Source organism: Flavobacterium sp. WG21, assembly GCF_000335775.1.
Classification (GTDB): Bacteria; Bacteroidota; Bacteroidia; order Flavobacteriales; family Flavobacteriaceae; genus Flavobacterium; species Flavobacterium tructae.
On sequence record NZ_AMYW01000038.1, the window covers coordinates 1 to 44,168 of the forward strand.

The 44,168-nt window shown below is 35.9% G+C and carries 42 protein-coding genes; 25 read left to right on the top strand and 17 right to left on the bottom strand.

Going from position 1 to position 44,168, the window contains the following annotated elements; genetic code table 11:
• Window positions 1-25: 25 nt before the first annotated feature.
• The 3 genes from C245_RS0119940 to C245_RS0119950 all read right to left on the bottom strand — a co-directional run bounded on the left by C245_RS0119940 (window position 26) and on the right by C245_RS0119950 (window position 2,283).
• On the bottom strand, window positions 26-718 hold the full coding sequence (locus C245_RS0119940; protein WP_017498384.1) for an aspartate/glutamate racemase family protein: 693 nt from the start codon (window positions 716-718) through the stop codon (window positions 26-28).
• A gap of 14 nt (window positions 719-732) precedes the next feature.
• Window positions 733-969: a hypothetical protein gene (locus tag C245_RS0119945; protein WP_017498385.1), complete on the bottom strand. Its 237-nt coding sequence runs from the start codon at window positions 967-969 to the stop codon at window positions 733-735.
• 156 nt (window positions 970-1,125) lie between these two features.
• A complete protein-coding gene (locus C245_RS0119950) occupies window positions 1,126-2,283 on the bottom strand; it encodes a class I SAM-dependent RNA methyltransferase (protein ID WP_017498386.1) in 1,158 nt (385 codons plus the stop codon).
• 168 nt (window positions 2,284-2,451) lie between these two features.
• Between C245_RS0119950 and C245_RS0119955 the strand changes: the two genes are divergently transcribed.
• Window positions 2,452-3,216, top strand: coding sequence for a bifunctional 2-polyprenyl-6-hydroxyphenol methylase/3-demethylubiquinol 3-O-methyltransferase UbiG (locus tag C245_RS0119955; RefSeq protein WP_017498387.1), 765 nt, complete (start codon window positions 2,452-2,454; stop codon window positions 3,214-3,216).
• A gap of 89 nt (window positions 3,217-3,305) precedes the next feature.
• A complete protein-coding gene (locus C245_RS0119960; protein WP_026110183.1) occupies window positions 3,306-3,974 on the top strand; it encodes a ZIP family metal transporter in 669 nt (222 codons plus the stop codon).
• Between the two features lie 81 nt (window positions 3,975-4,055).
• Here the strand turns inward: C245_RS0119960 and C245_RS0119965 are convergent, their stop codons facing one another.
• Window positions 4,056-6,443, bottom strand: coding sequence for a TonB-dependent receptor domain-containing protein (locus tag C245_RS0119965; protein ID WP_017498389.1), 2,388 nt, complete (start codon window positions 6,441-6,443; stop codon window positions 4,056-4,058).
• A gap of 154 nt (window positions 6,444-6,597) precedes the next feature.
• Window positions 6,598-7,743, bottom strand: coding sequence for an AraC family transcriptional regulator (locus C245_RS0119970; protein WP_017498390.1), 1,146 nt, complete (start codon window positions 7,741-7,743; stop codon window positions 6,598-6,600).
• A 183-nt stretch (window positions 7,744-7,926) separates the two neighbouring features.
• Between C245_RS0119970 and murQ the strand changes: the two genes are divergently transcribed.
• The 8 genes from murQ (at window position 7,927) to C245_RS0120010 (ending at window position 12,305) form a co-directional block, all read left to right on the top strand.
• On the top strand, window positions 7,927-8,739 hold the full coding sequence (gene murQ / locus C245_RS0119975; protein WP_017498391.1) for an N-acetylmuramic acid 6-phosphate etherase: 813 nt from the start codon (window positions 7,927-7,929) through the stop codon (window positions 8,737-8,739).
• A 150-nt stretch (window positions 8,740-8,889) separates the two neighbouring features.
• Window positions 8,890-9,111, top strand: a complete 222-nt coding sequence (locus C245_RS0119980; RefSeq protein WP_017498392.1) for a DUF6095 family protein — start codon at window positions 8,890-8,892, stop codon at window positions 9,109-9,111.
• Window positions 9,112-9,138: 27 nt separating this feature from the next.
• Window positions 9,139-9,369, top strand: a complete 231-nt coding sequence (locus C245_RS0119985) for a hypothetical protein (protein WP_017498393.1) — start codon at window positions 9,139-9,141, stop codon at window positions 9,367-9,369.
• Window positions 9,354-9,668: a type II toxin-antitoxin system RelE/ParE family toxin gene (locus tag C245_RS0119990; protein ID WP_017498394.1), complete on the top strand. Its 315-nt coding sequence runs from the start codon at window positions 9,354-9,356 to the stop codon at window positions 9,666-9,668. The genes C245_RS0119985 and C245_RS0119990 overlap by 16 nt, the downstream gene beginning before the upstream one ends.
• Window positions 9,656-10,228 carry a pentapeptide repeat-containing protein gene (locus C245_RS0119995; RefSeq protein WP_017498395.1) on the top strand — a complete coding sequence of 191 codons (573 nt, stop codon included), beginning with the start codon at window positions 9,656-9,658 and terminating at the stop codon, window positions 10,226-10,228. The genes C245_RS0119990 and C245_RS0119995 overlap by 13 nt, the downstream gene beginning before the upstream one ends.
• Window positions 10,229-10,291: 63 nt before the next feature.
• Window positions 10,292-10,864: a DUF1572 domain-containing protein gene (locus C245_RS0120000; protein WP_017498396.1), complete on the top strand. Its 573-nt coding sequence runs from the start codon at window positions 10,292-10,294 to the stop codon at window positions 10,862-10,864.
• A 254-nt stretch (window positions 10,865-11,118) separates the two neighbouring features.
• Window positions 11,119-11,490 carry a hypothetical protein gene (locus tag C245_RS0120005; protein WP_017498397.1) on the top strand — a complete coding sequence of 124 codons (372 nt, stop codon included), beginning with the start codon at window positions 11,119-11,121 and terminating at the stop codon, window positions 11,488-11,490.
• Window positions 11,491-11,525: 35 nt separating this feature from the next.
• A complete protein-coding gene (locus C245_RS0120010; RefSeq protein ID WP_017498398.1) occupies window positions 11,526-12,305 on the top strand; it encodes a TerC family protein in 780 nt (259 codons plus the stop codon).
• Between the two features lie 82 nt (window positions 12,306-12,387).
• Here the strand turns inward: C245_RS0120010 and C245_RS0120015 are convergent, their stop codons facing one another.
• The 10 genes from C245_RS0120015 to ychF form a co-directional block, all read right to left on the bottom strand.
• On the bottom strand, window positions 12,388-15,105 hold the full coding sequence (locus C245_RS0120015) for a DNA gyrase/topoisomerase IV subunit A (protein ID WP_017498399.1): 2,718 nt from the start codon (window positions 15,103-15,105) through the stop codon (window positions 12,388-12,390).
• Between the two features lie 37 nt (window positions 15,106-15,142).
• Window positions 15,143-15,754 carry a hypothetical protein gene (locus C245_RS0120020; protein ID WP_017498400.1) on the bottom strand — a complete coding sequence of 204 codons (612 nt, stop codon included), beginning with the start codon at window positions 15,752-15,754 and terminating at the stop codon, window positions 15,143-15,145.
• 9 nt (window positions 15,755-15,763) lie between these two features.
• Window positions 15,764-16,843: a YhcG family protein gene (locus C245_RS0120025; RefSeq protein ID WP_017498401.1), complete on the bottom strand. Its 1,080-nt coding sequence runs from the start codon at window positions 16,841-16,843 to the stop codon at window positions 15,764-15,766.
• 20 nt (window positions 16,844-16,863) lie between these two features.
• Window positions 16,864-18,735: a DNA topoisomerase IV subunit B gene (locus C245_RS0120030; RefSeq protein ID WP_026110184.1), complete on the bottom strand. Its 1,872-nt coding sequence runs from the start codon at window positions 18,733-18,735 to the stop codon at window positions 16,864-16,866.
• 161 nt (window positions 18,736-18,896) lie between these two features.
• Window positions 18,897-20,072 (bottom strand): nicotinate phosphoribosyltransferase, encoded by a 1,176-nt coding sequence (gene pncB, locus C245_RS0120035; RefSeq protein WP_017498403.1) that lies wholly within the window; start codon window positions 20,070-20,072, stop codon window positions 18,897-18,899.
• 95 nt (window positions 20,073-20,167) lie between these two features.
• Entirely contained in the window at window positions 20,168-21,145 is a 978-nt protein-coding gene (locus tag C245_RS0120040) for a transglutaminase domain-containing protein (RefSeq protein ID WP_017498404.1), read from the bottom strand.
• A 3-nt stretch (window positions 21,146-21,148) separates the two neighbouring features.
• On the bottom strand, window positions 21,149-21,673 hold the full coding sequence (locus tag C245_RS0120045; RefSeq protein ID WP_017498405.1) for an NADPH-dependent FMN reductase: 525 nt from the start codon (window positions 21,671-21,673) through the stop codon (window positions 21,149-21,151).
• Between the two features lie 96 nt (window positions 21,674-21,769).
• Window positions 21,770-22,699, bottom strand: coding sequence for a YihY/virulence factor BrkB family protein (locus C245_RS0120050; protein WP_017498406.1), 930 nt, complete (start codon window positions 22,697-22,699; stop codon window positions 21,770-21,772).
• Window positions 22,700-23,087: 388 nt separating this feature from the next.
• Window positions 23,088-23,765 carry a TIGR02117 family protein gene (locus C245_RS0120055; protein WP_017498407.1) on the bottom strand — a complete coding sequence of 226 codons (678 nt, stop codon included), beginning with the start codon at window positions 23,763-23,765 and terminating at the stop codon, window positions 23,088-23,090.
• Window positions 23,766-24,170: 405 nt separating this feature from the next.
• Window positions 24,171-25,265: a redox-regulated ATPase YchF gene (gene ychF, locus C245_RS0120060; protein ID WP_017498408.1), complete on the bottom strand. Its 1,095-nt coding sequence runs from the start codon at window positions 25,263-25,265 to the stop codon at window positions 24,171-24,173.
• A 315-nt stretch (window positions 25,266-25,580) separates the two neighbouring features.
• On the opposite strand from ychF, the gene C245_RS0120070 reads away from it, so the two are divergent.
• Window positions 25,581-28,247: a TonB-dependent receptor gene (locus C245_RS0120070; protein ID WP_017498410.1), complete on the top strand. Its 2,667-nt coding sequence runs from the start codon at window positions 25,581-25,583 to the stop codon at window positions 28,245-28,247.
• A gap of 120 nt (window positions 28,248-28,367) precedes the next feature.
• Here the strand turns inward: C245_RS0120070 and C245_RS0120075 are convergent, their stop codons facing one another.
• Window positions 28,368-28,718 (bottom strand): 4Fe-4S dicluster domain-containing protein, encoded by a 351-nt coding sequence (locus C245_RS0120075; protein ID WP_017498411.1) that lies wholly within the window; start codon window positions 28,716-28,718, stop codon window positions 28,368-28,370.
• 152 nt (window positions 28,719-28,870) lie between these two features.
• Here C245_RS0120075 and C245_RS0120080 point away from each other — a divergent pair, with 152 nt between their 5' ends.
• From C245_RS0120080 to C245_RS0120105, 6 genes are all read left to right on the top strand, one after another.
• Window positions 28,871-29,944, top strand: coding sequence for an acyl-CoA reductase (locus C245_RS0120080; protein ID WP_026110185.1), 1,074 nt, complete (start codon window positions 28,871-28,873; stop codon window positions 29,942-29,944).
• 93 nt (window positions 29,945-30,037) lie between these two features.
• Window positions 30,038-31,108, top strand: a complete 1,071-nt coding sequence (gene serC / locus C245_RS0120085) for a 3-phosphoserine/phosphohydroxythreonine transaminase (protein WP_017498413.1) — start codon at window positions 30,038-30,040, stop codon at window positions 31,106-31,108.
• Between the two features lie 227 nt (window positions 31,109-31,335).
• On the top strand, window positions 31,336-32,286 hold the full coding sequence (locus tag C245_RS0120090) for a D-2-hydroxyacid dehydrogenase (protein ID WP_017498414.1): 951 nt from the start codon (window positions 31,336-31,338) through the stop codon (window positions 32,284-32,286).
• 108 nt (window positions 32,287-32,394) lie between these two features.
• On the top strand, window positions 32,395-32,952 hold the full coding sequence (locus tag C245_RS0120095; protein WP_017498415.1) for a hypothetical protein: 558 nt from the start codon (window positions 32,395-32,397) through the stop codon (window positions 32,950-32,952).
• A 264-nt stretch (window positions 32,953-33,216) separates the two neighbouring features.
• Window positions 33,217-33,657: a DUF6146 family protein gene (locus C245_RS0120100; protein WP_017498416.1), complete on the top strand. Its 441-nt coding sequence runs from the start codon at window positions 33,217-33,219 to the stop codon at window positions 33,655-33,657.
• A gap of 33 nt (window positions 33,658-33,690) precedes the next feature.
• Complete coding sequence (locus C245_RS0120105) at window positions 33,691-34,008, top strand: DUF6787 family protein (protein WP_017498417.1); 318 nt, start codon at window positions 33,691-33,693, stop codon at window positions 34,006-34,008.
• A gap of 90 nt (window positions 34,009-34,098) precedes the next feature.
• Here C245_RS0120105 and C245_RS0120110 read toward each other — a convergent pair whose 3' ends face one another.
• Window positions 34,099-34,392: a hypothetical protein gene (locus C245_RS0120110; RefSeq protein WP_017498418.1), complete on the bottom strand. Its 294-nt coding sequence runs from the start codon at window positions 34,390-34,392 to the stop codon at window positions 34,099-34,101.
• A 339-nt stretch (window positions 34,393-34,731) separates the two neighbouring features.
• On the opposite strand from C245_RS0120110, the gene C245_RS0120115 reads away from it, so the two are divergent.
• The 8 genes from C245_RS0120115 to C245_RS0120150 all read left to right on the top strand — a co-directional run bounded on the left by C245_RS0120115 (window position 34,732) and on the right by C245_RS0120150 (window position 44,097).
• Window positions 34,732-35,397, top strand: a complete 666-nt coding sequence (locus C245_RS0120115; RefSeq protein ID WP_017498419.1) for an ABC transporter ATP-binding protein — start codon at window positions 34,732-34,734, stop codon at window positions 35,395-35,397.
• 38 nt (window positions 35,398-35,435) lie between these two features.
• Window positions 35,436-36,200 carry a TIGR02757 family protein gene (locus tag C245_RS0120120; protein WP_017498420.1) on the top strand — a complete coding sequence of 255 codons (765 nt, stop codon included), beginning with the start codon at window positions 35,436-35,438 and terminating at the stop codon, window positions 36,198-36,200.
• A gap of 71 nt (window positions 36,201-36,271) precedes the next feature.
• Complete coding sequence (locus C245_RS0120125) at window positions 36,272-37,333, top strand: HEAT repeat domain-containing protein (RefSeq protein WP_017498421.1); 1,062 nt, start codon at window positions 36,272-36,274, stop codon at window positions 37,331-37,333.
• A gap of 44 nt (window positions 37,334-37,377) precedes the next feature.
• Window positions 37,378-38,766, top strand: a complete 1,389-nt coding sequence (locus tag C245_RS0120130; protein ID WP_232424390.1) for a glycosyltransferase family 2 protein — start codon at window positions 37,378-37,380, stop codon at window positions 38,764-38,766.
• A 7-nt stretch (window positions 38,767-38,773) separates the two neighbouring features.
• Window positions 38,774-40,039: a YaiO family outer membrane beta-barrel protein gene (locus C245_RS0120135; protein WP_081603549.1), complete on the top strand. Its 1,266-nt coding sequence runs from the start codon at window positions 38,774-38,776 to the stop codon at window positions 40,037-40,039.
• Between the two features lie 5 nt (window positions 40,040-40,044).
• Window positions 40,045-42,258, top strand: coding sequence for a DUF4838 domain-containing protein (locus C245_RS0120140; protein ID WP_035747022.1), 2,214 nt, complete (start codon window positions 40,045-40,047; stop codon window positions 42,256-42,258).
• Window positions 42,259-42,266: 8 nt separating this feature from the next.
• Window positions 42,267-42,635: a response regulator transcription factor gene (locus tag C245_RS0120145; RefSeq protein ID WP_017498425.1), complete on the top strand. Its 369-nt coding sequence runs from the start codon at window positions 42,267-42,269 to the stop codon at window positions 42,633-42,635.
• 109 nt (window positions 42,636-42,744) lie between these two features.
• Window positions 42,745-44,097, top strand: a complete 1,353-nt coding sequence (locus C245_RS0120150; protein ID WP_017498426.1) for a DEAD/DEAH box helicase — start codon at window positions 42,745-42,747, stop codon at window positions 44,095-44,097.
• The last annotated feature ends 71 nt before the right edge of the window (window positions 44,098-44,168 follow it).

Sequence of the window (44,168 nt, forward strand, 5' to 3'; positions counted from 1 at the left end):
AATAATTGGGATTTTTTCTAACTTTTTATGACAATTGAAACTGAACAGCTGCCATAGAATGAATTAAAGTGGTATCAAAAACCGGAACAGCAACATCTTCTGGTTTTATCACTAAAGGAATTTCGGTACAGCCTAGAATAATCCCCTCAGCGCCTTCTTGTATCAATTGATTGGCAATTTCTAAATATCGTTTTTTAGTTGCCTCCGTTACCAAACCTCTTCCTAATTCTTCAAAGATTGTGGTGTGCATAAAATCGCGGTCGACATCATTTTTAGGAATGATAGTCTCAATTCCTTTTTCGGCTAATTTATCTTTGAAAAAATCAAGTTCCATGGTAAACTTCGTTCCCATCAAACCTACTTTTCTCACTTCTTTCTTCTGAATCGCTAATGCAGTTTCAGTCGCAATGTGAATAATGGGCAAATCAATTGCCTTCTCAAGCCGGTCAGCAATTAAATGCATAGTATTCGCACACAAAACAATAGCTTCTGCCCCACCTTGCTTAAGAAACTGACAACCTTTTAAAAGCAAATTAAAAGTTGCATCCCAATCATTGGCATCGTTATTCTTTTTAATATCGGCATAATTGAAAGAATAAATCAGACACTCTGAGAAATTAAGCCCTCCCAGCTCCTTATTAATTCCCTCATTTATAAGTTTGTAATAATCTGCTGTAGAAACCCAGCTAATTCCGCCGATAAGTCCAATTATCCTCATATACAATCCATTAATTATCCAATTTCTCTAATTCCTTTTATAAAAATCCATTTCATGAAAAGCTTTTCTCCATCTTTAGTCTTTACGGACTGAAATTTAGGCGAAATCAATGTAGCGACAATAAAAGCGGTCATTGGAATCCAAAATCCCGTTAATCCGGTATAAGAAGCTACTAAAAATCTCCCTAAAATAAATAGAATCGCGAAACATCCTAATTGGTATAAAAAAGCTCTTACTTGTAGTTTTGTCATTTTTCTTTAAGTTGCTAAGGTTCTGAGAAGCTAAGGTTCTAAGATTATACTTTGTAGATTCCTTTGTCCTTTTTTTTAAAACCTTAAAATTATTGTTATTTTCTTTTTTAAGTTCCTATGGTTCTTAGCGCCTTAGGAACTTAGCCCATTAGAACCTTAGACCTGAAATTTCGTTCTCTTACTTCCCTCGTACATCTCGTATTTTACCAAACGTGCTTCAAGACTTCCATTGAAAAGTTTAATTTTTCGGGATGGTTTTAAACCTACGAATTTCAGCGCTTCAAGATTGGCCGTAATAAACCAGGCGTTTGTACCCGGGTAGCTTTTCTTTAGAGTATCTCCGATATTTTTGTAGAATTCTTCCATGTGAATATCCAAACGCTCATCGTAAGGCGGATTGAAAACCATGTGTAACTTTCCTTCTACCGCTTTTTCGGTATCAAAAAAGTTATCCTCACTTACCGTAACATAATCTTCCAAGTTGGCGTTTCGGATATTGTCTTTGGCTTTGTTTACAGCACTTGGCGCTTTATCAAACCCTTTTATCGTGTAATGAAATTCTTTTGTTTTTTTCATCAGACTGTTTACAATCTGATCAAAAAGATCGTTATCCCAATCTTTCCATTTTTCGAATGCAAACTCTTTACGATTAATATTCGCCGGAATATTGCAGGCAATCATAGCGGCTTCTGCCAGAAAAGTTCCCGAACCACACATTGGATCTACAAAATGACTCTGTCCTTCCCATCCTGATAACAATAGGACTCCAGCAGCCAAAACTTCGTTGATTGGCGCAATATTAGTTGCAGTTCGATAGCCACGCTGATGCAGTGAATTCCCTGAAGTATCCAACGCAACTGAAACCTGATCTTTATCGATATGTACATTAATTCTTAAATCCGGAAAAGCTTTATCGATACTCGGACGCTGTCCTGTTCTTTCTCTAAACTGATCTACGATAGCATCTTTACATTTTTGAGAAACAAATTCAGAGTGGTTGAAATAAGTGGAGTGTACGGTGGCGTCAATCACAAAAGTCTGATTGGCATTTAATAATTTAGACCAGTTTACACCCGAAATTCCTTTGTACAGCGCCTGTTCATTATTTGCTCTGAACGAATAAATAGGTTTTAGAACTTTAAGTGCGGTACGAAGTGATAAATTAGCTTTGTACATGAAGCCTTTATCTCCTTTAAAGCTTACCATTCGCACTCCTTTTTCAACATCCTGAGCACCAAGAGTGCGCAATTCATTCTCTAATATTTCTTCAAAACCAAAAAAACATTTGGCTATCATTCTAAAATTTTCTTCCATCTTTATTTTTGAATTATTTCAAATGTACTGCTGTTGATCTCTGCATCTGCATATCCGTACACCTGCTGCATTTCCGCAAGGATTCATAGAGGTATCGTTGCGAAATAGTTATTTTTCGGCAAAAATACACTAAATTTGCCGGACTTTGAATTAATTGAAATAGAATAAATGTCTGAAGCAGCAAACTCATCCTCACCAAATCAGGAACGTAATACCGAAAATTGGTTTACTTCATGGTTTGACACTCCATATTATCATATTCTTTATAAAGACCGAAATTATCGCGAAGCTCAGATTTTCATGGACAATTTAACCCATTATCTGAATTTGCCTGAAAAAGCGAAAGTACTTGATCTGGCTTGCGGAAAAGGGCGCCACTCTATCTATTTAAACCAACTGGGATTTAATGTTTTAGGCGCCGATTTGTCTGAAAACAGTATTGCAGAAGCTACAAAAAACAGTAACGAAACGCTGCATTTTAAAGTGCACGATATGCGCGAACCTTTTGAAGAAAAGTTTGATGCGATCTTTAATCTATTTACTAGTTTTGGGTATTTTGAAAGTGACGACGATAATTTAACCACTCTTAAAGCCATTAAAGAAAGTTTATCTGAATACGGTTTTGCGGTAATCGACTTTATGAACGTTACTCAGGTTATTGAAACTTTGGTACCTGAAGAAGTAAAAAGTGTGGACGGAATTGATTTCAAAATCAAAAGATATGTCGAGGACGGGCATATTTTTAAAGAAATAGATTTTGAGGATCAGGGACAAAATTACCATTTCACAGAAAAAGTAAAAGCCTTAACTTTAAAAGATTTTGAAGAACTAATGGCAGAAGCCGGAATTTTCCTGTTGGATATTTTTGGAGATTATAAACTCAAAAAATTCCACAAAACTGAAAGCGAACGATTAATCATGATTTTTAAATAAAACTGGGCAATCGTTTAATTGTTTAACCGTTTAATCGCTAAACAAAAACAATTAAACGGTTAAACAAATCAACGGTTAAACCATAAAAAATGAATTATCTACTCCCCTTATTCTCTGTACTTTTAGGTTATATGGTGGCTTTGTTTTTAAAACCAAAGAGCAAAACCAATCTAAAGCTGCTGCTTGCGTTTAGCGGTTCATTTTTATTGTCCTTAACCGTAATGCACCTGTTACCAGAAGTTTATGAAACACATAAGCACAATATTGGTATCTTCATCATGCTTGGAATTTTATTCCAGATTATACTGGAGTTTTTCTCTAAGGGAGCCGAGCACGGGCACGTTCACGGACACGCTAAGATGTCACAGATTCCGTGGCTGCTCTTTACCAGCTTGTGTATTCATGCTTTTCTGGAAGGTTTTCCGGTAAGCCATCATCATGGTCTGGCTCTTGGAATTGCTATTCATCATTTACCAATTGCTGTAATTCTGACCACCTTTTTTATCAATGCAGAGCTGAATAAAAAAGCCATTTTTGCTTTCATGCTTACATTCGCAGTTATGACACCATTGGGTACCGTCGCCTCTGAATATTTACCGGTTCTAAGCAAATATTATACTGAAATTACAGCCATCGTTATCGGAATTCTGTTTCACATTTCCTCAACTATTATTTTCGAAAGCAGCGAAGGACATAAATTCAATGTTGCCAAAGTCTCTATGATTGTTCTGGGGATTCTTTTAGCTTTTATATTGTAGTTTGGAAACCCGGGAAGCAGAAAACTTTCTTCTCTGCTTCTCACATCTCACTTTTTACATCTCACATCTCACCTTATAAACCTAATTCCCCGTTCTGTTTTTCTCCTCCTGATTTCCAAAATCACGCTGTTTCATGTTTATTTTTTTGTTCCCAAAATTATAAATAACAGATAAACGTAAAAATCGGTTTGAAAAATTCTGGCTGTATACCTGCTTTACACCATTTACAACCGAAACTAAATCTTTTAAATAAGAAGTATTAAAAATATCATTGGCCAGAAAAGCAATCTGCAGGGATTTATTCAGCATATCCTGTTTAAAACCAATATCAAAACTCGACATATACCCCGTTTTGTACAAACCGCTTCGGGAAGGTGTATTGTAATTAAAATCAATTTGAAGTTTAGAATTTTTACCTAATGAAAAGGTATTGTTGGTCGAAAAATTGATTTCCAGACTATTTGACGGTGTAGCATTAATAGCTGTAATAAACTTTGTTTTTGATCCTAAAAAGTACAAGGTATTTTCACTTTGCCACCAGTCTGCAAAACTAGCCGAATAACTTTCTCCAACCCCATACTTTAGATCTCTGAAATAATTCTCTCTGGTTACAATTTGCGTATTGGTTTCGGGAATTGAGGTAAAAATCACACCATAACCGTCATTGATCACATTCAAGAAAACGCTGGTTCGCAAAACTCCTTTATACGAATGACTAAATTCAAAATTATCACTAAACGAAGGTCTTAAAAACGGATTTCCTTCAGAATAACTGTTGCTGTTAATATAATTACGAAATGGATTCAGCAAATCAAACTGAGGTCGGCTGATTCTTTTTCCATAATTAAAACTGAAATTATTACGGTCATTTTCTTTGTATGAAACATAAACCGTAGGAAATAATCTCAAATAATTATTTTTTGTTTCCTCGTTTAAGGTTTCTGAAAAACCACTCGTTTGGGTATTTTCAAGGCGCAATCCCAATTGAAGATTCCATTTCTCACTGAGTTTTTTATCTCCGTTAATATACACAGATTGATTGTTCTCTGTATATCTGAATCGGTTGGACTGATTCGGATCCAATTCCGGTGTTCCTGTAATCGTGTTGTAGTAAAGTACATAACTCTTACTGTTTGTAAAACTCATTTTTGTACCATATGACAGATTGAATGCTGTAAGCGGATGTTCCATATCTGCCTTAAAACTCCAGTTATCAATATCCTGATCGGAAATATTTCTTGCCGACTGATTGATCCCTGCAAATGAATTATCCGGTCTGTAATTGTAGGCGATCGCATTTCGGTCGAATTTTGAATTGTAATTAAAATAATCCACATCAAAAGACAGTTTTCTGCCTAAAGAATCCAATTTTGCAATCAAATGCCCGTGATAAGTCTGGTTACCGGACTGTTTATCCACAAAACTATTGTTCAGGATATAATTGTCCAGTTCATTTTTACTATTGTAATTATTAATTCTGATATCCGATTTAAAATCCGGATTACTTCTGTCTTTTAAAACCTGAAAACCTATGGTTATACGATCTGAAAAATCATAATCCAAAGCTAATTTCCCGGACAAACTCTCATCGGTAAATTTTGTATTGATAATCATCTCAGAAAGTCCGTCAGGAAAGTACATATCGAGAAACTCATCGGCATATTTATGTCCTTTCTTTCCATTAATACTGGCAGAAAACCTAAACTTATTTTTGTTGTAAAAGAAATTATCTCTTAAAGTCAAAGCCCCGTATTTATTCTGATCATAAGTTACTGTGGAAGTGTTCTTCCAGGAATTTCGGGTACCTTTTTTCAATACAATATTAATAAGCCCTCCCGTTCCTTCGGCTTCGTATTTTGCTGGAGGTGTACTGATAATCTCAATGTTTTTAATATCTGCCGCCGATATCGATTTTAAATAGTTGTTTAGTTCTTCTCCGGTTAACTCAACGATACGTCCGTCAATCATTACACGGGAAGTCCCTTTTCCTAATATACTGATCGTCTCTTTTTGAACCACAACGCCAGGTGCGGTATTGATGGCGCTTAAAGCATCACCACCAACATTTGTGACATTATTTTCGAGATTATAAACCAAACGATCTGTTTTTTGCTCGATGGTATTCTTTCTAGTTTTAATTACTACTTCTCCCAGCTGAGTAGTATTCTCTTTCAAAACTATGGTTTCTAAATCGGTATCTTTTTTAATCGCGATCTGCTTTTCGTAATCAACAAATCCCAGCAGACTTATTCCGATTTTATAAAAACCTTCTTTTAAATTAAGTTCAAAAGAACCGTCCGGCTTACTGGTTGTTCCTTCAATAATTTTTCCTTCTGAATTGAATACGGAAACATCTGCCCATTCTAATACAGTTGTTTCACTGGCTATTTTCCCTTTTAATTTTGCAGTTGTTTGTGCTAAACCTAACACCGGTAATACTAAAATAATAAGGAGACAAACTTTTTTCATGATTTCTGGTTTTAACTTGTTCGATTAATTATGAAGCAAAGTTGTTGCAGAAATTTTCGGAATTCGACCGACAAAAAAAAGTCGAACTCATTTTCTCAACAGAAATGAGTTCGACTTTTTTCGTCACGAAGTAGTACTTTATGCAAAGCCTTTATTATGAGGCGTTCCGAAAAGCTGTAGGCGTTAAATTTGTATATTTTTTAAAAGAGGTATTAAAAGAAGATTTTGAATTAAAACCTACTTCATACAAAATTTCCAAAACTGTGAGCTGACTTTTGGACTGATCTTTCAGTATATTCATTGCTTTTTGAATGCGATATTCATTCACAAAATCAAAGAAATGCTGATCGATATGATGATTGATTAAAACCGATAAATCCCGAACAGGAATATTAATCTGATTCGAAAGTTCCTGAATGGTTAATGACGGATCCAGAAAAGGTTCTTTTTCGGTCATATAAAGCTTCAATGTCGCAATTTGATCTGAAATCACTTCATTTTGATGCTCCTTTTCTCCGACATTATTATTCTGTTTAGGAAGAATATCTTTGGCCAATTGTAATTTAGAATCGATACCGCGAAAAAGATCCGGATGATTCAGGGCTTTTAATACAAACCAGCAGGTTATTACCAAAACCATAAACTGTAATATTACATTAGACCAAATCCATAACGAATCGTAATTCACATATCTTAAAGCATTCTTAATGATACATAAATAATACAAAACAAAGAATATAGCCGCTATCTGAAGCAGCCATTTAAAAACAGAACTTCTGGGATTGGTATAATTTTCCTCATATATTGCTTTGTATTTTTTTAAGACCAAAGCTACTCCAATGCTGTAAAATACAATTTGCAAGGCCAAAGCGAGAAACAAAAAGAACATCTCCGGCGACTGATCACGCTGGTTGTAAAACACTATTTTTTCGGCGTTCGTTAAAAAGTAAAGCCTGAACATATAAAACACATTCAGGAGTACAAATGGAATTGCGTGTAGTAAATGTTTCGATCTCAATCTAAAATCTGTGAAACAAACGGACAAAACGTACAGATAGAAAAAAGGCAAAACCAGAGAACAAGCCGTCCATCTGAAAAATTCTAAATTAAAATGGGCTTTTATAAACTCATCATCAATAAAAATACCGCTATTATCAAGGGCAAAAAATATTAAATAGAAAGCAAACAGTCGGTTTGTCAATTTATTCTTTGTTTGCACTGTGAGTAAAAAGAAGGCCAGTAAAAAAGAAACAAAGACTGATATTTTTGCGATACTCGTTAAAAAGCTAATTATATCCATTCCAAATTTTTAATTATTTAACAAATATAATGTTTTAGTTGTTTTAATAAAGGTTCAACAGAGCAATCATTTCATCAGAAATTACAACAAAAAAATATTCTAAATCTTCACGACTTTACGTTCCAAATTTCGAGATTGCAAGAAAAAAGATTAATTTTGACCCAGTTCAATTAACACGAAAAAATGACCTTTACAAAAACTACAGAACAGTCCTCAAAATACGAACATTTAGAAAAAATGTCGGTTCATGAACTTCTGGTTAACATCAATCAGGAAGACAAAACTGTTCCTGATGCAGTCGAAAAAGCGATTCCGCAAATTGAAACTTTAGTAGCACAGGTAGTTTCTAAACTAAAATTAGGCGGTCGATTATTTTATATCGGTGCGGGAACATCCGGACGCTTAGGTGTTGTTGATGCTTCAGAATGTCCTCCAACTTTTGGTGTTCCTTTTGATTTAGTAAACGGAATTATTGCCGGTGGTGATACTGCCATTCGTCGTGCCGTAGAAAATGCCGAAGACAATGCAACTCAAGCCTGGATTGATTTACAGGCGAATCATATTGATCAAAACGATGTAGTGATTGGTATCGCGGCTTCCGGAACTACGCCTTATGTGATTGGCGGTTTAGAAAGCTGTAATCAAAACAATATTCTTACGGGCTGTATCACTAACAATGCAGGAAGTCCTTTGGCGCTTACTGCCCAATTTCCGGTTGAAGTGGTTGTAGGTCCGGAATTTATCACCGGAAGCTCCCGAATGAAAGCAGGAACAGCTCAAAAATTAGTGCTCAATATGATTTCGACTGCTGCAATGATTCAGCTTGGAAAAGTAAAAGGCAATAAAATGGTCGATATGCAGTTGAGTAATATCAAACTGGTAGATCGCGGTGTAAAAATGATTATGGGAGAAATTCCTGTTTCCTACGAACAAGCCAGCGAATTATTAAAAAAATACGGCAGCGTACGAAATGCTGTGGACAATTATACTCTTTAAGGTGAAATGTTTTTGGTAAGATGTGAGATGTAAAATGTCAGATGTAAATGAGATTATACCAATCAAACCGTAAAGTTCTAAAACATGAAACCTGAAACTTGAAACTTGAAACATTAAAACCTGAAACTCTCAAAACCTAAAACAAAAAAAATGGCAACAAATAAAGAATTATTAGGAAAAGGAATTAAATATTTATCGGGTTCATTGCCTTTATTGTTTATTGGGCCGTCGCTAATTTATAACGCTTTTATGAATCAGCATACCAACTGGCATTATCTGGTTTTGGGAATTGGAATTGTGGCTTGTTTAAGCGCAATGTTTTTGATCTTTTACGGATTGAAAATCATTATGAAAGGTTTATTTAACGACTAATTTGTATCTTTACTCAAATTCTTTATTATGGATATTCAAGCGGAACTAAAGTGGATTCATCAGGAAATTGATAAAGTAAAAGACCCTTCGTTTGTTGAGAAGCTAAAACATCTTTTACAGTCTGTAAACAACAGTACAGTTGATTCAGACAAAGCCTATAATTTAGACATTGAAGATGCTCTGGAAAACATCAAAAAAGGCAACTTTTATGCGGAAGATCAGGCTAAAGAGATTGCAAAAAAATGGGGAAGAAAATAATTTGGTCCAGCAATGCTTTGAATCAATTAGAGGACATTCATTTTTACATTTTCTTTGAAAGCAAATCAATTGCAATTGCTGATAAAGTTGTCAATACTATTTTTGACAGTACCGAAATTCTTAAAACTCAACCCGAAATTTATAAACACGACACTCAAAAAACCAATAATGATGGTAGTTTCAGAGTTTATTCGGTTTACAATTATTCGGTTTCCTATCAAATAACAGAGGAAATCATTTATATCCTTAGGGTGCGTCACAATGCACGAAAATCCAAAAAACACTCATGGAAAGTCTAATTCACATTCAAAAAACCTTCGAAAAAGTTACTTATATTGACAAGAAAATAAACAATCGGGAGTTTGAAGATTGTGTTTTTAAGAATTGTGATTTCTCGAATAGCAATTTTGCTTACAATAGCTTTTTAGACTGCGAGTTTATCGATTGCAATTTGTCAATGACAAGTTTGTCCGGCACTAGTCTGAAAAATGCTACATTCAAAAATTGCAAGCTTCTTGGAATTGCTTTTAACGAATGTGATGATTTTCTATTCCAGGTTTATTTTGAAGAAAACACATTAGATTATGCTGTTTTTTCGAACAAGAAAATGCCTAAAACTAAATTTATCAACTGCTCTTTGCGCGAGGTTTCTTTTATAGGATGCAATCTAACCAGTTCTTTGTTTGACAATTGCAATCTCGAGGGAGCTATTTTTAACGATACACAACTGGCAAGCGTCGACTTTAGAACTGCCTACAATTATAAAATTGATCCTGAATTTAACCCTATGCGAAAAGCACAATTTTCAACTCAGGGTATTGTAGGGCTATTAGACAAATACGATATTAAAATTGTATAGTTTTTTGCCACGAATCCGTGACAAAAAATAAAAACTTATTTCCGCTAAACCAAATGTATCACTATGAAAGCAACTGATTCCTATTTAGAAAGCGTTAAAAAACAGTTTTTGTACTATAAAATGCTGGGAGAAAAAGCCATTGCACAATTAGAACCCGACCAGCTTTTTGTTACCCTTAATGAAGATACCAACAGTATTGCTACGATTGTAAAACACGTTTCAGGCAATATGCTCTCACGTTGGACCGATTTTTTAACGTCTGATGGCGAAAAAGAGTGGCGCAATCGCGATTCGGAATTTGAAAATGATCTGCAATCTAAAGAAGAAGTCCTGCTGATCTGGAACAAAGGCTGGGATTGTTTGCTGAATGCCTTAAACAGCTTAAACCCGGAACAACTTTCAGACATCATTTACATCCGAAACGAAGGTCATACCGTTATTGAGGCAATCAACAGACAGTTGGCGCATTATCCTTATCATATCGGACAGATTGTTTTTTATGCCAAACAATTAAAGAAGGGCGACTGGGACAGCTTATCGATTCCAAAAAACAAATCCGGAAATTACAACGCCGAAAAGTTTGCCAAAGAAAAAGAAATCAAGAACTTTACAGATGATGAATTGAAGCGATCTTAGAATTTTGATTTTTGATTAACGATCTCAGATTTACATTCCGAAATCTAAAATCCAAAACCCTAATATCAGACTCAGCGAAGTTGTCAGAATTAGCAAAATCGTCAGGCTGAGCGAAGTCGACAGACTAAGCGAGGTTGTCAGGGTGAGCGAAGTCGACAGAATGAGCAAAGTCGACAGGCTGAGCAAGGTCGTCAGGCTGAGCGAAGTCGAAGCCCACCCCTCAATTATTACCCATAAAATAATTAAAACTTAAAATGAAAAAAAGTTTATTCCTTTTACCGTTACTCACATTATTCTCCTGTTACAACACAGAACACAACTGCAAAGATTTTAAAAATGGAAAATTCAAATTTGAATTTGAAGTAAATGGTGTCAAAAAAACCACTGTTTTTGAACGTAAAGACAATATCGAAATCGAAACTTTTGAAGGTAAAACAGATACTTCAACCATCAGATGGGTAAGTGATTGTGAATACATTTTACAAAAAAAACATCCTAAAAATATGGCTGAAGAAAAAGCCATCAGCATGAAAATTCTAACCACTTCTAAAGATTCTTATACTTTTGAATTTGGAATGGTGGGTTCTGACCAAAAACAACGTGGTACAGTGATAAGAGTTGAGTAAATAATCTGTTTAAATGTTTCAAAAACACCTTTAGCATGGAAATTTTTCTAAACCCCGATGCCTGGATTGCCTTACTGACATTGACTTTTCTGGAAATTGTCCTGGGGATCGACAATATTATTTTTATATCTATCGTCACGGGGAAATTACCTGAAGAAGATCGAAAGAGAGCCACCCGAATTGGTTTGTTTTTGGCCATGTTTATGCGTATCGCCCTGTTGATGGGAATTTCGTATCTGATTGCCATGAAAGCAACTCTTTTCAGCATTCACTGGGGCTGGTTCGAAGGAGATTTTACCGGTCAGGCAGTCATTTTATTTCTGGGCGGTTTGTTCCTGATTTATAAGAGTACTAAAGAAATCAGCGAAAAAGTGGACCATCATGCTGAGGAGGAAAAAACACTTAAAACTGTTGCAAAAAAATCATTCTCGAATGTCATTATACAAATCCTGCTGATCGATTTGATTTTTTCTGTAGACTCGATTTTAACGGCTGTCGGTATGACAAATGGTGTTCATGGTGCCTTAACAATCATGATTACGGCGGTAGTCATTTCGGTACTGGTTATGATGTTATTTGCTGTTCCTGTTGGAAATTTTGTCAACAAGAATCCGTCTATTCAAATACTGGGGCTTTCGTTCTTGATCCTGATTGGTTTTATGCTGATTACGGAAAGCATGCACTTATCGAATGCGGCACTTGCGGGTGAGCATATTGGAGCGGTACCGAAAGGTTATTTGTACTTCGCCATTTCGTTTTCGCTTGCTGTGGAATTTATCAATATGCGAATCCGAAAAAAACATTCATCAAATTAAGTTATTTTGAAGCTCCCGTTTGGGAACTAGAAAAGAAAGAGGAAGTTCCAAAATTTTGAAACTTCCTCTTTTTTACTTTGTATTATTCGAGAACCAGACCTATCTGACCATCATCATCTAATTCTGTTTCAACGGCGTCATCATCGTCTGCGATTACCCTCTCCGGAACTTCTTCAACCGGTTCTTCATAAGGCAGCGGTTCTAAGAGGTTTACTTGTTTTAGCTTATCACTCGTCAGTTGATTTCCGAGTGCTTTAAAGCCTTTTACAGCAATAAAATCTTCAACATCAATATGTAAATCTTCTTTCTGAACTCCTTTTACTTTTGCAAAAACCAATTGGGCTAGCGGACGGTAATCTGTTGATACAATTTCTAATTGCGAGTTCGGGTGATCTGTAATAAAACTTTCTTCTTTACCCTCATTTTCCACAAGGAAACGTTTTAAGAAATAACGTTCTTTTTCTCCATCGTAATAGATTGCCGAAATTGGTTTTTTAGGTTTCCATTTTTCCAAAACAATCATATCTTCCTCAAAATGAGTCGACAATTCCGGAATAATCACTTTCAACTTACCGGCCTGACTTATGATCAGAATTTTATCGCTTGGTTTAAACTCTCCCAGCAATTCTCCTCTGGCATCAACATTTAAACGTTTAACGGTATCATCAAACCAGACTTTTCTTGGCAGTAAAGTCGAAATTCCTTTTTCTTTTAATTCTATTTTCTTGATTGGATATTTGGTAACCAAATTTCCTTTTGATCCACGTCCTTTGATGGCCAGTTTAGCAAAATCAATATCAAATTTCAGTTTTTTAATGGTTCCTATTTGACGCAGTAAAATAGTAACAACCTCTGCTTCTCCATTCGGATTATGCGAAAAATAAACCACCTGTGAACCATTTGTTCCGTTAGTCAGATCATACGCTTTATCACGTGTAACTCCGGTAACATTAAAACGTTTAATATAAGAAGGTCCGGATTTACCATCACGATACATCATGTTGTAAATCGTGCGCTTATCGCTCTTATCAAAAACAGCGACGTGTATAATATCTTTTCCTATAAATGTTTTGGCATCTACTTTTGAAATCATCATTGTACCATCACGCAGGAACACAATTACATCATCGATATCCGAACAATCGGCTACATATTCGTCTTTCTTTAAACTGGTTCCTACGAAACCTTCTTCTCTGTTTACAAAAAGTTTTGTGTTACGCAAGACCACTTTTGTAGCTTCGACATTATCAAAAACACGAAGTTCGGTCTGACGCTCACGGCCTTTTCCGTATTTCTCTTTTAATTTAGTGAAGTAGGCAATAGCAAAATCCGTTAAATTCTCCAGATTATACTCTACCTCCTTCATTTCATCTTCTAACTTCGCGATAAAATCATCGGCTTTGTCAGAGTCAAAACGGGTAATACGAATCATCGGTATTTGAGTCAAACGTTGTAAATCTTCATCGTTGATCTCTCTGACGAATGATTTTTTGAACGGCTCAAAACGGTCGTATAAATATTTGTAAAGTGACTCTCTATCTGAATACAATTTGAAGTCAATGTACATTTCTTCTCGAATGAAGATTTTTTCTAAAGTCGAGAAGTGCCATTTATTTTTTAATTCCTCTAACTGAATTTCCAGCTCCTGACGAAGTAAATCAACGGTTCTGTGAGTCGATATTTTCAACATCTCAGAAACTCCGATAAACAACGGCTTATTGTCTTCAATCACACAACCTAAAGGTGCCACAGAAGTTTCACAAGCTGTAAAAGCAAACAGCGCGTCTATGGTTTTATCCGGAGAAACTCCCGGGAAAAGATGAATTAAAATCTCAACATCGGCCGCGGTATTGTCTTCAATTTTCTTGATTTTGATTTTACCTTTTTCGTTGGCTTTCAAAATACTGTCAATTAAACTCGAGGTATTGGTCGAAAACGGAATTTGTGTGATTACCAGTGTATTTTTATCCAACTGAGCAATTTTAGCACGCACACGCACACGTCCGCCACGAAGTCCGTCGTTATAATTAGACACATCGGCAATACCCTGCGTCATAAAATCAGGATACAGCGTAAAAGCTCTTCCTTTTAAGATTTTAATCGAAGCATCAATTAATTCGTTGAAGTTGTGAGGTAAAACTTTTGTCGAAAGTCCTACTGCAATCCCTTCTGCTCCCTGCGCCAAAAGCAACGGGAATTTTACCGGAAGATTGTTCGGTTCTGCACGACGACCATCGTAGGAAACACCCCAATCGGTAATTTTTGGAGAATACAAAACCTCTAAAGCAAATTTAGACAAACGTGCCTCAATGTAACGCGAAGCTGCTGCCCCGTCACCTGTTAAAATATTACCCCAGTTACCCTGACAGTCGATCAATAAATCTTTTTGTCCAATTTGTACCATAGCATCGCCAATACTTGCATCTCCGTGTGGGTGATACTGCATGGTGTGACCAACAACATTGGCAACTTTGTTATAACGACCATCATCCAGCTCTTTCAAAGAGTGCATAATACGACGCTGAACGGGTTTAAATCCGTCCTCGATAGCAGGAACTGCACGTTCCAGAATTACGTACGAAGCATAGTCTAAAAACCAGTCTTTGTACATTCCGGTAACTTTCGTAATTACGTCTTCACCTTCCTGTTCCTGATTTTCGTAAAAATGCGCTCCTTCAAAATGTTTGGCATCTACATCGATAATTTCATCGTCATCTCCTTCCTGAATGTTATCCAGGTTTTCTTCTGAATTATTCTCGTCGTCGCCCGGAATGATGTTATCGTCTTCTTCGTCTTTCATTTTTATGCTGAATTTATTTCAGTACTTCTATTTAATATCAATATTTTAAATATCCTTTTTTTTCTAAAATCTTGTATTCTTTCTTTTCATCATCATAGTCTACAAAAAGTTTAATTCCAAACTTCCTAAACAATGTTTCCATATCTGAATAACAGTATTTTTGAAAATTATCCAGATTAGGTGATGTTCTGCCTCCAACACAACTTAAACAAAACTCATTATAACCAATAATTCTATTTTTATTATCTCTGAATAAAATCATATGCCTTGGATTATAACAAGCTGCCGAAACCTCTTGGGGAACACAGGTATCACAAACCATTAAATTTAAAAGTTCCTTCTCCTGACTTTTATTCAAAATCACTCTTTCCTCTATCATCGTACTATCAAAAGTTAATCTGTAATTATCAACTAATACTTTTGAGGAAGGGAATTTGCCTTTATAGTTTAATGTATCCCAATAAATTCTGTTATAATAAGAAACTAACTCAATTTTTGAAAAGTTCTTTATCGGAAAATCTCTTTTCTTAATTATTTTACTTTCTGATTTAACCATTGTAATTCCTTCGTTTTCTTGCAAAACCTTTGCTTTTTTATTCTGACACGAAACTAAAGCGAAAACAGCTATCAATAAAAATATTTTCCTCATTTGTCAAATTTATTTGCTTTCAAGAAGTTCCTTTAAAACCTCAACACTTGGCAATACTGTTTTGTATTTACTGGCAAAAATTTGCTCATTGTTCTCGGGCAAGGTATATTTTACTACAGCTTCGCTTTTATTCTGGCAAAGTACAATTCCAATAGTTTTATTCTCGTCTTCCAAACGCATTTCTCTGTCATAGTAATTAACATACATTTGCATTTGCCCTAAATCCTGATGTTTAAGCTCTCCTATTTTTAAATCAATAAGGACAAAACATCTTAATATTCGATTATAAAAAACTAAATCAATTCTGAAATGTTTATCATCAAAAGTGATTCTATCTTGTCTGGCAACAAAAGTAAAACCATGTCCCAATTCCAATAAAAAATGCTCTAATTTATTGATAATCTCTTCTTCCAGTTGTGATTCTGAATATTGATTAAGTTCAGGCAATCCCAAAAACTCCAATATGTAAGGATCTTTAATAATATCTTTGGGCTTTTCAATAATCTGACCTTGTTCTGAAAGTTTTAAAATTCCTTCTTTATCACGGCTTAAAGCTAATCTCGTATAAAGTGCCGTATCATATTGCCGTTTTAATTCCCTAAGACTCCATTGGTACTTAATTGCCTCAATTTCATAAAATTTCCTTTCTTTTGGATCGTCGATATTTATTAAAAATATATAATGAGACCATGTCAAAACAAAATTAAAAGCTGTTTTTTGTAATTCAACTTTATTTTGATCTTTAGAAATACTAGACACTGTCTCGTATTTTTGATCAGCTTCAGAAATCCGAGACACTGTCTCGGAAATGGAATAAGTGAGATACAGCTTCCTCATGTTTTGCAAATTATCAACCGAAAAACCCTTACCAAATTCCTCTGTCAATTGTTTAGAAAGGCCTTTTAAAAGCTGTTTTCCGTACTCGGCTCTGTCTTTTCCATTTTGTTCTTCTTCAACAATTATTCTTCCAATTTCAAAATAGGTAATGGTCATGGTAGAATTTACGGTGCGTAAAACCTGTTGTCGCGCATTTTGCAATAACTCGGCAACTTGCTGAAAAATGACTTTATTTTGAAGACCGTCTGACAATAGTATCTTTTATTTAAATCTTAAACTTCTTCTTCAACTGCATCTAATTCCACTTTCAAATTCTTGATAATAAACTCTTGCCTGTCCGGAGTGTTTTTACCCATGTAAAAAGATAATAATTGCTCGATTGAAGTATTTTTATCCATCATAATTGGGTCAAGGCGAATGGTGTCTCCGATGAAATTTTTAAACTCATCCGGAGAAATCTCTCCTAAACCTTTAAATCGGGTGATTTCCGGTTTTGGTTTTAGTTTTTCGATCGCGTCTTTTCGTTCTTCTTCAGAATAACAATAGATGGTTTCTTTTTTATTACGAACCCTGAAAAGCGGTGTCTGCAAAATGTACAAATGGCCTTCTTTGATTAACTCAGGGAAAAACTGAAGGAAAAATGTAATCAACAGCAAACGAATGTGCATACCGTCGACATCGGCATCGGTTGCGATTACGATATTGTTGTAACGCAATTTTTCCAGTCCGTCTTCAATATCAAGCGCTGCCTGCAATAAGTTAAATTCTTCATTTTCATAAACAATTTTCTTACTCATTCCATAAGAATTCAAAGGCTTACCACGTAAACTGAAAACCGCCTGTGTATTCACATCACGTGATTTGGTGATCGATCCGGAAGCCGAATCTCCCTCGGTAATGAAAAGGGTACTCTCCAGGTTTCTTGGATTCTTTGTATCCGGAAGATGCGCACGGCAATCTCTTAATTTCTTATTGTGAAGATTGGCCTTTTTAGCACGATCTGTAGCCAGCTTTCTAATTCCGGACAATTCTTTACGCTCGCGTTCGGCCTGCAAAATTTTTCGCAATAAGGCTTCTGCGGTCGTTGGATTTTTATGCAGGTAATTGTCTAACTTGGTTTTGATAAAATCGTTCACAAAGGTACGAACCGAAACCGGAGGTGTCCCGTCATCAGAACCCATATCAGTAGAACCTAATTTGGTTTTAGTCTGAGACTCAAAAACCGGCTCCATAACCTTAATACTAATCGCACTCACAATCGATTTACGAACGTCAGATGCTTCAAAGTTTTTATTGTAAAACTCACGAATGGTTTTTACAATTGCTTCTCTGTAAGCTGCTAAGTGCGTTCCTCCCTGTGTGGTATTTTGTCCGTTGACAAAAGAGTGATATTCTTCACTGTATTGCGTTTTACTGTGCGTTAACGCCACTTCAATATCATGCTCTTTTAAATGGATAATAGGGTATTCTAAATCTTCTTCGCTGATGGTTTCTTCCAGCAAGTCACGAAGTCCGTTCTCCGAATAATATTTTTCTCCGTTGAAAATAATTGTCAAACCATTGTTCAGATAACAATAGTTCTTGACCATTTTGATTACATATTCTAAACGGAATTTATAATTTTTAAAAATCGATTCATCCGGCGTAAAAGTTACTTTTGTTCCTTTTCGCTTGGTAGTATCAATCACATCTTCTTCAAGAACCAGATTTCCTGCGGAAAACTCTGCTGCTTTTTGTTTATCATCACGAACTGATTCTACTCGAAAATAGTTCGACAATGCATTCACCGCTTTTGTTCCGACACCATTCAAACCAACCGATTTCTGGAAAGCTTTTGAATCGTACTTTCCTCCCGTATTCATTTTTGAAACGACATCTACTACTTTCCCTAACGGAATTCCACGTCCGTAATCACGAACCGAAACCGTTTTATCTTTGATAGCCACTTCAATAGTTTTTCCTGAGCCCATTACAAACTCATCAATACAGTTGTCCAGTACCTCTTTTAGAAGAATATAAATACCATCATCAGGCGAAGATCCGTCTCCCAATTTCCCGATATACATTCCGGGACGCATACGGATATGTTCTTTCCAATCGAGTGATCGAATGTTATCTTCGGTATATTGATTTTGCTCTAGCATAAAGTGAATTGGATTTTTGGCTAATGTACCATTTATAGTCAAAAAATGAAAGCGTATTTTATTTTTGTTACGAATAATAACAGCTTTAAACCCTATTTACATTGATTTTAAAATAATCCGCAAACCAAAAATATAAAAAATCAGCTTTTGGGTAAAAAATACTATTTGATTCCCAGTACTTCTTTTGCTAAAGCAATCATTTCGGGCGTTCCGGTATTTTTATTTTTTTCGTCAGAAAGTTTTACAACACCTTGCCACTGGTCATTATTCAATTTTACTTCTGTCAGTTTTATCACCATATTCATCGAAGGCAAACCGGCATCGTTGGTAAAATTGGTTCCGACACCAAATGACATTTTGATTTTATCTTTACAAAAATCTGCTATTCTTTTCACCTTGTCGTAATTCAACGAATCCGAAAAAACGATCACTTTCGATTTCGGATCAATTCCCATTTGGGTATAATGTGAAATTACTTTTTCTGCAAATTCAATAGGATCTCCACTATCGTGACGTACTCCGTCAAAAAGTTTCGAGTACTTTTTATCAAATTGTTCAAAAAATACTGCTGTAGTATAGGTATCCGTCAGGGCAATTCCGAGGTCGCCATCGTACACCTGTGTCCAATGTCCCAAGCCCATCATATTAGCCATTTTAAAACCGTATTGGGCAGCATGAAACATAAACCATTCGTGGGCATGAGTACCCAATGGCCGCATATTGTTAGTCATAGCAAAATGAACATTACTGGTTCCTATAAAACTATTCGAACCAAATTTTCGAAGTGTCTCATTCACCAGCGCATGTACATCGTACGAATGACGTCGTCGGGTTCCAAACTCTAAAATCGAAACTCCTATTTTATTATAATTGTCAATCTTGTCTTTGGTTACTCTTTTTAAAGCTTCATCGTCCAGTCGAATGGATTGACCAGTCTTATAAAACAGCTCAGAAATCAAGCCCATCAGGGGCACTTCCCATAAAATGGTACGATACCAATACCCCTCAACAGTTACTTTTAACTCTGAACCTGTCTGCGTAATCTGAACCTCGGACGGGTCAAAGTTGTAGCCTTGCAAAAAATCAAAATAAGTGGGATCCAGATAGGAACAATGATGCCACAAATATTGTTTTTCTTCTTTTGTCAATCGCAGGTCTGCCATTGCATCAACCGATTTTCGAAGTAAATCTCCAAATCCAGGTGGAAAAAAATGATTTCCTCTGTTGATAAAGCCGTAACGAACCTGAGCCTTTGGAAAAAGTTTGATCACAGCATGCTGCATTGTAAATTTATAGAAATCATTGTCTAAAATTGATTTCAAATAAGTTGTCTCCATAATCCGGCAGTTAAATTAATTTTATAACTGTAATGGCTAAGATACGCCAATTTAACCAAAGAAGGAAGCTCTTTAGGCAAAGATCCTGCTACGTTTTACTTGGAAAGTATCTTAAATGACATTATACCGTCACGATCAAGAAAAAAAGTAATATACGTGCCTATTTTTTTATCATAAATTATCTCAAATTCTAAAGCTCCATTTACTGCTTTAGAGTCTTCAATTCTGACAGGTTTTCCATTTTTCAAATAATAAAACAGATCTGTCTTTGCAATATTCTTTATTTTAAAACGGATTTTGTCTCCTTCATTTGCCTTAATAATTCCTGAAGCCGGCGCCAAAATCTCATGATCGCCTTCAATTGCAGCATCAAAAAGCAAGGGTCCGTTCAGAAAATCCTCTTTGTTTAATTTTTTTCCCAGATAAGTTCCGGAATCCGGAAAATGCTTGGCAAAAAAGTACTTGGGATCAGTGTCAAAATAAACAGGTGAAAAATGATTCACAGCCACTTTTTTGCCACTGTCATAATATCCCTGTCCCCAGGTTACATCAATCAAAATCCATTTTCCATCTACCTGGACCATATTCCAGGAATGATTGGAAAACGAATTTTCACGTCCGATATCACTCAACGATCGTTTAGAATCTCCTCGGATCACCTCACATTTCAACCCCGTTAAAGAGGCCAATTCCTGATACAAAAGTGTAAAACCTTCACAAACCGCTTTTCGGGATTCGAAAGTGTTCTGCCATGTTTTTTCCTTTAAAACTGCAATTTTTGCTTGTTTGTCCGCTTCATTAATATAGGTAAATCTGAGCGGTTTTGGCGGATTCAGATAGGCTTTGTAATCGTATTTTATGTTTAAAGCAATCCAACTGTAAATAGCCCTCGCTTTATCATAATCTGAAGTAAAATCTTTTTGTATTCTTTCTGCCAGGCTTTCTACTGAATTAAAATTAGCGGGATACTTTAATACCGTATTATCAATCGTATTGTACTTTTGCGCGTTTACACGAAACAGAAAGATAAAACTCAGTAAGAAAACAGTAAGGACAATCTTTTTTGGAATCATAAATTAGAAACTAGACTTAATAATGTCTTTTAATTCTTTATTTAACTCTTCATTTGAAATTTTATTTTCCTCCAAATCAAAATTCGCGTTAAATGCAGGCAATGAAAAAGTAGCCTTAATCTGTGCTCCATATCTTGGTAAAGCGTTATTGGCAATTTCCAAAACCGAAGCTCCTCCTCTTGCTCCCGGCGAAGTAGCCATTAAAAGCATTGGTTTTTGCTGAAAAATTTCTTTCATGATCCTCGAACTCCAATCAAACAAATTCTTGAAAGCCGCAGAGTAATTTCCGTTGTTTTCTGCCAAAGAAATTACCAACAGATCTGCATTTTCAATCTTTTGCAAAAATGTTTTTGCCAGCTCATGCTGACCAATTTCTTTTTCTAAATCGACACTAAACAAAGGCATGGCAAAATCATTAAGATCTAAAACCTCAACCGTTCCATTGTCGAATAAACTTGCCGCATAAGTCGCCAGCTGTTTGTTTATCGAATGCTGACTATTACTTCCTCCAAAGGCTACAATTTTCATATACTTTATTTTAAAATTTGCTGTTTTTTATTACCCGTTTCACCTGTTTTAAGTATTTCCATAAAACCATAAACTACATTTCTGAATCATCAAAACTTATGAAATTTCTATTTGTTCTTTAACTTCAAATATCTCTTTTTTAATTTCGACCGAATAGCCATTCGGAGCAATCTTCCCTCCGTACGTTTTAGCATATACTTTAGTAAACTCGGCTCCAAAATATAAAATAATTGCGGAATAATACACCCAGACCAAAATGATTATTACAGATCCTGCTGCACCATAAACACTTGCAATTGTTGAATTTCCTAAATAAAATCCAATCGCAAATTTACCAATCATAAAAAGGATTGCGGTACATCCAGCGCCAATGAAAGCGTCTCTCCACTTTATAATGCCGTCTGGTAAAGTTCGGAATATAATTGCAAAAAGCAAGGTGATACTACCTAAAACAATGATCAAATTTATGACGTAAAACAAATACACTGTACTGTCGGCTAAATATAGTTTTAATCTCGCATTTAAGACATCTAAAACCGCATTTAACATTAAACTTACGAGCATTAGAAATCCAACAGAAACAATCATAGAGAAAGACATAATCCGATTCTGAATGAATTTTTTAAGCCCTTTGTTCGGTTTCGCGCGCAGCCCCCAGATAAAATTAATTGAACTTTGTATTTCGGCAAAAACTCCCGAAGCTCCTATTAAAAGCATCACAACTCCAAAAATTGTGACAAAAACATTACTATCAGACAATTGCACATTTTTGATTGCGTCCTGAATTTGAATTGCAGCATCGTTGCCTACTAAGCGGTTGATTTGTCCGTACAACTCCCCGGTTACCGCCTCTTCCCCAAAAAAGAAACCACAGATGGTTATAATAATGATCAATAAAGGCGGTAACGCAAATATGGTATAATACGACAAAGCAGCGCTTAGCTTAATGGCATTATCGTCGTTGAACTCTAAAAAAGTGGTTCGTAACAAATACCAGGTTTTCGACAGAATATTTTGATTTTCCACAGGACTCGTTTTTTATCATTCTTTCAAATTTAAAGAATAATTAAAAGATTAAATTCCTGTATTACAGACAATTTTTACATTTTTACCATGCCATTTTTTTCCCTATAAAATCTCATCTGGAAACACATATAATCCCTACGGGACATTTTTTCAATGGTGCGCTTATTCTTTCTACCGATATTTTACTCCTGGCGGAGTATATTTTATTGCGCCTAAATGGTATTGCCACTTGTAATCAACCAAAGTCATTGTCTCCTTAAACTACATAACACCATCATCTAACCTCAAAAAAATTATCTCGTAAAGATTCAATATCCGTAACATCCACAATCATCCAAAGCTTTTTGTCCCCTAGCGACTGAACACTCTTAAGGCCGTCTTTTTCTTTTTACTGATAATGGTAAAAAATCCCTTTGTCATAAATCGTCCATAAACTCGCTTTTTGATTCGCTGCTTTTAACGCGCAGTTTGCCCAGGTGTTACACGTATAAAAAAGACTATAACTTCCTTTAGCCTCATAAAAAGCATCCTTTTTCCCATAACTATGACCTTCAATCCATTCAGGATTCTCTGGATTATTAAAACTCTCTGAAATATAGTTTACTAATTTTTGATAGTTTTCTTTAGAAACCAGAATGCGTTTGCAATCTTCGCCTTCGCGTAATTGCTTAAAAAATGTGGTGTGCATGGCTGACGAACTCACTCCAAAAATCGCTTTTAAAGCCGTACTCGCTTTTAAATCTGACCATTCAGGCGTATCGAGATAAAAACCTTTATCACCCCAGCCAAAAGCTACAAATTTTGCCAGTGTATCATTGGACTCTGTCTGATCAAACTGAATTTCCTTTCTCCAATCTTTGACTTCACTAACGATCGGAACCACTATATCTGTGTGCACTCCGTTGGAAAGAATATAAATCGGAATCGCGTTTTGTTCGTCAATTTTGTCAATAGTGGAGTTAACTGTAATTCTGGAAATCAATAAGACAGCTGTCACATATAAAGCAAGGAAAGTAAAGATTCCGAAAAGTGTCCAGCCTAGAAATTTGAAAGATTTTTTTAGCATTTTGATTGGTTGTTTTTAGATTGATAATTGGTTGATTTTTTTGTAACCAATTTTTGAGCCATTTTTTTTGCTTCTTACAAATTACACACCGATTATACAGATTCGCGTATGCTAAAGCACGGATTTAAACGGATTTTTAAGTTCATTTTTTTTATTTCGAGGAACGAGAAATTACACTAGAAACTCCATTCCAAATGCCGTCAATCTTTGTCAATATACGGGTGTGATTTGCTTCGCCTATTTGCTATCTCTCGAGTCTCGTTCCTCGAAATGACAAACTATGCGAAGCTTCGACTTCGCTCAGCCTGACAATGATAACTTTTGTGCATAAAAAAACTGCTGAATTTCTCCAGCAGTTTTAGTCTATCTTCTTTGTTCTCTATTCTATCTTCTCTAAAAAAAAGATTAAACGTTGAAACGGAAATGCATTACATCACCATCTTTTACAACATATTCTTTTCCTTCAACTTTGAACTTCCCTGCTTCTTTTGCTTTTGCCTCAGAACCATACTGAACGTAATCTTCGTATGAAATTACCTCGGCACGAATGAATCCTTTTTCAAAATCAGTATGAATAACTCCGGCAGCTTGCGGTGCTGTAGCTCCAATATTAATGGTCCAGGCACGAACTTCTTTTACACCGGCTGTAAAATAAGTTTGTTGTTTTAATAATTTGTATGCTGCACGAATTAGTACAGAAGCTCCCGGCTCAGTCAATCCCATATCTTCAAGGAAAACCTGACGCTCTTCGTAGCTTTCTAATTCTGTAATATCCGCTTCTGCTCCTACTGAAAGAATGATAACTTCAGCTTCTTCGTCTTTTACCAATTCACGAACCTGATCTACATATTTATTTCCGTTTACAGCTGAACCTTCGTCAACATTACAAACGTACAATACCGGTTTAGCGGTAATCAATTGAAAACCTTCCATCAAAACTTCTTCGTCGTTGCTTTGAGGAATAATGGTTCTTGCTGATTTTGCCTGCAATAACGCTTCTCTGATACGGTTCAACAAAGCTTCTTCAGTCTGAGCTTCTTTGTTTCCGGTTTTAGCGGCACGTTTTACTTTCTCCAAACGTTTCTCGATTGTTTCCAAATCTTTCAACTGAAGTTCGATATCAATCGTTTCTTTATCACGAATTGGATTTACATTACCGTCAACGTGAACGATGTTATCGTTATCAAAACAACGTAAAACGTGAATAATAGCATTACACTCTCTAATGTTTCCTAAAAACTGGTTTCCAAGACCTTCTCCTTTACTTGCACCTTTTACCAAACCTGCGATATCGACAATATCAACCGTTGCCATTTGTACACGCTCTGGTTTAACTAATTCTTCCAGTTTGTTAATTCTTGGATCCGGAACGTTTACAACTCCAATATTTGGTTCGATTGTACAAAACGGAAAGTTGGCACTTTGCGCTTTTGCATTAGACAAACAATTAAATAATGTTGATTTTCCAACATTTGGTAATCCTACAATTCCTGCTTTCATCTGTTGATTCTATTTGTTTTTTATGTAAACCTTTTTCTTTCGAGTTTTCTTTATACCGGTTTTTCAGTATACCAAAGTCGTTTTTAACAGGTTATAATTTTCGTATTCCTTTTGTATTTGTGCCGAAATATTATTTTTTGGCTTTAAAATTTTGCAAATATAAGATTTAATAGCTCGCAATTGAAGTAAAAATGACGATTAATGTTTTTTATGGATTGGACAATAAAAAAATTACACTTCTTATTAATTTTTTGTTAAAAATAATTACTTTTATAGAATACCAACTAAGAACAACCAAACCAAATTTAATCAACTATGAAAAAGATTGCATTATTACTAATACTGTTTAACACAGCATTTCTATTCGCCCAAAAAGAAATATCAGGAGTTGTAAGAGATAAATCAGGTAATCCGCTGCCTGGAGTTAATATCCTCGAAAAAGGAACTACAAACGGTGTATCTACCAATTTTGAAGGAGGTTACCTTATAAAAGTAAAAGAAGGTGCCATTTTAATTTTTAGCTATGTTGGCTATACCAATGTAGAAAAATCCTCCTCAAACAGTAAAACCGACGTTACTTTAGACGAAAACGGAGGTCAGGTCCTAAATGATGTTGTAATCGTAGGATCAAGAAACACCAAAAGAACCGTGGTCAATTCGGCCGTTCCGATTGATGTTATTAGTGTAAAAGATGTCACGACACAAAGCGGTAAAATAGAGATCAATCAATTGTTACAATATGTTGCTCCTTCATTTAATGCCAACAAACAATCCGGATCTGATGGTGCGGATCACGTTGATCCCGCTTCGCTGAGAGGTCTGGGACCGGATCAGACTTTGGTTTTGATTAATGGAAAAAGAAGACATCAGTCATCCTTAATCAATTTATTTGGTACCCGCGGACGTGGAAATACGGGAACTGATTTAAATGCCATACCCGCTACTGCAATCAAAAGAATTGAGATTCTGAGAGATGGCGCTGCTGCCCAATACGGTTCGGACGCTATTGCCGGAGTTATTAATATTGTACTAAATGACAATGTCGACGAATTAACGGGATCTGTAACCTACGGAGCATTTAATACCAATGCAAAAGGTGATTTTCTGGATGGAACTCCAAATACCAAAAACTTCAGACTGGACCAAAACGGAAATGGAAATTCGTATGGTAAAAACCAATCTTTTGACGGTGGATCTGTAAAAGTAGCCGCTAACTATGGAGTTGCGATTGGTGACAAAGGAGGTTCAGCCAATTTTACAACAGAATACATCAACAAAAACAAAACGCTAAGACCTGCTTATGATTTTAGAAAAGGTTTTGGAGATGCTTCTATTCAGGGTTTTAACTTATTTGGAAACTTATCACTTCCGGTATCTGAGAAAACGCAGTTTTATGCTTTTGGAGGCCGAAATTACAGAGATACAGATGCCTATGCATTTACCAGAAACGGAGGAGAAAGAGTTGTGGAATCTGTTTATCCCGGTGGCTACACTCCCAGAATTACTTCTAACATAATAGACAATTCTCTAGCCGCAGGATTTAGAACTAAAACAGCCAGCGGATGGAACATCGATTTAAGCAATACTTATGGTAAAAACCTTTTTCATTACTACATCAAAGGAACTATAAATGCTTCTTTAGAAGGAAAATCTCCAACAGAATTTGATGCAGGAGGACACAGTCTGACTCAAAATACAACCAATTTTGATTTTTCTAAAAACTACGATTCGGTCTTAAGCGGTTTAAACCTTGCTTTTGGAGCGGAATACAGAACAGAAAAATTCACTATTTTCTCAGGAGAAGAAGGTTCTTATGCGACTTACGACACTAACGGAAGACCAATAACCGATCCTACAACCCAAAGTGCACCAACTATTCCAAATCCCGATTACGATCCTACAGATCCAACTTCGTCTCCAACAATTTCAAGACCTGGAGGTTCGCAAGGTTTTCCAGGATACAGCCCTTCAAATACGGTAGACAAAAGCCGTACGAATTTATCTTTATACACCGATGCTGAACTTGACATCACAGAGTCTTTTTTACTGAGCGGTGCGGTTCGTTTTGAAAATTATAGTGATTTTGGAAGTACTTTAAACGGAAAATTAGCTGCAAGAGTAAAAGCCGGACAACATATTAACTTCAGGGGATCTGTAAGTACAGGCTTCCGTGCTCCTTCACTGGCACAAATTTATTACAACCTGCGTTTTACAAATTTTAATGCAGGAGGAGCTACCGAAGTTCTACTTGCTCCAAACAACAGCCCGGTTACCAAGGCTTTTGGAATTCAGAAACTAAACGAAGAAAAAGCGGTAAATGCCTCTCTGGGATTCACGGCTACATTTGGAGATTTCACCGCAACAGTTGACGGTTACTACATCAAAGTAAAAGACCGTATCGTTCTTACCGGATATTTTGATGCTAAACCTTTAAACCTTGGTGTTGATAAAGCACAGTTTTTTGTGAATGGTGTAGACACCAGTACTCACGGTTTGGATATCGTTTTGGCCTGGAAGAAAAAATTCGGAGAATCATTGTTTAGTGCAACTTTGGTTGGAAACATCAACGACATGAAAATTGACAATGTAAAAAACGGAACTTTAGATGAGGGTACTTTCTTTGGGAAACGTGAAAAAGCATTCCTATTATCATCAGCTCCGGACAACAAATTTGGTTTAAACCTTAACTATGCTAAAAATAAATTTGATGCCGGTATTGCATTCACCAGATTCAGCAAAGTAGTTTTAGTAGATTACACTGATGAAAATGATGTATACAATCCAAGACTGATCACTGACTTAACTGTTGGATATCAATTGACTAAAAACCTGAAATTAAGCATTGGAAGCAACAACTTATTCAATGTTTACCCAACCAAACAAGACGAAACAGGGAATACTGAAGCAGGAGGTTACTGGGATGCTGTTCAAATGGGATTCAGCGGAGCATACTACTATGCAAGACTTGGATTTAATTTTTAAGCAATTAGAAACTTTATACAATCATACAGATCAAAAAAGATTTTATCTGACTGAACAAAAACAAAAAATCCTGAGCGTTAACTCAGGATTTTTGTTTATATCTAATACATCATTATTTCATTATTCACCATGTAAAAACGCTTGTCTGTTCAACAAGGTTTCTTCGTCTTCAACGTGGTTATCATCCGGCACACAACAATCAACCGGACATACAGCAGCACATTGAGGTTCATCATGAAAGCCTTTACACTCGGTACATTTTCCGGGAACGATATAATACACCTCATCAGAAATTGGTGTTTGTGCATCTTCTGCATCAACCTCAGTTCCATCAGGTAAAATTATCTTTCCGGAAAGACTGGTTCCGTCTTTGTATCTCCAATCATCAGCTCCTTCATAAATTGCTGTATTTGGGCATTCCGGTTCGCAAGCCCCACAGTTTATGCATTCGTCAGTAATAATTATTGCCATTGTTTTCTTAGTCTTAAAGTTAAAAGTCTCAAAGTTGCAAAGCCAAAAAAAAGACATCCTTCTCTTTTGACTCGATGACTTTTGACTTTCGACTTATTTATCCTTATTTTTGTGCAAAATTACAATCAAAACCTTTCATAAACAAATTACTTATGTTACAAAACGAAAAAAAACAGTCTTTTATAGCACTAGGTCGATTTTTAAGTCAGTTCTCTGAAGCAGAAAACACACGAAATGAATCGGTTTTAGGTAACGACCTGTTTTTTGATGATTTCATAAAACTGATTGCTCTTTCTCAATCACACAATGGATGGTACACTCCTGAACAGGTGCATTTTGCAATACATTCATGGGCAGAAGCTTTAACGGAAGAAAACATTGAAAAATGGCTTTCAGATTACAGCTCAGAATTTGAGAAAGCGGATAAAACTGAAAAAACTGTTGCCCTAATCCTTGCCGGAAATATTCCGCTAGTTGGATTTCATGACTTTTTATCGGTACTAATCACTGGAAATAAGGCCTTAATAAAAACTTCTTCAAACGATCAGCATTTATTGCCGTTTTTAGCCAAATACCTCATTTTTGTCGATGAAAATCTGAAAGATAAGATCACTTTCGTAGAAGGTAAACTCGAAAATTTTGATATCGTTATAGCAACCGGAAGCAACAATACGGCACGTTATTTTGAATATTACTTTAAAGATAAGCCGTCTATCATTCGTAAAAACAGAAATTCGGTTGCAATTTTAAACGGAAAAGAAACTCACGAAGAATTAGAAGCTTTGGGCGAGGATATCTTCAGATATTTTGGACTGGGATGCCGCAATGTGTCTAAACTTTTTGTTCCGAAAGGATATTCTTTTGATGCTTTTTTCCAGGCTATTTTCAAATATCAGGACGTTATTCATTACGAAAAATACGCTAACAATTACGACTACAACAAAGCGGTGTTTTTGATGAGCAATTTTAAACTGCTTGACAATGGCTTTTTAACTCTAAAAGAAGATCCAAGTTATGCCTCTCCTATTTCGAGTGTCTTTTACGAATCTTATGAAAATATCGAAGACTTACAGACTCGTTTAGAAGCTGATGCTGAACAAATTCAGTGCATCGTTAGCAATGATTTAGCTCAAAACAGTATTTCTTTTGGACAAACCCAAAAACCACGTTTGTGGGATTATGCAGATAATGTAGATACTATAACGTTTTTGTTAACAACAAAATAAAAATATGTTCAATTATTTCGAATTATTTATCGCTTTTTCAGCTCCTATTGCCGAAATTTGCGTTTTTAAATTTTTCGACTATTAACAAAAACCATGAAAAAACACAACTACAGCGCAGGACCTAGTATTTTACCTCAGGAAGTTTTTGAGAAAGCATCAAAAGCCATTTTAGATTTTAATGATTCAGGACTATCTATTCTTGAAATTTCGCACCGAAGTAAAGATTTCGTTGCCGTTATGGAGGAAGCTCGATCCCTTGCTTTAGAATTATTGGGACTTCAGGGAAAAGGGTATCAGGCTCTATTTTTGCAAGGTGGTGCAAGCACAGCGTTCTTGATGGCCCCTTATAATTTAATGAAAGAAAACGGAAAAGCTGCTTATCTGGATTCCGGAACGTGGGCAACTGCCGCTATAAAAGAAGCAAAGTATTTTGGAGAAACTGTTATCGTAGGTTCCTCAAAAGAAGCTAATTACAATCATATTCCGAAAGGATACGAAATACCAACTGATGCTGATTACTTTCACTGTACCAGCAACAACACCATTTTTGGAACTCAAATGAAAGAATTCCCGGCAACTAATGTTCCTATGGTTTGCGACATGAGTTCTGATATTTTTTCACGTGAATTGGATTTCTCTAAATTTGACATCATCTACGCCGGTGCTCAAAAAAATATGGGACCTGCCGGAACTACTTTAGTTGTGATTAAAGAAGAGATACTCGGGAAAAACGGAAGAACAATTCCAAGTATGTTAGATTACGCTAAACATATTAAAGCAGAGAGTATGTACAACACTCCTCCTGTTTTTGCTGTATATGTTTCGTTACTAACTTTACAATGGATTAAAGAAAAAGGAGGAATTGCTGCAGTTGAAAAACTAAACAATGCAAAAGCTGACTTACTTTATGCTGAAATTGACAGAAACCCATTGTTTAAAGGTACAGCAGCAGTTGAAGACCGTTCTAAAATGAACGTTACTTTCTTATTAAACAATGCTAATCATACTGCTACTTTTGACGCTTTATGGAAAGAAGCCGGAATTTCAGGATTACCGGGTCACCGTTCAGTTGGTGGTTACAGAGCTTCAATCTACAATGCAATGTCTATCGAAAGTGTTCAGGTTTTAGTAGATGTAATGAAAGCTTTGGAAACTAAAATTTAGTTTACAGTCGCAGTTTTTAGTTTGCAGTTTGCCAAAAACAGGAATTGAACACAGAATTCCTAGCCCCGATAGAAGTGGAGATCCTTTTTTGTTTTTTCTTTAAAAACAAAAAAGATCACAACGGATAGCGGGATTAGCTCCTAAACAAAAAAGAAAAAATTATAATATTATGTTTATCTTCTAATCTGTACGATTAAACAAATAAACAAATAAACACATAAACTAAGATGAAAGTATTAGCAAACGACGGAATTTCAAAAAGTGGAATTCTTGCTTTAGAAAAAGGTGGTTTTGAAGTTATTACAACAAAAGTAGCTCAGGAACAAGTAGCTAATTTTGTAAACGAAAATAATGTAGATGTTGTATTAGTACGAAGCGCTACTAAAGTTCGTAAAGACATTATTGATGCCTGCCCGGGATTGAAAATTATTGGTCGCGGTGGCGTTGGTATGGACAACATCGATGTTGATTACGCAAAAAGCAAAGGAATTCATGTCATTAATACTCCGGCTTCTTCTTCAGAATCTGTTGCCGAATTGGTATTTGGTCACTTATTTTCAGGTGTTCGTTTTTTACATGATTCAAACAGAAATATGCCTCTTGAAGGGGATTCAAACTTTGACGGTTTGAAAAAAGCATATGCTAATGGTACTGAACTAAGAGGTAAAACTCTGGGTATTGTTGGTATTGGACGTATTGGTCAGGCTACTGCAAAAATGGCTTTAGGTTTAGGAATGAGAGTAATCGCTGCTGATAGCTTTATTCCTTCTGTTGACGTTAAAGTGGAGTTTTTTGACGGCCAGTCGATCACTACAACTATCGTTTCTCAATCTTTAGAATCATTGTTCAAAGAAGCTGATTTCATTACCTTACACGTTCCAGCTCAGGACGGTTACATCATTGGCGAAAAAGAACTGGCTATTATGAAAGATGGTGTTGGAATAGTAAACTGTGCTCGCGGTGGTGTTATCGACGAAGTAGCCTTATTAAAAGCTTTAGATTCAGGAAAAGTTGCATTTGCAGGATTGGACGTTTTTGAAAGTGAGCCAAAACCGGAAATGGCTATTTTAATGCATACTAAAATCTCATTGACTCCTCACATTGGGGCTGCCACAGGAGAAGCACAAGACAGAATTGGTACAGAATTAGCTTCACAAATTATTTCTTTACTGAGCTAATAAACTAAAAATAAATTAATTAGAAGGGATTTATTAACATCGTTTAATAAATCCCTTTCTTTTTTTGATTAAATTTGAGTTTAAATTCTAACCTAAATTCTTTAAATCATGTTCGAACAATTAACACAATTAGTACAACAATACGGAGGCGATGCGGTTGTAAACAACACCGCTGTCCCAAATGAACACAATGAAGCGGTTATACAGGAAACTAGTTCTTCGATATTTTCAGGATTGCAAAAAATTGCTTCAGAAGGAGGAACAGAACAATTGGCCGGCTTATTTAACGGAACTTCTAAACTGGACAGTTCTAATCCCGTTGTACAGCAAATAACACAACAATTGAGCGGAAGTCTTGGTGAAAAATTCGGATTAAGCAGCACTGATTCTGCCGGTGTCGCTTCAAGTATGATTCCACAGGTTTTGAATTCTTTAGTCAACAAAGCAAAAGATCCCAACGACAGTAGTTTCAATATTTCAGATATTATAAGCTCCATTTCAGGAAATAGCGGACAAGCTTCCGGTATTATGGAAACTATTAATAAATACGGAATGCAATTCGGTCTGGACCAAAACAATGATGGAAAAGTAGATGTAGCCGATGCCGTTAGTCTTACTAAAAGTGGAGGATTAGGAGGATTATTGGGAAAATTGTTCGGAAAATAGTTTCTTTTTCAGAGACAAAGACTCAAAGGTCCAAAGGTCTCAACTAAAACAATAAAAAAGTCTGTTTACAGTCATGCAAACAGACTTTTCTCTTTTATAGAACTAAGTTACAACAAAACTTTTAAACCTATGAACCTTTGTAACTTTGAACCTTTTAACCTTAGCATCTCAGAACCTTAGTACCTCAGAACCTTTCTATACAAACTGTTAAATACCTCAGACCTCTCCTCATTTATTCGTAAATTTAAGTCTGAAACAAAATTTATGAAAAAATCCCTCTTTATATTAGGTCTGCTGTTTACCATAATAGCCTGTTCAACAGTTTCAAAAAATACGGTTGCTGCCAATAACAGCAGTAAGTCTATTGCTGTAGTAAACGATACGGTACGAATTGCCAACGATTCTTTAGAGTACGAAGTGATCATTATCGATAACGGCTTTAGTACGTGGCTGGCTTCAAGAGCACTTCCTCGAAATTATTACTCTTTAAGTTATCTCGAAAATAAAAACAATCTGTATGTAACCGAATGGAACAATCGTGTTTTACAGCCGCAGCGCTACAGTCCGAATTTATATGAAATGAGAATTGATTATCAGCCAACGATTCATTACGGTTACGAAGTAAATTACCTTATTTATAACTATATGATTTATTTTCAAAATACTTACAAACAAAAGCTCGCAGGCTATGTTCCTATAAGATAATGTTCTTATATTTGTAATCGTTATAAATAAAGAATGAACAGACTAAAAAAACGTTGGGGCATCACCTCAAATGTACAAGCCATAATCATACTAATTGTTTTTGCCATCACAGGATCGGCATCTGCATGGCTGTCTAAACCTTTTTGTGTCTTGCTGGGCATTACCAAAGAGGATTTCGGAGGCTGGTTTACTCTAATTCGACTGCTAATTATTTTCCCGATCTATCAGGTTTTACTGGTTGGTATTGGTACCATATTCGGGCAATTCCGTTTCTTTTGGAATTTTGAAAAGAAAATGCTTAAAAATATGGGACTGGGATTTTTGTTCAAAGATTCAAAACCTCAACCTTAACAAATCAATAAAAAACAACCGCAAAGTTCACAAAGTCTTAATTATTAAACTTTGCGAACTTTGCGGTTAATCATTTATCAGAACTGCTCCTTACTCCCTTTTTGAAAAAAAGTAAGTATAAATCCAGGTTATGGTAAAGGATGGGATAATATCGGTTCCCGGAAGTATTTCTTCTATAAAAGTTAAAACACTCGCTACTTTCCCTACTCTTCCCTGATACATTTTGGTCATTATAAAAGCTGCTATTGGTGCCCAAATCAAATCGGCAGGCTCAGCAAAGCCCGGTATACTGTAAGTCAGCATTCCAATTGCATCCAATGCCAAACCCAAAAGGAGTTTCTTTGTTCTATCGTCGTTCATTACTTTGGCTTCCTGCATTTTCATTGTATTTAGATATTCGAATTTAAAAAGAATTCTTTAAAAAAAACTTATTTTCTAATGGCAATTTATTTCTTAATTCCCACCTGATCAACACTTTTCTTCACCCAAAAAAGTATCTGTGCTCTATCTCCTGTCAAAAACCAGACCGATTTATTCAACAGTCCGTTTTTTCACCCTCTCCCCTTTTCACCCTTCTAAAATCAAGGCCTACATTTAAACTGCTATTGACATTGATATTGACATTGATATTGACACTGTCATTTCAAACTTGTTCTTAAAATTCTGTTAGATGGCATTTTGATATCGGAAGAATCTTTGTTTCTTTGTAGAAACAGTTTCAAAATGATCCACGCAAAAAATATACATAAGTTCTACGACAAATTAGAAGTTTTAAAAGGAGTCGATCTACACATTAAAAAAGGTGAAATTGTTTCGATTGTCGGTGCATCCGGTGCTGGAAAAACAACTCTATTGCAAATTCTGGGAACACTTGACAAGCCTTCAGGATTAGAAACCGAAACTTCCTTAACCATAAACGGTCAGAATATTTTAGAGTTGAGTGATAAAGCATTATCAAAATTCAGAAATCTAAATTTAGGATTTATTTTTCAGTTTCATCAGCTTTTACCGGAATTTACAGCATTAGAAAATGTGTGTATTCCTGCTTTTATTGCCGGAAAAAAAAATACTGAAGTAGAAAGCGAGGCCAAAAAACTTTTAGATTACTTAGGGCTTTCCCATAGAATTCATCATAAACCTAACGAACTTTCAGGAGGAGAACAGCAAAGAGTTGCTGTAGCAAGGGCACTAATCAACAAACCCGACGTTATTTTTGCAGATGAACCTTCCGGAAATCTGGACACCCATTCTGCCGAAAATTTACATCAGTTGTTCTTTCAGCTTCGTGATGAATTTGGACAGACTTTTGTAATTGTAACTCACAATGAAGAATTAGCCAATATGGCGGATAGAAAGTTAATAATGGTTGACGGATTAATCAGCAATTAAAAACCTTCAACAATTCGGTTACCTCCTTCCTTTACATTATGACACAAAAAGAACTCAAAGAATTTCTTGACGAAAAAGTCACCCAATACAACAATCTCGATTTTATCGAAAGTGATCCTGTGCAAATTCCACATTTGTTTTCTCAGAAAGAAGACATTGAGATTGCCGGTTTTTTGAGCGCTACAATTGCGTGGGGAAATCGTAAGATGATTATCAAAAATTCGCATCAAATGATGGAATTAATGGGCAATACTCCTTACGATTTTGTGATGTCACATACTGATGAAGATCTGGAGCGTCTCGAAAACTTTGTACACCGTACTTTTAACGGAAAAGACTTTAGCGGTTTTATAAAAGGATTACAGCACATTTATAAAAATCACAAGGGTCTTGAAGCTGTTTTTGCCAAAAATCAAGAAGCTGACGGTTTACAGAAAAGTATTAGTGAGTTCAAAAAAATATTCTTTGAAATTGATCACTTGCCCCGAACCCAAAAGCATATTTCGGATCCGTTAAACAATTCGGCAGCAAAAAGAATCAACATGTACCTGCGCTGGATGGTACGCCAGGATACCAAAGGTGTCGATTTAGGGATCTGGAAAACCATTTCACCTTCATTATTGTCGTGTCCGCTTGATGTACACTCCGGTAATGTGGCCCGAAAATTAGGGATCCTAACCCGAAAACAAAATGATGGAAAGGCCTTAACAGAACTCGATCTTAAACTCAGAAAAATGGATCCTCACGATCCGGTAAAATATGACTTTGCCCTTTTCGGATTGGGCGTTTTTGAAGGATTTTAGCCTCCAAGAAGTAGCTTTTCGTTAGTTTTATTGCGTTTTTTTTCGTAATTTCACTCTATAAAGCAATATTTATGGAGCATTTTATAGGTTATATAAAACACTACGCCATCCCATTATTTGTATTTACAAGTTTAGCTTTAGCACTTGCATTAATACTCAAAAGAATTCATTATCAATACACTCTTCCTTACCGGCATCATATTGTTAGAAAATCTGAAATTTTCCTTACAGAGATTACACTCTCAAAACCGGAGGAAAGCATTCTGAAATACAAAATTGCCAAATTCAGATCTGAAATTCCCATCCATAAAACCTGGTGTAAAGAGATGCTTATCGACGATATGATTCGGATGAAAAGCAATTTAAAAGGTAAAACCGCCAAAAACATTCTTATCATCTACAAACAACTGGGTTTAAACCATTATTCGGCAAGTTTACTTCGGGATTTTAGAAAATATAAAAAATGTGATGGCATTTATCATTTTCAAGCCTTGGGATACAAACCGGGAATTGCTCTAATCAAAAAATATTTGTTCCATCCCAATAAAATTATCCGGTCAAACGCCAATATTGCTTACCTGATTTTAACCAAAGGAGACTGGCAGGCCGTTAATAAGATTCCGGTAAAAGTATCCATCAGTACTACTATAAAAATAATGGATGTGTTGCATTCGCAAAACATACCAATTCCACCCGATATCGACCTCTGGATAGAATCTGATAATCCTACTATTCTGAAATTAGCCGTAATGACTATGGTATTTTATAATTACAGGAACAGATCGCAGGACATTATCAAATTGCTCAAACACGAAAATAAAAATCTAAGAACCGATGTGATTATTGCCATTCGCGACTTGTACCTGTATGAAGCCGAAGAGGATTTATTACTGCAATTTAAGCAGGAGAGTATCGAACTTCAATTGGAAATTCTGGATGCCCTCGCCATTATAGGCTCAGAAAAAACGATTTCATTTTTAAACCATCAAATTCCGAACGAAGAAATCAAAGATCTTAAATTAAAAATGGTAGCCACTTTAAACGATCTCGATTCTGTATGTATAGATGTATTGGGAAGACAGGATTCCGATACCCAAAAAATGATTAATCACATTAGAGAATTACAACTATGACGACTGATTTTCTACATTATATTATTCACTGTTACAATGTCTTTGTGATCCATTTTTCAATCGGATATATTCTGTTCTACATCTTTCTGTCTGTCCTTTCGTATTGGGCGATTGTAAAACATTTAAAATATCAAAAATACCTGGAAGAAGAGGTTTTAATTCGTTCGAACCATATACTGGGCGTTTCCATTGTGGCTCCTGCTTTTAATGAAGGAGTAAATATCGTTTACAATGTTAAATCCCTGCTCTCTCTGACCTATCCGAAATACGAAATCATTATTGTCAATGACGGAAGTTCTGACGATACGCTGGAAAAACTAATTGCCGAATTTGATCTGGTTAAAATTGACTTTTATTATCAGGAGAAAATAGTCACACAGCCCGTTCGCGGACATTATAAATCAAAGAATCCCGTTTATTCTAAATTACTGATTGTCGACAAAATAAACGGAAAAAGTAAAGCTGATGCTGCAAATGCCGGGATAAACTCTTCGCAATACCCCCTGTTTTTATGCACTGATGTAGATTGTATTTTAAAAAGAGATACTATTTTGAAATTGGCCAAACCGTTTATGGAGAATGAAACTCGTGTCATTGCCTGCGGAGCCGGAATCAGGATTTCAAACTCCTGCGATATCAAGGAAGGCTTTTTGTTTAAAGTTCATTATCCTAAAGAATGGTATCCGCGTTTTCAGGAATTAGAATACGTGCGCTCTTTTTTATTTGGAAGAATGGCGTGGAGTCAGCTAAACGGTCTGCTTTTGGTTTCTGGAGGTCTCGGTATGTTTGATAAAGACATTGTGATTAAAGCTGGTGGGTACTGGCATCAGTCCTTAGGCGAAGATATGGAACTGGTGACGCGCATGCGAAAATACATGCACGATACCAAAGAAAAATACTTAATCAAATACATTCCGGAATCACTCTGCTGGACAGAAGTTCCAAGTACGCGAAAAATATTCTTAAGACAGCGCATTCGCTGGGCAAGAGGATTAGTGCAAACTTTACAGCTGCATCGGAAAATGTTTTTAAATCCAAAATACGGACGAACAGCATTTCTGGTATTACCTTTCTTTTTCAGTTTTGAGTTTTTAGTTCCTATTATTGAATTTATTGGTATTCTGACTCTCATTTTCAGTTTTATATTTGGAATGATTGACTATCAATATTTACTGATTATAAGCTTATTAGTCTATCTATTCTATCTCTCCATAACCATAATATCCATATTGATAGATGAAATACTGTATAAAAGTTATGCCAATTATAAAGAATTAATGATTCTCATCGGGATGGCCGCACTTGAGCCTTTTGTGTACCACCCGATAACGATTTATGCCTCACTGAAAGGCTACTGGCTCTTCTTTCGAAGAAAAGAACAAAACTGGGGCGTAATGGTCCGTAAAGGATACGAAAGCTCAACTAAAAAATAAGCTGATTATGAAACATAACAGAACTATAGCTCTAATAAGACTGCTTTTTTGTTTATTTCTATTGACCTGTCAAACCACAAAAGGTCAAAAAAAAATAGACACTGACAGCCTTTTGACTGTTGTGCTCCACGACATGAAAAATGCCCGTCCGAACTACAAAGCAAATATCCAGAGAGCTCAGTTAGGAAAAAAACTGGCTCCGGATTACCTGGATTTCTATCTGGTATTGGGGCGAAATTATGACCTGATAAAAGTAAAAGACAGTGCCCGATTTTACTACAACTATGTAATTAATAAAAATCCAGCTTATGAGGATGCTTATCTCTATTTAATCAACATGGATTTAGAGGCGAAAAATTACGACGAAGCTCTGGTCTTAACCAATAAAGCAATTGAACAGTTTCCTGACAACAAAACTTTCAGACTGAAAACAATTGCGATTTATTCTCTGCAGAATGACACTAAAAATGAAGAAAAATACCTCCAATCGATAAGAGCAAAATACCCCAGTGATGCCGACATCGAACAGCGTCTCTTTGCCTTGTACTCCAGAACTAATATGGATCGGGCGGGTGTTTATTACAACTTTACCACAATTGATCGCGACGGTGTTGGTCCGTGGCATCTGGCAAGTGCCGATTATACACATCAACGTACCTGGGGAAGTTTAATTGGAAGAGTCAGTTATGCCGAAAGAAGATCTTCCAGTCAGGTCATGGCCAGCGGACTTCAATTTGAAGTCGAATCTTATCTGTCGGGAAAGAAAAACAACTATTCCTACATTGATGTCACCTACAGCAGTGACATCGCTTTTCCTGAATGGAGATTAGGATATTCCTATTTCTACAATTTCGCCAAAGGCTGGGAGGTAGATTTAGGCTTTCGCTACATCGAAATGCAGGACAACAGCAATTTAAAAACTTTAAATGTAGGATTAGGAAAATATTTCGGGGCATACTGGGTCAATTTAAGATCTTACATTCAAAAAGACGGACCGTCCTTTACCCTTACCTCCCGCTACTATTACGGTACTAAGTTTGATTATCTTACCCTAATTGCAGGTTATGGGACTTCGCCGGATGATCAGACGAGAGCAGCGGAATATGAAAACAGAGCTTCTTTAAGTTCGTACAGACTGAGTGCCGGCTTTTACAAATTAATCAAAACCCATTATATTTTTGGAATATTAATCACTAACAACCAACAGGAATACATCCCTAAAAAGTTTCAAAACGAACTTGACTTCGCTTTTTTACTGCAATATAAATTTTAAATCGTATGAAAAAAAAGCGTCTTCACTATTTGCAAATACTTATTCTCACCCTGCTTAGTTTTAAGATGATGGCACAATCTGAAATTACAATAACCGATAAAACCAAAATTATTGCTACGTCCGAAAGTACTCAGGCTGCAGCAAGAATACTAAAATTGTATCTGGAGAAATCCGTGTCGAAACCATTTGAAATTACTACAAAAAGTCAAAAAGAGAGTGATGTTTCTGAAATCCTACTGGAAATTTTCAATGATAAAAAACTCAAAGCAAATGAATTCAGTATCAAAAGCGATTCAAAATCAATTTATATTACGGCTCCAAATCAGAAATACCTGCGTTATGCCGTCTATACTTTACTCGAAATCTGGGAATTTAGAAAATTTACCGCAACAGAAACTTACATTCCAAAAGTAACTCAGTTTACTTTTGCCAAAAACACAAGTAAAATCTATCAGCCCTCTTTTGATTACAGAGCTTTGTTTTACCCTGATTGTTATGACGAAAATTTCAGGGACTGGCACAAACTCGATTGGCATATTGACGATTTTGGCCTTTGGGGACATTCTTTTAGCATGCTTGTTCCGCCAAAAGAATATTTTAAAAATAATCCCAAACTTTTTGCTTTGTACGAAGGGGAACGAAATACAGAATCTTTGTGTATGACTAATGACACCGTTGTGAGTCTGGTAGAGGAAAAAATGACTGAAATTATCGCAAAAACACCCCATGCGCAATTCTATTCGGTAAGCCAGAATGATGACGTCGTGTATTGCGAATGTACACAATGCAAAGCAATGAACACTAAATATGGCGGTCCGCAAGGTTCGTTTTATTATTTTCTAAATAAAATTGCGGCTCGTTTTCCTGAAACAAAAATTACTACCCTTGCCTATCTTCACACCTTCAAACCGCCTGTAAATCTGAAAACAGCTCCAAACATTTGTACGATCTTATGCCCGATTGAACTGGATCGTGGTAAACCCATTACCAATCAGAATAACCCATCATTTGTCAAAAACCTTGAAAACTGGAGCACGACTTCACCACAGTTATTTTTATGGGATTACACCGTACAATTCTCTAATTTCATGTCCCCTTTTCCTAATTTTGAATCTTTTCAAAGCAACTATAAACTCTTTCAAAAAAACAAAGTAAAAGGACTATTTGTACAGGGATATGCTGATGTTCCGGGCGATCTTTCGGAATTACGACAATATCTGCTGGCAAAATTAATGTGGAATACTGATATTGACATTAAAGCTGTTACCGCTGATTTCCTCAGAGGTTTTTACGGAAAAGCAGCTCCCTTTGTCGCAAAATACCTTGACCTTATAGAAGCCAATCAAAGTAAAAGTAAAGCTTATTTAGATATTTATTCCGGTCCTGTTCAGGCGCGAAATACGTTCCTGACCCCTGAAGCTATGGACCAATACGATCATTTTTTGGAACAGGCCAATAATGCTGTCGAAAATGATTCCATTTTAAGCGCACGCGTTCATAAATTACGACTGGCTTTAGAATTTGTTTATTTTGAACAGGCCAAATTTTATGGAAAAAACCAACACGGAATGTTTGTCGTAAATACCACAGGTGAAAAAGAGGTAAAACCGGGTTTAACAGAACGAGTTTTAAAATTCTCACAATCCTGCAATCAATTTGGAGTTTATGAACTGAGCGAAGACGGAATTTCTCCTGATAATTATTATAAAGAATGGATTGAAATTTGCAAAAACACCACTACTCATTTGGGCGAGGACCTGAAAGTTACCTTTTTAACACCTCCATCTGATGAGTTTAAAGGCAAAGGAAGTTATGGTTTGGTTGATGGAAACAGGGGTTATAAAAACTTCAATATCAACTGGATTGGATGGTATGATACAAATCCTGAAATTGAAATCGAAACCAAAAATCTTGATTTCAACATCTTAAAATTAAATTTCCTAAGCGATCAGAGACATTGGATTTTTATACCAAAAAAAATAAAAATCTATGGTTTTAAGAATCAGAAATGGGAACTTATTAAAGAGCAAATTTGCAACATTTTAACAGAAGACTACGAAATTACAACACAATCATGGGAAGTCGAAAATCAGATATTCAGTAGTTTTACCAAGATCAAAATCGTAGCAGAAAACCGGAAGGAATTGCCCGTCTGGAGAAAGCGAAAAAACAAAAAAGCAATGATAATGCTGGACGAAATAGAGTTATATAAAAAATAATAGTCAAAATGGATACTACCGATAAAAAAATTATGATCATCGATAATGATGATATGACTGTTGAGATTCTAAAATTCATTCTGAAAAAAGAAGGCTTCAAAGTAAGTATTGCGAAAGATGGTATCAATGCCATGGAGCGGCTTCCCGTTATTATGCCGGATTTGGTGATTACCACGATTACCGTACCTCTTAAATCCGGTCTGGAAATCATCAATGAAATCAAGCAAAGTTACAAGGATATTCGTGTTATTGCACTTTCTTCACTGGGGGAAGAAGAAAACACTGTTGAAGAAGCTTTTGAATTGGGTGTAGACGATTTTATTGCTAAACCATTTAATCCAAATGAACTTTTACTGCGAATAAAACGATTTTTATAGCTTTTTAAACTGCATTTTTAAGAAATTCGAAGCCCACAAACTGTCGTAATTTCTAAGAAACATCGATTTTCAGCTATTTATAGCTATATTTGCACAAAATTTAATGCAAATGAGCACTTTCGAAAAATTCAATCTCCCAAAATCAGTACAAAAAGCTATCGACGAACTAGGTTTTGTTACTCCTACCCCAATTCAGGAAAAATCTTTTTCAGTGATTATGTCTGGCCGTGACATGATGGGAATTGCACAAACCGGTACCGGTAAAACATTTGCTTACTTATTACCCCTTCTAAAATTATACAAATTCACCAATACCAATACGCCTAAAATTGTAATTCTGGTTCCAACCCGTGAATTAGTCGTTCAGGTAGTAGAAGAAGTAGAGAAATTAACCAAATACATGTCGGTTAAAACACTGGGTATTTTTGGTGGAGTAAACATCAATACACAGAAAAAAGCAGTGTATGAAGGTGTAGACATTTTAGTTGGAACACCAGGTAGAACAATGGATTTAGCGTTGGATGCCGTAGTACGTTTTGATGAAACTCAGAAATTGGTTATTGATGAGTTTGATGAAATGCTGAATTTAGGTTTCCGTACGCAATTGACCGCTCTTTTGGCGATGATGAAAACCAAACGTCAAAACATTCTATTCTCAGCAACCATGACCGATGAAGTTGATGCTGTACTGAATGACTTTTTTGACTTTCCGGAAGAGGTAACACTTGCTGCTTCGGGAACACCTTTGGAAAAAATTACACAGATTACTTATAATGTTCCGAATTTCAATACCAAAGTAAATTTGCTGAAACATTTACTGGAAACCAATGAAAGCATGGAACGTGTTTTGGTTTTCGTGAACAATAAAAAGATTTCGGATATGCTTCATACCCGAATCGAAGAGGATTTTGAAGGTCAGTTTGGAGTAATTCACTCTAATAAATCTCAAAATTACCGTTTGAGTACTATGGCAGAATTTCAGGAAGGTAATCTTCGCGGATTAATCACCACCGATATCATGGCCAGAGGTTTAGACATTTCGAACATCTCCCACGTTATTAACTTTGAACTCCCTGAATTCCCTGAATTGTACATGCACAGAATTGGTCGTACAGGTCGTGCAGATGCTACCGGAACAGCTATTAGTTTTATCACGCCACGTGAAGAAGAATTCAAAATTGAAGTTGAGGTATTAATGAATCAGGAACTGGAAATTGCCGATTTCCCTGAAGAAGTTGAAATTTCAACCAAACTAATCGAACCTGAAAAAGACAAGCAGCCTATTAAGTTCTTAATGAAAAAACCAAAACTTGAGGGTGACGGTGCGTTTCACGAAAAATCGAAAAAGAACAAAAAAGTCAATCTTGGTGGTCCGTCTAAAACCAAAAAGAAAACCCACGGATCTGTCAATCGAAACATGTTAAAAACGAGAGATAAGAAAAGGAAGGATAAGGATAAATAGATTTTTTCAGGTACTAAGCTTCTAAGTTGCTGAGGTTCTAAGTTACAAAAAAACAAAGCTCAAAAAAATAT

What these genes read in the sequence shown, in the direction of transcription:
- C245_RS0120115 (WP_017498419.1), top strand. Translation starts at nt 34,732, where the DNA reads ATGATCCACGCAAAAAATATACATAAGTTCTACGACAAATTAGAAGTT.
- C245_RS0120095 (WP_017498415.1), top strand. Translation starts at nt 32,395, where the DNA reads ATGTTCGAACAATTAACACAATTAGTACAACAATACGGAGGCGATGCG.
- murQ (WP_017498391.1), top strand. Translation starts at nt 7,927, where the DNA reads ATGACCTTTACAAAAACTACAGAACAGTCCTCAAAATACGAACATTTA.
- C245_RS0119950 (WP_017498386.1), bottom strand. Translation starts at nt 2,283, where the DNA reads ATGGAAGAAAATTTTAGAATGATAGCCAAATGTTTTTTTGGTTTTGAA.
- C245_RS0120055 (WP_017498407.1), bottom strand. Translation starts at nt 23,765, where the DNA reads ATGCTAAAAAAATCTTTCAAATTTCTAGGCTGGACACTTTTCGGAATC.
- C245_RS0120080 (WP_026110185.1), top strand. Translation starts at nt 28,871, where the DNA reads ATGTTACAAAACGAAAAAAAACAGTCTTTTATAGCACTAGGTCGATTT.
- C245_RS0120015 (WP_017498399.1), bottom strand. Translation starts at nt 15,105, where the DNA reads ATGAAAGACGAAGAAGACGATAACATCATTCCGGGCGACGACGAGAAT.
- serC (WP_017498413.1), top strand. Translation starts at nt 30,038, where the DNA reads ATGAAAAAACACAACTACAGCGCAGGACCTAGTATTTTACCTCAGGAA.
- C245_RS0120135 (WP_081603549.1), top strand. Translation starts at nt 38,774, where the DNA reads ATGAAACATAACAGAACTATAGCTCTAATAAGACTGCTTTTTTGTTTA.
- C245_RS0120150 (WP_017498426.1), top strand. Translation starts at nt 42,745, where the DNA reads ATGAGCACTTTCGAAAAATTCAATCTCCCAAAATCAGTACAAAAAGCT.
- C245_RS0119965 (WP_017498389.1), bottom strand. Translation starts at nt 6,443, where the DNA reads ATGAAAAAAGTTTGTCTCCTTATTATTTTAGTATTACCGGTGTTAGGT.
- C245_RS0119970 (WP_017498390.1), bottom strand. Translation starts at nt 7,743, where the DNA reads ATGGATATAATTAGCTTTTTAACGAGTATCGCAAAAATATCAGTCTTT.
- ychF (WP_017498408.1), bottom strand. Translation starts at nt 25,265, where the DNA reads ATGAAAGCAGGAATTGTAGGATTACCAAATGTTGGAAAATCAACATTA.
- C245_RS0119945 (WP_017498385.1), bottom strand. Translation starts at nt 969, where the DNA reads ATGACAAAACTACAAGTAAGAGCTTTTTTATACCAATTAGGATGTTTC.
- C245_RS0120040 (WP_017498404.1), bottom strand. Translation starts at nt 21,145, where the DNA reads ATGATTCCAAAAAAGATTGTCCTTACTGTTTTCTTACTGAGTTTTATC.
- C245_RS0120140 (WP_035747022.1), top strand. Translation starts at nt 40,045, where the DNA reads ATGAAAAAAAAGCGTCTTCACTATTTGCAAATACTTATTCTCACCCTG.
- C245_RS0119990 (WP_017498394.1), top strand. Translation starts at nt 9,354, where the DNA reads ATGGGGAAGAAAATAATTTGGTCCAGCAATGCTTTGAATCAATTAGAG.
- C245_RS0120010 (WP_017498398.1), top strand. Translation starts at nt 11,526, where the DNA reads ATGGAAATTTTTCTAAACCCCGATGCCTGGATTGCCTTACTGACATTG.
- C245_RS0120120 (WP_017498420.1), top strand. Translation starts at nt 35,436, where the DNA reads ATGACACAAAAAGAACTCAAAGAATTTCTTGACGAAAAAGTCACCCAA.
- C245_RS0120030 (WP_026110184.1), bottom strand. Translation starts at nt 18,735, where the DNA reads ATGCTAGAGCAAAATCAATATACCGAAGATAACATTCGATCACTCGAT.
- C245_RS0120100 (WP_017498416.1), top strand. Translation starts at nt 33,217, where the DNA reads ATGAAAAAATCCCTCTTTATATTAGGTCTGCTGTTTACCATAATAGCC.
- C245_RS0120125 (WP_017498421.1), top strand. Translation starts at nt 36,272, where the DNA reads ATGGAGCATTTTATAGGTTATATAAAACACTACGCCATCCCATTATTT.
- C245_RS0120110 (WP_017498418.1), bottom strand. Translation starts at nt 34,392, where the DNA reads ATGAAAATGCAGGAAGCCAAAGTAATGAACGACGATAGAACAAAGAAA.
- C245_RS0120070 (WP_017498410.1), top strand. Translation starts at nt 25,581, where the DNA reads ATGAAAAAGATTGCATTATTACTAATACTGTTTAACACAGCATTTCTA.
- C245_RS0119955 (WP_017498387.1), top strand. Translation starts at nt 2,452, where the DNA reads ATGTCTGAAGCAGCAAACTCATCCTCACCAAATCAGGAACGTAATACC.
- C245_RS0120090 (WP_017498414.1), top strand. Translation starts at nt 31,336, where the DNA reads ATGAAAGTATTAGCAAACGACGGAATTTCAAAAAGTGGAATTCTTGCT.
- C245_RS0119995 (WP_017498395.1), top strand. Translation starts at nt 9,656, where the DNA reads ATGGAAAGTCTAATTCACATTCAAAAAACCTTCGAAAAAGTTACTTAT.
- pncB (WP_017498403.1), bottom strand. Translation starts at nt 20,072, where the DNA reads ATGGAGACAACTTATTTGAAATCAATTTTAGACAATGATTTCTATAAA.
- C245_RS0119980 (WP_017498392.1), top strand. Translation starts at nt 8,890, where the DNA reads ATGGCAACAAATAAAGAATTATTAGGAAAAGGAATTAAATATTTATCG.
- C245_RS0120005 (WP_017498397.1), top strand. Translation starts at nt 11,119, where the DNA reads ATGAAAAAAAGTTTATTCCTTTTACCGTTACTCACATTATTCTCCTGT.
- C245_RS0120000 (WP_017498396.1), top strand. Translation starts at nt 10,292, where the DNA reads ATGAAAGCAACTGATTCCTATTTAGAAAGCGTTAAAAAACAGTTTTTG.
- C245_RS0120075 (WP_017498411.1), bottom strand. Translation starts at nt 28,718, where the DNA reads ATGGCAATAATTATTACTGACGAATGCATAAACTGTGGGGCTTGCGAA.
- C245_RS0119940 (WP_017498384.1), bottom strand. Translation starts at nt 718, where the DNA reads ATGAGGATAATTGGACTTATCGGCGGAATTAGCTGGGTTTCTACAGCA.
- C245_RS0120145 (WP_017498425.1), top strand. Translation starts at nt 42,267, where the DNA reads ATGGATACTACCGATAAAAAAATTATGATCATCGATAATGATGATATG.
- C245_RS0119960 (WP_026110183.1), top strand. Translation starts at nt 3,306, where the DNA reads ATGAATTATCTACTCCCCTTATTCTCTGTACTTTTAGGTTATATGGTG.
- C245_RS0120105 (WP_017498417.1), top strand. Translation starts at nt 33,691, where the DNA reads ATGAACAGACTAAAAAAACGTTGGGGCATCACCTCAAATGTACAAGCC.
- C245_RS0119985 (WP_017498393.1), top strand. Translation starts at nt 9,139, where the DNA reads ATGGATATTCAAGCGGAACTAAAGTGGATTCATCAGGAAATTGATAAA.
- C245_RS0120020 (WP_017498400.1), bottom strand. Translation starts at nt 15,754, where the DNA reads ATGAGGAAAATATTTTTATTGATAGCTGTTTTCGCTTTAGTTTCGTGT.
- C245_RS0120045 (WP_017498405.1), bottom strand. Translation starts at nt 21,673, where the DNA reads ATGAAAATTGTAGCCTTTGGAGGAAGTAATAGTCAGCATTCGATAAAC.